This window comes from Kitasatospora sp. NPDC098663 (assembly GCF_044760075.1).
Taxonomy (GTDB): Bacteria; Actinomycetota; Actinomycetes; order Streptomycetales; family Streptomycetaceae; genus Kitasatospora.
In genome coordinates, this window is the sequence record NZ_JBIWAP010000008.1 from 1 (window position 1) to 54,996 (window position 54,996).

Annotated in this window: 53 protein-coding genes and 1 riboswitch (1 of these 54 only partly in view); of the genes, 30 read left to right on the forward strand and 23 right to left on the reverse strand. The window is 73.9% G+C overall.

What is annotated here, in order from left to right; all coding sequences use genetic code 11:
• The 3 genes from ACIQVZ_RS10750 to ACIQVZ_RS10760 form a co-directional block, all read left to right on the forward strand.
• The coding region (locus tag ACIQVZ_RS10750) for an NRAMP family divalent metal transporter (protein WP_402448763.1) at positions 1-1,191 on the forward strand (1,191 nt) is incomplete at its 5' end.
• Between the two features lie 147 nt (positions 1,192-1,338).
• Positions 1,339-2,073: an MgtC/SapB family protein gene (locus ACIQVZ_RS10755; protein WP_350883503.1), complete on the forward strand. Its 735-nt coding sequence runs from the start codon at positions 1,339-1,341 to the stop codon at positions 2,071-2,073.
• Positions 2,074-2,132: 59 nt separating this feature from the next.
• Positions 2,133-2,810, forward strand: a complete 678-nt coding sequence (locus ACIQVZ_RS10760; RefSeq protein ID WP_350883505.1) for a YoaK family protein — start codon at positions 2,133-2,135, stop codon at positions 2,808-2,810.
• 44 nt (positions 2,811-2,854) lie between these two features.
• On the opposite strand, the gene ACIQVZ_RS10765 is transcribed toward ACIQVZ_RS10760, so the two are convergent.
• The 3 genes from ACIQVZ_RS10765 to ACIQVZ_RS10775 all read right to left on the reverse strand — a co-directional run bounded on the left by ACIQVZ_RS10765 (position 2,855) and on the right by ACIQVZ_RS10775 (position 6,150).
• Positions 2,855-3,517 (reverse strand): hypothetical protein, encoded by a 663-nt coding sequence (locus ACIQVZ_RS10765; RefSeq protein ID WP_350883507.1) that lies wholly within the window; start codon positions 3,515-3,517, stop codon positions 2,855-2,857.
• Between the two features lie 630 nt (positions 3,518-4,147).
• Positions 4,148-4,600, reverse strand: a complete 453-nt coding sequence (locus ACIQVZ_RS10770; RefSeq protein ID WP_350883509.1) for an NUDIX domain-containing protein — start codon at positions 4,598-4,600, stop codon at positions 4,148-4,150.
• Between the two features lie 41 nt (positions 4,601-4,641).
• Entirely contained in the window at positions 4,642-6,150 is a 1,509-nt protein-coding gene (locus ACIQVZ_RS10775; RefSeq protein WP_402448767.1) for an SDR family NAD(P)-dependent oxidoreductase, read from the reverse strand.
• A gap of 279 nt (positions 6,151-6,429) precedes the next feature.
• On the opposite strand from ACIQVZ_RS10775, the gene ACIQVZ_RS10780 reads away from it, so the two are divergent.
• A complete protein-coding gene (locus tag ACIQVZ_RS10780; protein ID WP_350883514.1) occupies positions 6,430-7,869 on the forward strand; it encodes a GuaB1 family IMP dehydrogenase-related protein in 1,440 nt (479 codons plus the stop codon).
• On the opposite strand, the gene ACIQVZ_RS10785 is transcribed toward ACIQVZ_RS10780, so the two are convergent.
• From ACIQVZ_RS10785 to ACIQVZ_RS10795, 3 genes are all read right to left on the reverse strand, one after another.
• On the reverse strand, positions 7,830-8,870 hold the full coding sequence (locus tag ACIQVZ_RS10785) for a DUF5995 family protein (protein WP_402448771.1): 1,041 nt from the start codon (positions 8,868-8,870) through the stop codon (positions 7,830-7,832). The genes ACIQVZ_RS10780 and ACIQVZ_RS10785 overlap by 40 nt on opposite strands.
• A gap of 102 nt (positions 8,871-8,972) precedes the next feature.
• Positions 8,973-9,362, reverse strand: a complete 390-nt coding sequence (locus tag ACIQVZ_RS10790; RefSeq protein WP_350883518.1) for a DUF3224 domain-containing protein — start codon at positions 9,360-9,362, stop codon at positions 8,973-8,975.
• Between the two features lie 157 nt (positions 9,363-9,519).
• Positions 9,520-10,608: a PP2C family protein-serine/threonine phosphatase gene (locus tag ACIQVZ_RS10795; RefSeq protein ID WP_402448773.1), complete on the reverse strand. Its 1,089-nt coding sequence runs from the start codon at positions 10,606-10,608 to the stop codon at positions 9,520-9,522.
• A 143-nt stretch (positions 10,609-10,751) separates the two neighbouring features.
• On the opposite strand from ACIQVZ_RS10795, the gene ACIQVZ_RS10800 reads away from it, so the two are divergent.
• The 3 genes from ACIQVZ_RS10800 (at position 10,752) to ACIQVZ_RS10810 (ending at position 13,618) form a co-directional block, all read left to right on the forward strand.
• Positions 10,752-11,720, forward strand: a complete 969-nt coding sequence (locus tag ACIQVZ_RS10800; protein ID WP_402448776.1) for a pseudouridine synthase — start codon at positions 10,752-10,754, stop codon at positions 11,718-11,720.
• 72 nt (positions 11,721-11,792) lie between these two features.
• Positions 11,793-12,554: an SDR family NAD(P)-dependent oxidoreductase gene (locus tag ACIQVZ_RS10805; protein WP_350883524.1), complete on the forward strand. Its 762-nt coding sequence runs from the start codon at positions 11,793-11,795 to the stop codon at positions 12,552-12,554.
• Entirely contained in the window at positions 12,551-13,618 is a 1,068-nt protein-coding gene (locus ACIQVZ_RS10810; protein WP_402448778.1) for an S-adenosylmethionine:tRNA ribosyltransferase-isomerase, read from the forward strand. The genes ACIQVZ_RS10805 and ACIQVZ_RS10810 overlap by 4 nt, the downstream gene beginning before the upstream one ends.
• 59 nt (positions 13,619-13,677) lie before the next feature.
• Here ACIQVZ_RS10810 and ACIQVZ_RS10815 read toward each other — a convergent pair whose 3' ends face one another.
• The 5 genes from ACIQVZ_RS10815 to ACIQVZ_RS10835 all read right to left on the reverse strand — a co-directional run bounded on the left by ACIQVZ_RS10815 (position 13,678) and on the right by ACIQVZ_RS10835 (position 21,949).
• Positions 13,678-17,358 carry a SpoIIE family protein phosphatase gene (locus tag ACIQVZ_RS10815; RefSeq protein WP_402448780.1) on the reverse strand — a complete coding sequence of 1,227 codons (3,681 nt, stop codon included), beginning with the start codon at positions 17,356-17,358 and terminating at the stop codon, positions 13,678-13,680.
• 206 nt (positions 17,359-17,564) lie between these two features.
• Positions 17,565-18,746, reverse strand: a complete 1,182-nt coding sequence (locus ACIQVZ_RS10820) for an alpha/beta hydrolase family protein (RefSeq protein ID WP_402448782.1) — start codon at positions 18,744-18,746, stop codon at positions 17,565-17,567.
• Between the two features lie 205 nt (positions 18,747-18,951).
• The gene (locus tag ACIQVZ_RS10825) at positions 18,952-19,716 is read right to left on the reverse strand and encodes a hypothetical protein (RefSeq protein ID WP_402448784.1); all 765 of its coding nucleotides are present in this window, start codon (positions 19,714-19,716) and stop codon (positions 18,952-18,954) included.
• Positions 19,717-20,230: 514 nt separating this feature from the next.
• Positions 20,231-21,298: a glycoside hydrolase family 19 protein gene (locus ACIQVZ_RS10830; protein WP_402449067.1), complete on the reverse strand. Its 1,068-nt coding sequence runs from the start codon at positions 21,296-21,298 to the stop codon at positions 20,231-20,233.
• Between the two features lie 237 nt (positions 21,299-21,535).
• On the reverse strand, positions 21,536-21,949 hold the full coding sequence (locus ACIQVZ_RS10835) for an HIT family protein (RefSeq protein ID WP_350883535.1): 414 nt from the start codon (positions 21,947-21,949) through the stop codon (positions 21,536-21,538).
• A 168-nt stretch (positions 21,950-22,117) separates the two neighbouring features.
• Between ACIQVZ_RS10835 and ACIQVZ_RS10840 the strand changes: the two genes are divergently transcribed.
• A complete protein-coding gene (locus ACIQVZ_RS10840) occupies positions 22,118-22,306 on the forward strand; it encodes a DUF1508 domain-containing protein (RefSeq protein WP_350883537.1) in 189 nt (62 codons plus the stop codon).
• A gap of 51 nt (positions 22,307-22,357) precedes the next feature.
• Here the strand turns inward: ACIQVZ_RS10840 and ACIQVZ_RS10845 are convergent, their stop codons facing one another.
• A complete protein-coding gene (locus ACIQVZ_RS10845; RefSeq protein WP_402448787.1) occupies positions 22,358-23,053 on the reverse strand; it encodes an MSMEG_1061 family FMN-dependent PPOX-type flavoprotein in 696 nt (231 codons plus the stop codon).
• Between the two features lie 141 nt (positions 23,054-23,194).
• Between ACIQVZ_RS10845 and ACIQVZ_RS10850 the strand changes: the two genes are divergently transcribed.
• The 11 genes from ACIQVZ_RS10850 to ACIQVZ_RS10900 all read left to right on the forward strand — a co-directional run bounded on the left by ACIQVZ_RS10850 (position 23,195) and on the right by ACIQVZ_RS10900 (position 32,750).
• Positions 23,195-23,509 (forward strand): antibiotic biosynthesis monooxygenase, encoded by a 315-nt coding sequence (locus ACIQVZ_RS10850; protein ID WP_371516015.1) that lies wholly within the window; start codon positions 23,195-23,197, stop codon positions 23,507-23,509.
• A gap of 197 nt (positions 23,510-23,706) precedes the next feature.
• Positions 23,707-23,834: riboswitch (FMN riboswitch) on the forward strand.
• Positions 23,835-24,042: 208 nt separating this feature from the next.
• The gene (locus ACIQVZ_RS10855) at positions 24,043-24,705 is read left to right on the forward strand and encodes a riboflavin synthase (RefSeq protein WP_350883543.1); all 663 of its coding nucleotides are present in this window, start codon (positions 24,043-24,045) and stop codon (positions 24,703-24,705) included.
• Between the two features lie 56 nt (positions 24,706-24,761).
• Entirely contained in the window at positions 24,762-25,349 is a 588-nt protein-coding gene (locus ACIQVZ_RS10860) for a nicotinamide mononucleotide transporter family protein (protein ID WP_350883668.1), read from the forward strand.
• Complete coding sequence (locus ACIQVZ_RS10865) at positions 25,346-26,623, forward strand: bifunctional 3,4-dihydroxy-2-butanone-4-phosphate synthase/GTP cyclohydrolase II (RefSeq protein WP_350883545.1); 1,278 nt, start codon at positions 25,346-25,348, stop codon at positions 26,621-26,623. Before ACIQVZ_RS10860 ends, ACIQVZ_RS10865 begins: the two co-directional genes overlap by 4 nt.
• A gap of 94 nt (positions 26,624-26,717) precedes the next feature.
• Positions 26,718-27,191 carry a 6,7-dimethyl-8-ribityllumazine synthase gene (ribH, locus tag ACIQVZ_RS10870; RefSeq protein ID WP_350883547.1) on the forward strand — a complete coding sequence of 158 codons (474 nt, stop codon included), beginning with the start codon at positions 26,718-26,720 and terminating at the stop codon, positions 27,189-27,191.
• A gap of 100 nt (positions 27,192-27,291) precedes the next feature.
• Positions 27,292-27,564, forward strand: coding sequence for a phosphoribosyl-ATP diphosphatase (locus tag ACIQVZ_RS10875; protein ID WP_063346472.1), 273 nt, complete (start codon positions 27,292-27,294; stop codon positions 27,562-27,564).
• Between the two features lie 44 nt (positions 27,565-27,608).
• Positions 27,609-28,457 carry an ATP phosphoribosyltransferase gene (gene hisG, locus ACIQVZ_RS10880; RefSeq protein WP_350883551.1) on the forward strand — a complete coding sequence of 283 codons (849 nt, stop codon included), beginning with the start codon at positions 27,609-27,611 and terminating at the stop codon, positions 28,455-28,457.
• A gap of 165 nt (positions 28,458-28,622) precedes the next feature.
• Positions 28,623-29,063 (forward strand): PH domain-containing protein, encoded by a 441-nt coding sequence (locus ACIQVZ_RS10885; protein WP_350883553.1) that lies wholly within the window; start codon positions 28,623-28,625, stop codon positions 29,061-29,063.
• 215 nt (positions 29,064-29,278) lie between these two features.
• Positions 29,279-30,622 (forward strand): hemolysin family protein, encoded by a 1,344-nt coding sequence (locus ACIQVZ_RS10890; protein ID WP_402448790.1) that lies wholly within the window; start codon positions 29,279-29,281, stop codon positions 30,620-30,622.
• Positions 30,619-31,665 (forward strand): hemolysin family protein, encoded by a 1,047-nt coding sequence (locus ACIQVZ_RS10895; protein WP_350883557.1) that lies wholly within the window; start codon positions 30,619-30,621, stop codon positions 31,663-31,665. The genes ACIQVZ_RS10890 and ACIQVZ_RS10895 overlap by 4 nt, the downstream gene beginning before the upstream one ends.
• A 98-nt stretch (positions 31,666-31,763) precedes the next feature.
• Positions 31,764-32,750: an NAD-dependent epimerase/dehydratase family protein gene (locus ACIQVZ_RS10900; protein WP_402448793.1), complete on the forward strand. Its 987-nt coding sequence runs from the start codon at positions 31,764-31,766 to the stop codon at positions 32,748-32,750.
• A 27-nt stretch (positions 32,751-32,777) separates the two neighbouring features.
• On the opposite strand, the gene ACIQVZ_RS10905 is transcribed toward ACIQVZ_RS10900, so the two are convergent.
• Positions 32,778-34,745 carry an AAA family ATPase gene (locus tag ACIQVZ_RS10905; RefSeq protein ID WP_402449069.1) on the reverse strand — a complete coding sequence of 656 codons (1,968 nt, stop codon included), beginning with the start codon at positions 34,743-34,745 and terminating at the stop codon, positions 32,778-32,780.
• 407 nt (positions 34,746-35,152) lie between these two features.
• Positions 35,153-35,785, reverse strand: coding sequence for a uridine kinase (locus ACIQVZ_RS10910; RefSeq protein ID WP_402448795.1), 633 nt, complete (start codon positions 35,783-35,785; stop codon positions 35,153-35,155).
• 209 nt (positions 35,786-35,994) lie between these two features.
• Here ACIQVZ_RS10910 and ACIQVZ_RS10915 point away from each other — a divergent pair, with 209 nt between their 5' ends.
• Positions 35,995-37,158 (forward strand): acyl-CoA dehydrogenase family protein, encoded by a 1,164-nt coding sequence (locus tag ACIQVZ_RS10915; RefSeq protein ID WP_402448797.1) that lies wholly within the window; start codon positions 35,995-35,997, stop codon positions 37,156-37,158.
• A 157-nt stretch (positions 37,159-37,315) separates the two neighbouring features.
• On the opposite strand, the gene ACIQVZ_RS10920 is transcribed toward ACIQVZ_RS10915, so the two are convergent.
• Positions 37,316-37,786, reverse strand: a complete 471-nt coding sequence (locus ACIQVZ_RS10920) for a hypothetical protein (protein WP_350883565.1) — start codon at positions 37,784-37,786, stop codon at positions 37,316-37,318.
• A gap of 229 nt (positions 37,787-38,015) precedes the next feature.
• On the opposite strand from ACIQVZ_RS10920, the gene ACIQVZ_RS10925 reads away from it, so the two are divergent.
• The 4 genes from ACIQVZ_RS10925 (at position 38,016) to fxsA (ending at position 42,698) form a co-directional block, all read left to right on the forward strand.
• Complete coding sequence (locus ACIQVZ_RS10925; RefSeq protein ID WP_350883567.1) at positions 38,016-38,456, forward strand: Lrp/AsnC family transcriptional regulator; 441 nt, start codon at positions 38,016-38,018, stop codon at positions 38,454-38,456.
• Between the two features lie 31 nt (positions 38,457-38,487).
• Positions 38,488-40,101: an amidohydrolase gene (locus tag ACIQVZ_RS10930; protein ID WP_350883569.1), complete on the forward strand. Its 1,614-nt coding sequence runs from the start codon at positions 38,488-38,490 to the stop codon at positions 40,099-40,101.
• 322 nt (positions 40,102-40,423) lie between these two features.
• On the forward strand, positions 40,424-42,064 hold the full coding sequence (gene lnt / locus ACIQVZ_RS10935) for an apolipoprotein N-acyltransferase (protein ID WP_402448800.1): 1,641 nt from the start codon (positions 40,424-40,426) through the stop codon (positions 42,062-42,064).
• Positions 42,065-42,119: 55 nt separating this feature from the next.
• Positions 42,120-42,698, forward strand: a complete 579-nt coding sequence (fxsA, locus tag ACIQVZ_RS10940; protein WP_402448802.1) for an FxsA family membrane protein — start codon at positions 42,120-42,122, stop codon at positions 42,696-42,698.
• 122 nt (positions 42,699-42,820) lie between these two features.
• Here the strand turns inward: fxsA and ACIQVZ_RS10945 are convergent, their stop codons facing one another.
• The 3 genes from ACIQVZ_RS10945 to ACIQVZ_RS10955 all read right to left on the reverse strand — a co-directional run bounded on the left by ACIQVZ_RS10945 (position 42,821) and on the right by ACIQVZ_RS10955 (position 45,409).
• Positions 42,821-43,195, reverse strand: a complete 375-nt coding sequence (locus ACIQVZ_RS10945) for an RNA polymerase-binding protein RbpA (RefSeq protein ID WP_030306127.1) — start codon at positions 43,193-43,195, stop codon at positions 42,821-42,823.
• A 275-nt stretch (positions 43,196-43,470) separates the two neighbouring features.
• Positions 43,471-45,087 carry a hypothetical protein gene (locus ACIQVZ_RS10950; RefSeq protein WP_402448804.1) on the reverse strand — a complete coding sequence of 539 codons (1,617 nt, stop codon included), beginning with the start codon at positions 45,085-45,087 and terminating at the stop codon, positions 43,471-43,473.
• 127 nt (positions 45,088-45,214) lie between these two features.
• Positions 45,215-45,409: a hypothetical protein gene (locus tag ACIQVZ_RS10955; protein ID WP_063346460.1), complete on the reverse strand. Its 195-nt coding sequence runs from the start codon at positions 45,407-45,409 to the stop codon at positions 45,215-45,217.
• 430 nt (positions 45,410-45,839) lie between these two features.
• Here ACIQVZ_RS10955 and ACIQVZ_RS10960 point away from each other — a divergent pair, with 430 nt between their 5' ends.
• The 4 genes from ACIQVZ_RS10960 (at position 45,840) to ACIQVZ_RS10975 (ending at position 48,532) form a co-directional block, all read left to right on the forward strand.
• A complete protein-coding gene (locus tag ACIQVZ_RS10960; protein WP_402448807.1) occupies positions 45,840-46,265 on the forward strand; it encodes an ankyrin repeat domain-containing protein in 426 nt (141 codons plus the stop codon).
• Positions 46,266-46,288: 23 nt separating this feature from the next.
• Positions 46,289-46,801 (forward strand): GNAT family N-acetyltransferase, encoded by a 513-nt coding sequence (locus tag ACIQVZ_RS10965; protein ID WP_363581696.1) that lies wholly within the window; start codon positions 46,289-46,291, stop codon positions 46,799-46,801.
• A gap of 46 nt (positions 46,802-46,847) precedes the next feature.
• Positions 46,848-47,921 carry a serine hydrolase domain-containing protein gene (locus tag ACIQVZ_RS10970; RefSeq protein ID WP_402448810.1) on the forward strand — a complete coding sequence of 358 codons (1,074 nt, stop codon included), beginning with the start codon at positions 46,848-46,850 and terminating at the stop codon, positions 47,919-47,921.
• Positions 47,922-48,034: 113 nt separating this feature from the next.
• Entirely contained in the window at positions 48,035-48,532 is a 498-nt protein-coding gene (locus ACIQVZ_RS10975; protein WP_063346456.1) for an NUDIX hydrolase, read from the forward strand.
• A 33-nt stretch (positions 48,533-48,565) separates the two neighbouring features.
• Here the strand turns inward: ACIQVZ_RS10975 and ACIQVZ_RS10980 are convergent, their stop codons facing one another.
• The 4 genes from ACIQVZ_RS10980 to ACIQVZ_RS10995 all read right to left on the reverse strand — a co-directional run bounded on the left by ACIQVZ_RS10980 (position 48,566) and on the right by ACIQVZ_RS10995 (position 52,148).
• On the reverse strand, positions 48,566-49,216 hold the full coding sequence (locus ACIQVZ_RS10980) for a vitamin K epoxide reductase family protein (RefSeq protein WP_402448812.1): 651 nt from the start codon (positions 49,214-49,216) through the stop codon (positions 48,566-48,568).
• Between the two features lie 68 nt (positions 49,217-49,284).
• Positions 49,285-50,106 (reverse strand): DsbA family protein, encoded by an 822-nt coding sequence (locus tag ACIQVZ_RS10985; protein WP_402448814.1) that lies wholly within the window; start codon positions 50,104-50,106, stop codon positions 49,285-49,287.
• A gap of 136 nt (positions 50,107-50,242) precedes the next feature.
• Complete coding sequence (locus ACIQVZ_RS10990; protein WP_402448816.1) at positions 50,243-50,917, reverse strand: hypothetical protein; 675 nt, start codon at positions 50,915-50,917, stop codon at positions 50,243-50,245.
• Positions 50,918-51,161: 244 nt separating this feature from the next.
• Positions 51,162-52,148 (reverse strand): hypothetical protein, encoded by a 987-nt coding sequence (locus ACIQVZ_RS10995; protein WP_402448818.1) that lies wholly within the window; start codon positions 52,146-52,148, stop codon positions 51,162-51,164.
• Between the two features lie 237 nt (positions 52,149-52,385).
• Here ACIQVZ_RS10995 and ACIQVZ_RS11000 point away from each other — a divergent pair, with 237 nt between their 5' ends.
• Entirely contained in the window at positions 52,386-53,273 is an 888-nt protein-coding gene (locus ACIQVZ_RS11000; protein ID WP_402448821.1) for a CHAD domain-containing protein, read from the forward strand.
• A 137-nt stretch (positions 53,274-53,410) separates the two neighbouring features.
• Here the strand turns inward: ACIQVZ_RS11000 and ACIQVZ_RS11005 are convergent, their stop codons facing one another.
• Positions 53,411-54,190, reverse strand: coding sequence for a uracil-DNA glycosylase (locus ACIQVZ_RS11005; RefSeq protein WP_350883595.1), 780 nt, complete (start codon positions 54,188-54,190; stop codon positions 53,411-53,413).
• 203 nt (positions 54,191-54,393) lie between these two features.
• On the opposite strand from ACIQVZ_RS11005, the gene ACIQVZ_RS11010 reads away from it, so the two are divergent.
• A protein-coding gene (locus tag ACIQVZ_RS11010; protein ID WP_402448825.1) for an SPFH domain-containing protein crosses the window boundary here: on the forward strand, positions 54,394-54,996 show its 5' portion. The gene runs 369 nt beyond the window's last position; 603 of the gene's 972 nt are visible here — the first part of the coding sequence; the start codon lies at positions 54,394-54,396; the stop codon falls past the right edge of the window.

Here is a 54,996-nt window from a genome sequence, read left to right on the forward strand (position 1 = left end):
GCCGGGTACCTCGGGCTGCCGAAGGTCGCCTCGGTGGTGCTGGCCGCCGTGATCATCATCGCCTCGGCGTTCACCGGCTCGTTCCAGCGCTTCGAACGCGTCGCGGTCACGCTGTGCGTGGGCTCGCTGCTGCTGGTGCCGATCTACTTCATGGTCCACCCGAAGACCTCGCAGATGGCGCACGACTTCGTGGTGCCCAGCATGCCGGGCGGCTCGGGCCAGCTGGCGGCCGTGATGCTGGTGATCGTCTCCATCGTGGGCACCACCGTCGCCCCGTGGCAGCTGTTCTTCCAGCAGTCGTACGTCATCGACAAGCGGATCACGCCGCGTTTCATGAAGTACGAGAAGGTCGACCTGTGGATCGGGATCGCCATCGTCATCATCGGCGCCGCCGCGATGATGGGCTTCACCGCCGCGGCCTTCGCCGGCACCGACGGCTTCGGCCAGTTCTCCGACGCGGCCGCCGTCGCCAAGGGGATCGAGGACAAGGCCGGCCACCTGGCGGGCGTGCTGTTCGCCATCGCCCTGCTGGACGCCTCCATCATCGGCGCCTTCGCCGTCTCCCTCTCCACCGCCTACGCCATCGGCGACGTGTTCGGCATCAAGCACTCGCTGCACCGGGGCGTCAAAGGCGCCAAGGGCTTCTACGCGATCTACGCCGGCCTGGTCACCGTCGCCGCCGTGATCACGCTGCTGTCCACCGGCTACACCCAGGGCCTGATGACGCAGTTCGTCCAGGTGCTGGCCGGTGTGCTGCTGCCCTCGGCGACGGTGTTCCTGCTGCTGCTCTGCAACGACAAGGCCGTGCTGGGGCCCTGGGTCAACGGGCCCAAGACCAACGCCTTCACCTCCGCCGTGGTCGGCGTCCTGGTGATGCTGTCACTGATCCTGACCGCCGCCGTGGTCTGGCCCGACATCAGCTCGCAGGCCATCCTGTGGATCATGGCCGGCTGCGGCGTGGTCGGCGTCCTGGTCGCCGGGTACTTCTTCACCTTCGGCCGCCGGGGGACCAAGGAAGACCCGATCGACCGCACCGGCCGCGAGGAGTGGCGGATGCCCCCGCTGGACACCCTCGGCAAGCCGGTCATGTCCACCGCCCGCAAGGTCGGCATGGGCGCCCTGCGCGCCTACCTCCTGGTCGCGATGGTGATGGTCATCATCAAGATCGTCCAGACCGCGCTCAACCACTGAGTCGCAGACCGCAGCCCGGACGGACGGGTGGTGGGCAGCGGCCCGCCACCCGTCCGTCCGTCTCCCAGGTCTCGCAGCCCTTTCCGCTCTCCCCGCTCTCCCCGCTCTCCCCGCTCTCCCCGCTCTCCCAGTGAAGGAGGTGCCGTCGTGCACACCCTGACCACCGTCGACTTCCTCGTCCGGCTCGCCACCGGGGTCGCCTGCGGCGCGCTCATCGGCGTCGAACGCCAGTGGCGGGCCAGGATGGCCGGCCTGCGTACCAACGCCCTGGTCGCCGCCGGCGCCACCCTGTTCGTGCTGTACAGCGAGGCCGTCGGTGACGCCGCCAGCCCCACCCGGGTCGCCTCCTACGTCGTCTCCGGCATCGGCTTCCTCGGCGGTGGCGTCATCCTGCGCGACGGTGCCGGCGTCCGCGGCCTCAACACCGCTGCCACGCTGTGGTGTTCGGCCGCCGTCGGGGTGCTCGCCGCCGCCGGGAAGCTCGAGTTCGCCGCCCTCGGCACGCTCGGCGTCCTCGCCGTCCACCTGATCCTGCGCCCGGCCGGCCGGATGCTCGACCGGGCCCCGCAGTCCGGCAGCGACCCCGACTCCACCGTCCGCGCCACCGTCCACCTGGAATGCGAGCGCAAGGCCGAGACCCACATCCGGGCCCTGCTGCTCCAGGCACTGTCCGCCTCCGGCCTCGCTCCCACCGGCCTGCGCGCCCGCCGCACCGACAGCGGCGACGCCACCAGTCTGCGCGCCACCGTGGCCATCACCGGGCAGGTCGCCCCGGCCCTCGAACAGGTCGTCAGCCGGCTCTCCCTCGAACCCGGCGTCCGCGACCTGCACTGGCACCTCGACGACGAACCCGACGACCCGAGCCGCCCGGCGCTCGCCTAGAGACCGGCCCGGGGGAGGTAGAACGGAGGCACCGTCACGAGGCCGACCAGGAGGTCCCGATGTTCACCCCCGACCCCAGGCACGGGCCGCTGGTGCCGATGCTGCTGGTGCTCACCGTCGTCACCGGACTGGTGGACGCCGTCAGCTACCTCCGGCTCGGCCACGTCTTCGTCGCCAACATGACCGGCAACGTGGTCTTCCTCGGCTTCGCCCTGGCCGGTGCCGCCGGACTCTCCGCCACCGCCTCGCTGAGCGCCCTCGCCGCGTTCGTACTCGGCGCCCTGGTCGGGGGCCACCTCGCCCGACGGCTGCCCGACCACCGCGGGCGGCTGCTGACCACGGCGGTGGTCGCCCAGACGGTGTTCGTCGCCGCGAGCATCGCCCTGGCCACCGTGGCCGGCTACACCTCCGACCCGGCCCGCTACGGCCTGATCGGGCTGCTGGCCTTCGCCATGGGCGGCCAGAACGCGGTGGTCCGCTCCCTCAAGGTCCCCGACCTGACCACCACGGTGCTCACCATGACCATCACGGCCCTCGCTGCCGACCGCACCGGCCCCCGCCGGCTGGCCTCCGCCGTCTGGATGTTCGTCGGCGCCCTCGTCGGGGCCTTCCTCATCCGCCAGGCCGACGTCCCCGTCGCCCTGGCCCTCGCCCTGACCCTCCTCGTCGCCGTCGCGGCCCTCACCCACCGGGCCGCCGGAGCCCACCCGGCCCCGGCCTGGATCCACCCGCTCTGACCCTGCGCCGCGCCCCTCCGCCCACCGGTTCGCTCCAGGTCCTGTCAGTCGTCCTGGCGGTGGCCGGCGCGGCCGCTCCAGAGGGGTTCGAGGCGGGCCCAGCCCTGGGTCCAGGCTTCGTCGGCGCGGCGGTCGAGGACGTGCAGGCGAAGGCGCAGGGCGAGGGTGAGCAGGGCCAGGAGGGCGAGGAGCGCGCCGGCACCGGTGCAGACGGCGGAGACGGCGACGGTGGCGCGGTTGGTCGGGGGCGAGGAGAGGGCGCCGGCGGGGTCGACCCACACGGGGACGACGGTGCCGGTGACGGCCGTGCGGGGGGCCTGGACGGTGCCGGTGTGCGGCTGCCCGTCGGGGTAGGTCCAGGCGGCCTCGGCGTCGACGCGGGTGTTGTAGCCGCTGCCGAAGCGTCCGCCGGTGCCCGCGCCGGTGCCGTGGTCGGGGAGGGTGAGCACCACGGCGTCGACCTTGTGGAGGCGCACGCGGTCGCTGTCGGCCTGGGGTGCGGTGGCGTGGTAGGCGAGCAGGGCGCTGCCGGTGGCGAAGGCGAGGGCGAGCACGGCTCCGAGGGTGCTCAGCAGCCAGGCGCGGGCGCGGGCCCGGTCGACGGGCCGGACCAGCGGTTCGTGCCGGGCACCGAAGGCCCGCCGTAGCCGGCGGCCGGTTCGCGGCGGGCGCGACGAGGGCCGGGCGGGGCGGGGTGTGCTGGACACGTCGACGGCTCCTCAGGGGGCTTGGGGCGGCGCGGTGGTGAGGTCGTGGTGCTTCGTCACCCAATTTCCACCCGGTGGCCGCCCGCGCACAAGAGTCGTGCGGGCTCGTACCACCGGGACCTGTGGACGGCGCCGCCGCACGCCGGTCGCGTTCCGGGTCGCGCCCGGGCACGCGGCCACCCGGCGCCCCTTCGCACACCCGGGACGTTCGGCCCTCGGCAGCGGCCGGGGCGGGCGGGCAGGCTGGGGTCCGGCCGCATCCTTCGTGCCAGGGGACGGCTTGGCCCGGTTGACCGTGGGGGTGCCGGGCCGTGGTGCGGTGCAGGGGGTGAGCGTGGGGCTGCCTCCTGCCCGCCCGCACCCGGGTGACGGCGTCTGCGCCCGGGCGCCGGATGCGCGAACTCGCCGAACGCGCCGGGTGAGCCGCGGCATCGCGAACGGCCACCCGTGGTCGGGATCATCGCCCCGACGCCGCCGCTGCTGAAGCGGATCACCAACCCCGAGGCCGCCCGCAACGGCTGACGGCCCGTCGCCACTCGGAGCGGGCCGCCCGAGCGGTGGGCTCTCAGCGTGGGCCGAACGGGGAGTGGTGCCTCGGCGTCCGAGCGGCGACCGGGTACCCCGTCGCCCTCAGCGGGTGACGGGGTACCCGGTCGTTCCGGCCCGGACCACCGACGGCCGTTCCGGCAGCCAGGCGCCGAGGACCAGCGAGGACGGGTAGAACATCGGCTCCGGCAGCGCGTCCAGCGCGACGCGCTCCCAGCCGCCGCAGGCGTGCGGCTCGGTGACGACCGCCTCGGCCAGGCTCGGCGGCGCCAGCACGGCGGCGGTCAGCCGGGGCCGGCCGAGCTCGTGGTCGAGCAGGAGGGCGAGCACCCGCATCTGCTCGGCGGGCAGCACGATGCCGGTCTCCTCGGCGAGTTCGCGGGCCGCGGTCCGCTCGAAGGACTCGCCGGGATCGACCTTTCCGCCGGGCAGGCTCCAGGTGGGCGGCTCGCCGGCGGTGGTGCGCCGGCCGATCAGCACCCGGCCGTCCCCGGTGGGCACGATGACTCCTGCGCCGAGCAGCGGTGCGGTGGTCAATTCGCCATCTCCTTCGCGGGGATCCTCGCCAGGATCGGGGATTACCAGTTGGAGCGCTCGTAGTCCTTCAGGAAGCAGCCGTACAGGTCCTCGCCGAGCTCGCCGCGGACGATCGGGTCGTACACCCGGGCCGCGCCGTCGACCAGGTCGAGCGGGGCGTGGAAGCCCTCGTCGGCCAGCCGCATCTTGTCCGGGTGCGGCCGCTCGTCGGTGATCCAGCCGGTGTCGACGGCGGTCATCAGGATGCCGTCCGTCTCGAACATCTCGTGCGCGCTGGTGCGGGTGAGCATGTTGAGCGCGGCCTTGGCCATGTTGGTGTGCGGGTGGCCGGCGCCCTTGTAGCCGCGCTGGAACACGCCCTCCATCGCGGAGACGTTGACCACGTACTTGCGGCGGGAGGCGGAGGCGGCCATCGCCGGGCGCAGCTGGCTGATCAGGATGAACGGCGCGGTGGAGTTGCAGAGTTGGACCTCCAGCAGCTCGACCGGGCCGACCTCCTGGACGGTCTGCACCCAGCTGTTGGTGGGCGCGAGGTCGGGCACCAGCCCGCCGGCGTCGATCGCGGTGCCGGCCTCGATCCGGGCGGGCGTGGCGGAGCCGGTGACGAGCGCGAGCGAGGTGACGTCCTCGGCGGCCATCCGCTGCGCGTCGCCGCTCGTCTGGTGGGGGAGGGCGGGAAGGTCGACGCTGCCGCTGCCGAAGCGGCCGATGGTGGTGGCCTGCGGCAGTTCGCCGGCCGGCAGCGGCGCGGACTCGGCGGCGATCAGCTCGCGGTAGGACTCCGGCGGGCGGCGCACGGTCTGCGCGGCGTTGTTGATCAGGATGTCCAGCGGACCGTCGGCGGCGACCTCGTCGGCGAGCGCCATGACCTGGGCCGGGTCGCGCAGGTCGATGCCGACGACCTTGAGGCGGTGGATCCACTCGGCGCTGTCCGGCATCGCGGTGAAGCGGCGGATGGCGTCGTTGGGGAACCGCGTGGTGATGGTGGTGTGGGCGCCGTCGCGCAGCAGCATCAGCGCGATGTACATGCCGATCTTGGCCCGGCCGCCGGTGAGCAGCGCGCGCTTGCCGGTGAGGTCGGCGCGGGCGTCCCGGTGGGACCGGTTCTTGACGGCGCAGTCCTGGCAGAGGTTGTGGTAGAACGCGTCGACCTCGACGTACCGCTGCTTGCACGTGTAGCAGGAGCGGGGCCGCTCCAGGATGCCGGCGATCTCGGTGCTGGTGACGGTGGTCAGGCCGAAGGCGCCGGCGGTCTCGTCGTCGATCCGGGTGGGGGCGCCGGTGGCGGTGCGCGCGGTGACCTCGCGGTCGTTGGCGGTCTTGCGGGCCCGGGTCTCCTGGCGGCGGCGCTGCTTGAGCGTCCGGAATATGCCGCCGACGGCCTGGCGGACGGTGATCGCGTCCGGGTGGTCGACGTGCAGCTGGTCGAGCTCGGCGAGCACGTCCAGGCAGAGCCGCAGCCGCTCGGGGTCGAGGCCGGGACCGTAGTCGATCTCCTCGCCGCTGTCCGTGCCGCTCTGGTCCTGCTTGATGTCCACGCCCGCCGTCATTGCCTGTCGCCGCTTCCCGCTCGCCTCGCCGTTACCGCGTGAATGCTACGGGAGCGGCCCTGGCCGGGGCGAAAACCGTCGGCCTTGGATGATCATCCAAGTCTACGCGCGGAGCATTGATCATGGTTTGTACACAGTGCCAGCAATAGGCCTCGAACTGGCTTTTGATCCCACCGTCCCGGAGAATCGAATGCTGGGTGCCGGGCGCCCGAGTGCGCCCGGCGGCAGTGCCGCAACCGCACCCGAGGTGTAATTTCTCCCAGCCAGAGAGCCCCCTTCATGCGCTTCCTGAACGACCTCAAGCCCTCGTACGACCTTACGTACGACGACGTCTTCATGGTCCCCAGCCGTTCCGCCGTGGGCTCCCGGCAGGCGGTCGACCTCTCCTCGAACGACGGCACCGGCACCACCATCCCGCTGGTCGTCGCCAACATGACCGCCATCGCGGGCCGCCGGATGGCCGAGACCGTCGCCCGCCGCGGCGGCCTGGTCGCCATCCCGCAGGACATCCCCACCGAGGTCATCGCCGAGGTCGTCTCCTGGGTCAAGCAGCGCCACCTGGTGCACGACACCCCGATCACCCTCGCCCCGGGCGCCACCGTCGCCGAGGCGCTGTCGCTGCTGCCCAAGCGCGCGCACGGCGCCCTCGTGGTCGTCGAGGACGGCAAGCCGGTCGGCGTCGTCACCGACTCCGACTGCCAGGGCGTGGACCGCTTCACCAGCCTCGCCGACGTGATGTCCCGCGACCTGCTGCTCCTGGACGAGGGCATCGACCCGCGCACCGCCTTCGACAAGCTCACCGAGGCGCACCGCAAGCTCGCCCCGGTCGTCGACGCCGAGGGCCGGCTCGTCGGCATCCTCACCCGCAAGGGCGCGCTGCGCGCCACCCTGTACACCCCGGCCGTGGACGCCGCGGGCAAGCTGCGGATCGCCGCCACCGTCGGCATCAACGGCGACGTGGCCGGCAAGGCCGAGGCCCTGATCGACGCCGGCGCCGACGTGCTGGTCGTGGACACCGCGCACGGCCACCAGGAGTCGATGATCAGCGCGCTGCGTGCGGTGCGCGGCCTCGACCCGCGGATCCCGATCGTGGCCGGCAACGTGGTCTCCGCCGCCGGTGTCCGCGACCTGGTCGAGGCGGGCGCCGACATCCTCAAGGTCGGCGTCGGCCCCGGCGCCATGTGCACCACCCGGATGATGACCGGCGTCGGCCGCCCGCAGTTCTCCGCCGTGCTGGAGTGCGCCGCCGAGGCGCGCCGGCTCGGCAAGCACGTGTGGGCCGACGGCGGCGTCCGCCACCCGCGCGACGTCGCGATGGCGCTGGCCGCCGGCGCCTCCAACGTGATGATCGGCTCCTGGTTCGCCGGCACCTACGAGTCCCCGGGCGACCTGCAGACCGCCGCCGACGGCCGCCAGTACAAGGAGAGCTTCGGCATGGCCTCGGCCCGTGCGGTCAGCAACCGCACCTCCCAGGACTCCTCGTACGACCGGGCCCGCAAGGCGCTGTTCGAGGAGGGCATCTCGCACTCCCGGATGTTCGTCGACCCGGCCCGCCCGGGCGTCGAGGACCTGATCGACTCGATCGTGGCCGGTGTGCGCAGCTCCTGCACCTACGCGGGCGCCAACACCCTGGAGGAGTTCCAGGAGAAGGCGATCGTCGGCATCCAGAGCGCGGCCGGCTACGCCGAGGGCAAGCCGCTGCACTCCAGCTGGGCCTGATCGGGCCGGGCCCGAGCGCCCGCTCCTTCACCGGCCGGCCGGTTCCTCGCCTCGGGGAGCCGGCCGGCCGCCGTACGGGGCGCGTCCGGTGCCCTGCGGGGTGCGTCCGGCGCCGTGCCCGGCGCGTGCGGTGCCTTGCCCTGCGCGTCCGCCGTGCCCGCCGCCGCGCCCGGTGCGTCCGCCGTGCGTGGTGAGCCGCCGGATGCGTCCGGCACGGGGTGCGGGCCGAGCGGGAGCAGCAGGGCGTGGCCGAGCAGGCCGGCCGAGCAGTCCAGGGCGGCGGCGAAGGCCCGCGCGGCGGTCGGCACCGCGCGCAGCTCCCAGAGCGCCTGGACGGCGGACCACGCCCCCTCGCGGGCGGCCTCCACCGACCAGACGCCGAGCAGGTGGGTGAGCGGCTCGGCGCGCTCCAGCAGGTCCGGGCCGGGCATCAACTGCTCCCGGACGGCCGTCTCCACCTCCGCCAGCAGGCCGTTGATCCGGTGGTAGTCCGCCGCGAGCCCGGCGGGCTCGCAGCCCCGCCGCAGGCAGGTGTCCACGACGGCGAGCGGCAGGTCGTGCTGGATGTGGGCGTTCATCCCGGCCAGCGCAAACTGCAACGGGTGCACCCCCGGGTGGGCGCGCAGCGCGAACAGCGGCCGCCAGCAGGCGGGCGGCTCCTGCCCGGCCGCGTCGGCGGCCACGGCCAGCAGGTAGCGCCCGGCGAACACCGTATCCAGCTCGGCCATCGCCGCCGGATCGGCGAAGTACGCGCCGCCGAGCCGGTCGCGGACGGCCTCCGTGACGGTGAGGTAGAGCCGGTTGAAGACCGCCACCCCGTCCGCCGGGGGCAGGCCCGCCCCGATCTCCCGCAGCCGACCGACCACCTCCTCGACCGTGACCGGCGCCGTGACTGGCGCCGTGACCTGAGTCGTGACTGGCGTCGCGACAGGCGCCGTGACCGTGTTCGCGGCCTGCACCGCGACCGGCGTGCCGTCCGCCGCCATCGTCGTACCGGGCATGCGCCACCCTCCGATGTCGATCGTGCACTGATCGCATCATCGTGGCAGCGCGGACGGCAGCTCGGTGCGTGCGGCACGCGGCGCGCAGGGGAGACCAGATGATCAGCCCAGCTCGTACTCCAGGACGTAGGTGTGGGTACCGGCCTCGTCGACGGTCAGGTGGAACTCGCCGGTGAGCCCGGCCAGCTCGCCCGACCCGGTGCCCGGCACCACGCGTATGGTCGTTCCGCCGGTGTCCCACGCCGCGTGCTGGAGCACGAACGAACCCTTCCGCCCGTCCAGTTCGCCCGTCACGTGCTCCACCGCGACGTACGACGCCGGACCGCCCGAGGGGCCCGCGACGGAGAGCATCCGCACCTCGCTGGTGCCGCTCAGCCCACCCGTGAAGTTCTTGGAGATCCGGACCCGCCCGAAGGCCGCACCCTCGCGCTCCTCCGTCTCCACCGGTTCGAATCCGGTCAGCTCGAACGACCCGCTGGCCTTGTCCCCCATGGCACTCTCCCTCCGACGATCGCTACCCGGCCGGCCCCTCACCGACCGTGCGTGAAGCCTTGCACACGGCACTGACAATCAGCCGGGCCGTCACCGCTCCCGTCGGCCCGCCCGCCCGTCCGCCCGTCCATCCGCCCTCCGTCCGCCCGTCCGCCCGTCAGTGCTCCCAGCGGAGCGCCAGCAGCGCCGCGTCGTCCGTCAGCCCGGCGTCGCCGACCCAGCCGTCGACGTCCGCGAGCAGGTCCTCCAGCAGGTCCGCCGGGCTCCCCGCGGGCAGCCCCGGCAGCCGCTCCTCCACCGGGTAGAACCGCCCCGAGGCGTTGCGGGCCTCGGTGATGCCGTCGGTGTACAGGAGCAGCAGGTCCCCCGGCAGCGGCTCGAAGCGGCCCGTCGGGTACCCGTCACCGGTCAGCCCCAGCAGCCCGAGCGGCGGCACGGCGTACGCCGGCGTCAGCGCGCGCACCCGGCCCGCGCGGCGCAGCAGCGGGGGCGGGTGCCCGCAGTTGACCACGCCGACCGGCCCCCGCTCCGCGGGCACGGTCAGCAGCAGCGCGGTGGCGAAGCGCCCCTCCTCCGGCCGGGCGGCGAGCGCCGCGTCCAGCCGCTCGGCCAGCCGCCCGAGATCGGGCTCCGTCCGGGCCGCCTCGCGGAACACCCCCAGCACGTCCGCCGCCGTCTCCACCGCCGGCAGCCCGTGCCCCTGCACGTCCCCGAGCAGGATCCGGGTGCCGTAGCGGGTGTCGACCACCGCGTACAGGTCCCCGCCGATGCGTGCCTCGGCCGCCGCCGCGACGTAGCGCACCGCGATGCGCAGCCGCCCGATCCGCTCGGGCGGCGGGCGCAGCAGGGCCCGCTGCGCCGCCTCGGCGACCGTCCGGACGTGGAACAGCTCCCGCTCCCGGGCCGCGACCAGGACGACGTTGGCGGCGCTGGCCAGGGTCGCCGCGAGCACCGTGATCAGCGCGGTGATGTGCACCTCGGCCGGCAGTTCGGTGTTGGTGGTCTCCAGCAGCGCGACCGCCACGACGGCGATGCCCCCGGCGGCCAGCGGCACCCGGGCGGTGCGGGTGGTCGCCCCGGCCAGGACCGGCGCGACGGCCAGCACGGGGGAGAGGGTCGTCCCCGGCCCCGTCACCAGGTCGGCCACCACGGCGGCGACCAGCAGCCCGAAGGCGCCGACCAGCAGCATCCGGGTGCGCCGCGGCAGATGCAGCGGCGGTACACCGTCCGGGCCGTCTGCGCTCACACGTCCTCCCGGCTGCTCCCGGCGGGTTGGCGACCTACCGTCCACTGTGCTCCGCACTCCCCGTGAGCGGCACCTCGGGGCCGGGGCGGCTCGGCGGCCTCGGCCGAGGCCGCCCCGGGCGGGCGGACTACGCTGGCCGGGAGATGAGACGCAAGAGCCGCCGCCCGGCCTCCCCCCTCCCGCAGCGCCACGGTGTGGACCCGGTGCACCTGCGGCTGCCGCCCGAGGGCCCCTGGCCGACCGTCCGCGCCTACCTGGTCGAGCGGCTGCCGGCCGTGGCCGCCGCGCGGATCGACGCGGCGCTGAGCGGCTGCGAGATCGTCGGCGAGCACGGCCCGGTCGCCCCGGACGAGCCGTTCCGGCCCGGCGCGCACCTGTGGTTCTACCGGGATCTCCCCGAGGAGGTCCGCGTCCCGTTCGAACTGGAGGTGCTGTATCGCGACGAGCACCTGGTCGTCGTCGACAAGCCGCACTTCCTGGCCACCACCCCGCGCGGCCGGCACGTCGTCGAGACGGCGCTGTCCCGGCTGCGGCACGGTCTCGACCTGCCCGCCCTCAGCCCCGCCCACCGGCTCGACCGGCTCACCGCCGGCCTGGCCATGTTCGTGGTGCGGCCCGAGGAGCGCGGCGCCTACCAGACCCTGTTCAGCGACCGGCTGGTGCGCAAGGAGTACCAGGCGATCGCCCCGTACGACCCGGCGCTGGAGCTGCCGCGCACCGTGCGCAGCCACATCCTCAAGGAGCGCGGGGTGATCGCGGCCCGAGAGCTGGACGCGCCGCCGAACAGCGAGAGCCGGATCGACCTGCTGGAACGCCGCGACGGCCTGGCCCGCTACCGGCTGCGGCCGCTGAGCGGGCGCACCCACCAGCTGCGGCTGCACATGTGCGGCCTCGGCGTGCCGATCCTCGGTGACCCGGTGTATCCGGTGGTGCTGCCCGAACCGGCCCCGGACGACTTCCGTCGCCCGCTCCAACTTCTCGCCTCGGTGGTCGAGTTCACTGACCCGCTGACCGGTCGGGAACACCGCTTCGACACCCGGCGCACCCTCGCCGCCTGGACGGACCCGCAAGCCTGGGCCGCCGGCCCCGGTCCGGCGACCCATTCGCTCTAGGCCCAACGGACGACCGGGTCCCGGTCCCGGCGGCCGATCCGCCGCCGCCGCTCGCGGGGCGAGGGTGAGGGCATGAACGCAGCACAGCACACCGCCCCCGCCCAGGCCCCCGCCCCCGTCGCCGTGGTCACCGGCGCCTCCCGGGGGCTCGGCCTGGCGCTCGCCCGGGCCCTCGCCGCCGACGGCTGGCAGCTGGTGATCAGCGCCCGCGGCGCGGCCGGACTCGCCGCCGCCGAGGCGGCCCTGGCCGCCGTCACCAAGGTCGTCGCCCTCTCCGGTTCCATCGTCGACGACGACCACCGTGCCCACCTGACCGCGGCCGCCGACGGGCTCGGCGGCGCGAGCCTGCTGGTCAACAACGCCGGTACGCTCAACGGCGCCACCGCGCCCGGCGCCGAGCCGCTGCCCCGGCTGGCCGACCACCCGCTCCCGGACCTGCTGGAGACCTTCGAGGTCAACACGCTCGCCCCGATCGCCCTCACCCAGCTCCTCCTGCCTCAGCTGCGCGCCCGCGCCGGGGCCGTGCTCAACGTCAGTTCGGACGCCGCCGTCGTGCCCTACCTCGGCTGGGGCGGCTACGGCGCCAGCAAGGCGGCGCTCGACCACGCCACCGCCGTACTCGCCCGCGAGGAACCGGAGTTGCGGGTGTGGGCGGTGGACCCGGGCAGTATGCGCACCGGGATGTTGCAGGAGGCCAGCCCCGGTGAGGACATCTCCGGCGAGCCGCTGCCCGAGGAGGTGGTGCCGGTCCTGCTCGGACTGCTGCACGACCGGGCCGCCTCCGGCCGCTACCGCGCCGAGGACCTGAGGGCCGCAGCCGGGGGTGGGCGATGACCGGACTCGTGGACCTCGGCCTCGACGTCGCCGTACCGCCCGAACTCTCCGCCCGGGCACCGGCGGAGGCGCGCGGCGGGGCGCGGGACGGCGTGCGGATGCTGGTCGGCCGACGCGATCGGGGGAGCGTCGAGCACCACCGCTTCACCGAGCTGCCCGGGGTGCTGCGCGCGGGTGACCTGCTGGTGGTCAACAACTCGGCCACCCTGCCGGCCGCGCTGCCTGGCCGGCTGCCCGACGGTACGGCCGTCGCGCTGCACCTGTCCTCCGCCCAGCCCGACCAACGCGGCTCCCACCTGGTGGAGTTGCGTCGGGTGGTGCCGGGGTCGGCGGCCGCCTGCTATCCGCCGGCCGACTCCCCGGCCCGCCCCGGTCTGCGGGTGACGCTGCCCGCCGGCGGCGCGGCCGAGCTGGTCGCACCGTTCACCGCCCGGCTCTGGTATGCCCGACTCGCGTTGCCGGCAAGGCTGTTGCCGTACCTGGAGGTGCACGGCAAGGCGATCCGGTACGGCTACGTGGACCGCGACTGGCCGATCGAGGCCTACCAGACGGTCTTCGTGGCCGTCCCCGGCAGCAGCGAGATGCCCAGCGCCGCAAGGCCGTTCAGCGCGGAGGTGGTGGCCCGGCTGGCGGGTCACGGGGTGCTGGTCGCGCCGGTCACGCTGCACACCGGGGTGGCCTCGCCGGAGGCCCACGAGGCGCCGTACGCCGAGCGGTTCCACGTCCCGGCGGCCACTGCCCGCCTGGTCGGCCATGTGCGGGCCGGCGGCGGGCGGGTGATCGCCGTCGGCACCACGGTGGTGCGCGCCCTGGAGTCGGCCGCCGCGTCGGACGGAACCGTCCAGGAGGCGGGCGGCTGGACGGAGTTGGTGATCACTCCGGAGCGCGGGGTGCGCGCGGTCGACGGCCTGCTCACCGGCTGGCACGAGCCCCGGGCCTCGCACCTGCTGATGCTGGCCGCCGTCGCCGGGCGGCCGCTGCTCGCCGAGTGCTACCGGGCTGCCGTCCGGCACCGCTACCTCTGGCACGAGTTCGGCGACGTGAACCTGCTCCTGCCGGACTGAGCCCGCGGGCCGCGCCACCCGGTCGCGGGCCGTGCCACCCCGCCCGGTCGCGGGCCGGATCACTCGGACGGGCTGCCCGGGGGCAGTTCCAGCTCGAACCAGACCACCTTGCCGTCCCCGGTGCGGCGGCTGCCCCAGCGGTGCGCGAGCTCGTTGACCAGGTGGATGCCGCGCCCGCCCTCGTCGTCGGCACGGGCGCGCCGGATCCGGGGCGTCTCGCTCTCCTGGTCGGCGACCTCGACGGTGAGCGCCCGGTTGCAGAACAGCCTCAGCTGGGTGGGGGATCCGGCGTGCACCAGGGCGTTGGTGATCAGCTCGCTGGTGAGCAGTTCGGCCCAGTCGGCGAGCGCTTCGAGGCCCCAGGCGGCCAGCGTCTCGCGGGTGAAGCGGCGCGAGTGGGCGACCATCGCGCGGTCACCGGTGAGCGGCAGGCTGGCGATCCGGTCCGCGCCGACCGGCCGGACCTGCGCCATGATGACGGCGATGTCGTCCTCGCTGGTGGGGCCGGTGAGCTCGGCCAGGACGGCGTCGCAGGTCTGCTCCAGTGAGCGGCGCCGGTCGGCGATCGTCCGGCAGAGCAACTGCAGCCCCTCGTCGATGTCGTGGCCCCGGCGCTCGACCAGCCCGTCGGTGTAGAGCGCCAGGATGGCCTCCTCGGGGAGGGTGAACTCCACGCTCTCGAAGGGCACCCCGCCGACGCCGAGCGGTGCGCCGGGCGGCAGTTCGACCAGGTGCGCCCGCCCCTGCGGATCGGCGACGACGGGCGGCAGGTGGCCGGCGCAGGCGGCGGTGCAGTGGCGGTCCACCGGGTCGTACACCACGCAGACGCAGGTGGCGAACTGGCCCTCGCCGAGCGCGCTGGAGGCCTCGTCCAGCCGGTGCAGGACGCGTTCCGGATCCAGATCCAGGGTGATCAACGTTCGGGCGACAGTGCGCAGTTGGCCCATGGTGGCGGCGGCCCGGATGCCGTGTCCCATCACGTCGCCGACGATCAGCGCGACCCGCCCCGAGGAGAGCGGCACGACGTCGAACCAGTCGCCGCCGACCTCGCTGACCACGCTGCTGGGCAGGTAGCGGTAGGCGAGGTCCAGGCCGAGCGTGCGGTGGATCTCCTGCGGCAGCAGGCTGCGCTGGAGGGTGAGCGCGGTGTCCCGCTCGCGCCGGTAGAGCCGGGCGTTGTCGATCGCGAGGGCGGTGCGCGCGGCGAGTTCCTCGGCCAGCGAGCGGTCCTCCGGGCCGAACGGCTCCGGGTTGCGGGTACGGACGAACTCCGTGCCGCCCAGCACGAGTCCGCGCGCCACCAGCGGCACCATCAGGTACGAGTGCACCCCGGCGGCCAGCCCCGGCTGGACCCGGTCGGGCGAGGCGGCGATCCGGCGCATCTCCTCCTCGGTCACCTCGGAGACCAGGATCGAGCGCCGGGTGCGCAGGCTCTGGGCGTACAGCTGGGCGGACTGCGAGGTCTCGCCGACCTGGTCGGAGGCCGCCGTCATGGAGCCGTCCCGGGTCGCCTCGCCGACCGCCACCGCCCGCATCAGGATCGTCTCGTTGTCCGGGACGGGGCCGGGCTCCTCGCCGCCGAGCACCGCGTCGCGCAGGTCCACGGTGACGAAGTCGGCGAAGCGCGGGATCACCACCTCCACCAACTCCTTTGCGGTGCGGTGCAGATCGAGAGTGGTGCCGATCCGGGTGCTGGCCTCGTTGAGCAGCGACAGCCGCTGCTGCGCGGCCCGCGTCTCGTCCAGCGCCCGCTGCCGGGCGGCGGCCGCGTCGCGCTCGCGGGTGAACAGCAGCGCGTTGTCGATGGACACGGCGGCCCGCACCGCCAACTCGCCGGCCAGCGCCAGGTCCTCCTCCTCGTAGGGGCGCTCCACCAGGGTGCGGTAGAAGCCCGCGACGCCGACCGCGGTGCCGCGCGCGATCAGCGGGACGACCATGAAGGAGTGGACGTTCTGCTCCCGCACCGCCGCGGCGCGCACCGGGTCGTCGGCGAACCAGGCCATCCCCTCCGCGTCCATCCGCGGCACCAGGACCGGCCTGCGGTGCGCCAGGCTCCACGCGTACGGCGTGCCGGGGACGAAGCGGTGCACCCCGCCGAGCCGGGCGACCGGCCGCAACGTCGAGCCGGGCACCGAGTGGAAGGCCATCCGCCGCAGCAGCGCCGAACCGTCCGCCGGGGCGCGGGCCTCGCGTTCGCCGCGGACCAGGTCCTCCAACACCTCCACCACCACGGAGTCGGCCAGCCTGGGCGTCGCCACCTCGGCCAACTCCTGCGCGGTCTGGGCGAGATCGAGGGTGGTGCCGATCCGGGTGGAGGCCACGTTGACCAGCGCCAGCCGCTCCTGGGCGGCCTTCGCCTCGCGCAGCGCCTGCTGCCGGGCCAGGACGGTCTGGTGCTGGCGCAGGTAGAGCCGGGCGTTGTCGATCGCGACGGCGGCCCGCGAGGCCAGCTCGTCGCCGAGGGTGATGTCGGCCTCGGCGAACGACTCCCGGTCGCCGCGCCGCGAGTACACCACCATGCCGAGCGTGGTGCCGCGCGCCACCAGCGGGGTGATCCGCACCGAGCGCGGCCGGTCGCCGAGGTAGGCCCGGCGGTGGCTCTCGGTGATGGCCGCGCTCAGCAGCGGCAGCTCCCAGGACGGCACCACCACCGTCCGCCCGGTGGCCAGCGCCCGGGCGTACGGGGAGTCCGGCGTCAGTTCGTACAGCGAATCCACCGGCAGCGACTCGGCCGGGTACAGCGGGTCGGTGGTGGCCAGGGCCAGCCGGCGGACCAGTTGCGGCGCGTCCGGGTCGGGCGGTTCGACGTTCCGCCCGGCCACCAGCACCTCCAGCGCGAACACCCCGCTGATGTCGGCGACGCTGGGCACCATCGCGTCGGCCAGCTCCCGGGCGGTCTGCCGGAGGTCGAGCGTGGTGCCGATCGAGGCGGTCGCGTCGACCAGCAGGGCCAGCCGCTCCTGGGCCCGCGCCGCCCGGGCCTCGGCGCGGAACCGCTCGGTGACGTCGATGACGGTGGAACTCACGCCGAGCACCCGGCCGCCGGGTTGCTCCAGCCGGAAGTACGAGGCGGACCACGCGTGGTCGTGCTGCGGGTCGCCCGGGGTGCGGCCGTGCGACCGGGTGTCCACCACCGGTTCGCCGCTCTCCAGCACCCGCCGCATCACCGCCTCCGCCTCGGCGCCGTTGATCCCGGGCAGCACCTCGGTGAGCCGGTGGCCGAGCTGCTCCTCGACGGACAGGCCGTTGGCCCGGGCCAGCGCCTCGTTCAGCCGGATGAAGCGCAGCTCGGGGTCGAAGACGCCCATGCCGACCGGGGACTGGGTGAAGAACCCGTCGAGCACCGCCAGGTCCGCCTGGATCCGGCGCAGCGTGGTCACGTCGGAGGCGACGGCCAGCACCAGTGTGCGGCCGTCCGGCCCGGTGATCGGATGGGTGTGGAACTCCAGGTTCACCAGGTGCCCGTCCCGGTGCCGGACCGGGAACACACCGGACCAGGCCCGGCCGTGCAGGACCTGCTGGAACAGCTCCAGCACCTCGGGCCGCTGCTCCTCGGAGGTCAGCAGCTTGGCGGCCTTGGCCCCGATCGCCTGCCCCGGGGAGTAGCCGAGCAGTGCCTCCGCGTCGCCGCTCCAGTGCAGGATCCGGCCGTCGGCCTCGATCAGCGCCGTCGCGATCGGCACCATCAGCAGGGCGTCCTGTTGCGGCTCGCCCAGGTGGTGTTCGTTGTCGTTCACCATGGCCAGAGAACCGTCCGGAGATCGTCCCCACCAGCCCTGCCATCTTCGCACGCGGCCCCGGCGGGCCGCTCACCGTAGCGGCTCACCGGAGCGGCAGCGGGCGCTCCGGGGAGAAGCCGTCGAGCTCCCGGCGGTACCGCCGCTACCGGCGGCACCGCGGCGGGGCCGCCGGCAGGCTGCCGCCGGCCCCGCCCACCCCGCCCCGGTCACGGCCGGAACGTCACCTCCGGATCGGCGGCGGTCGGCCCGTCGAGGAGCGGCTGCCGCACGCCCTTGAGCTGGAGGTCGAAGAAGGCCGCCACGTACGAGCGGGTGAGCTCCGCGCCCCGCCCGCCCGACATCGTGGTGCCGGGAGGCTGGGGCAGGTTGAGCTTCTCGAAGAACAGCGGGAAGTCGGTGAAGGTGCCGTGGTTGGAGCCGGCGAAGGTCAACCAGCGCTTCCAGCCGTCGAGGTGCGGCCAGCTCTCCGTCCAGCTGCTGTCCTCGGCGCCGTCGGGCAGCGGGTGGCCGATCATCAGGAAGGGCTTGCCGCCGATCCCGGAGGCGGGGACGGTGACGTCCATGGTGCCGTCCAGGTCCACCCCGGCCCGGATCCGGTCGTCGGTGAGCAGGGACGGGACGGTCGAGGCGCCGCCGGCCGAGTGCCCGGCCATCCCGATCCGGTCGCGGTCGATCATGCGGGCGTAGCGCCACGCCGGGTGGGGGCGGGCGGTCAGCTGGTCGAGGACGAAGGAGACGTCCTTCGCCCGGCTGTTGTCCACGGCCGCCCAGGACTCCGGGGTCGTCAGCTTGTCGCACAGCAGGCACGGGAGGGTCTGCCCGTCGGGGAACGTCGTCCCGGTGTTCTCGTAGGTGTGGTCGACCAGCGCGACGACGTACCCGCGACTGGTCAGGTCCTCGGCGAGGCCGCTCAGCGAGGCCCGCGGCATGGTGAAGCCCGGCGACAGCACCACCAGCGGGAAGTGGCCGCCCTGTGGGCGCGCGTCGGACTTCGCCCAGGTCCGGGTGCCGGTGACCGTCCCGGTCGGGATGGTGTTGCCCGGGAGCTTCCCGTCCAGCAGCATCCGGGCGGCCGCAGGGGTCATGTACGGGGCCGCGCTGCCCGTCCCGGCCTTCGCGGGGTAGTACATCGACACCATCAGCTGGCGCGGACCGGCGGAAGGGACCCACGGATCCGGGCGGTCCTGGTCCACCAGGCGCAGGATCTCCTGCCCGACCGCGTACGGGCCGGTCGGGCGCGGCAGGTCGACGTGGACGGCGGCGGGGTCGGGAGCGGAGGCGTTCGCCGGGGCGGCGGGAGCGGCCAGGGCCGGCGCGGCGGCGGCGACGGACAGCGGCAGGGTGAGCAGCAGGGCCGCCGCGGCGGCGGTGGTGCGAAGTCGGTTCATGTGAGGGACGGTAGGCCGGGGGAGCGGAAGTTGACGTCCCCTCAGCGGTGTACAGATCCCTTCCGGGACGTGCGGGCGGGGACCCTTAGGGGTCGGCCGGATGGATGCCGGCCGGGCCGGACCGGAGCAGGCCGGGGTCGCTTGAGGAGCCGGACCCACCGAGGAGCAGTGGGTTCGGGAGTCCAGCCCCCGGGTCGCCCTCCGGTCAGAGGCTCAGGGCCCGGACCTCCTCGACGAAGGCCGCCGCCGCACCGGCGTTCGGCACCGGGAGGGTGAGCGGCAGGCCGGCCGAGTGGGTCCGGATCTCCAGCTCCCCGAGCTCCGAGGCCCGCGCGGACCGCACCTCCGCCCACCGGAACGCCTCCGTCGCGGCGAGCGGGTGCGGCGGCCGGTGCACCAGCCCGCCGGCCGTCAGCGTCAGCCGCCCCCGGGCGAACCGGACACCGCCCTCCGTGCGCAGCGCCTCGTGCAGTGCGGCCCGGAGGGTCGGGCGGAGTCGCTCGTCGAGCTCCCGGAACAGGTCGTCCAGCTGCCGCAGCTGTGCCAGTGGCAGCGGCTCGTCCGCGCCGACCAGCCAGATCCGGCCCTGCTCGCCCACCCCGTGCCGCCCGCCGGGGGAGTACTCGGTGGCCTCCACCGCGCTCCACGGCAGGGGCCGCTCCGCGCCGTCCGACCCGACCAGCACCAGCCCGTGCTCGTGCACCCGGGCGGCCCGCAGGCCCGCCGCCGGCCGCAGCCGCCCGTACCCGCTCGCGGCCGTGATCGCCGCCGCGGCCACCACGGGCGCGGGCCACCACTCCCCGCTCGCCAGCCAGGCCGCCCCGGCGACAGCGGCCGACGCCGCGTCCAGCCATGCCCGGGTCCGCCACGGCAGCGGCCGGAACCGCCGGTACACCCGCACCGCCCGGCCGAGCCGCCCGTCGCCGCCCGCGACCGACCGCGCCCGCGCCAAGGGCCACACCACTGCCACCTCGGCCACCTCCCGCTGAGCGAACACCACAACCGGAACCACGACTGTCGGATTCTCAGCATCGACCGACCGCCGCGCCCTCGAACAGGGCCAATTCGTACCTCTTGGCCCTGAAACGACCTCACCCCATCCTCCACCTAGCTCCGCCGCCGGCCGCACCCGGTCCTCCCACCGGGCCCGCTCACCACCTCGCCCCGGCCCCGCCCCGGCCCCGGCCCGGCCTCGGCCCGTCATCTCGTCGTCGCGTACTCGTCCTGCAGCGTGCGCAGCAGGGCCGTCCCGGCCGGGACGGCGACACCGCCGGGCCGTATGCCGGCGAGCACATGCCTTGAGCGTAGGGGGCCGCGACCTGCGAAGTCGTCCGCCGGAACGACGATTTCGACCGCCCTCCGCTGCTCCCGCAGGAGTACGCCCCCACATGAGTACGCCCCGCTACGCTCGGCGGCGTACGGGCACCACGGTGTGATGACCGGTCCGGGCGTAGCGGGGCGCGCGGTGGGGCGGGGGCGGGCCGTCAGCAGCTCAGGTTGCCCCCGGGGACGGTGCCGAGGATCTGGACGAAGCTCTGGTACAGGCTGATCCGGTGCTGCATCTGGGCGGTGTTGTTGCCGTTGCACTCCAGCGAGCCGTTGATGCTGCGGATCGTCTCACCGAAGCCGTACCCGTTGACCATGGCGTTGTGCGCGGTCATGGTGCCCGGCCCGTTCTGGGTGTTCCAGTACCAGAGGCCGGTCTTCCAGGCCACTGCCGGGTCGGTCTGCACCAGGTTCGGATTGTGCAGCAGGTCGATGCCGAGCGCGTCGCCGGCGGCCTTGTAGTTGAAGTTCCAGCTCAGCTGGATCGGCCCGCGCCCGTAGTACGCGGCCTGCCCGGCCGGGCATCCGTACGGCTGCGAGGTGTCGCAGTAGTGCGGGTAGTTGGAGGTGTTCTGCTCGACCACGTACACCAGCCCGCCGGTCTCGTGGCTGACGTTGGCGAGGAACGCGGCGGCCTCCTGCCGGCGCACGGTGTCGCTGCCGGTGGTCGCGAAGCCGGGGTAGGCGCCGAGCGCGTCGAGCAGGCCCTGGTAGGTGTAGAAGGAGTTCCGGCCCGGGAACATCTGGTCGAACTGGGCCTGGCTGACCGGGAATCCGCCCGGGTTGGGCGGCTGGGTCGAGCCGCAGGTGTACGGCTCCCAGTACCAGGTGCTGATGACCGGGTCGTAGCCCGGGTTGTCGTGGGTGGCGCGGTAGTAGCCGCCGTTGGTGTACCGGACGATGTCGCCGGCGACGTAGGAGCGGCCGGCGGCCCAGGCGGGGTAGTCGCAGGTGCCGGACGTCGGGGTCGGCGTCGGGTCGGTGGACCCGCCGCAGGAGCCCTGGTCGGCCCAGACCCCGGTGCCGCCGGTGCTCGGGGGCTCGTTCTGGGTCCACCACTTGGCGGTCCAGTTGTGCCCGTTGTACGAGACGGCCGCGCCGCCGGTGTAGGCGGTGGCCGCGCTCCACGGCGTGCCGCAGGCGGCGGCGCTGGCGGAGGCGGGGAGGAGCACCGCGACCGCCAGCGCCGTGACCACGGCGGAGAGCAGCGCGAGCAGGCGTTTCATTGACACGTCATCACCCCTTGTGCGGTGGGGGCCGCACGTCGTCGTGACAGGGACTTGAGCGGGGCAGGGGAGCCGGGCCTCGTGCGGGGGTGCGCCAGGGGAGGCGACCGACCGGGGTGTGGGCCGGTGCGGGGCCGTGAAGGCGACTCAAGCGGAGTGTTCTATACCTGTCAAGAGAGTGGGTGAAACCGGATCGCAAATGCGGTGCGCACGCCCCCCGCGCCCCCGCGAGCCCCCTCAGCCGCCGAGTACCGCCCGGAGCCGGGCCGCGACCTCCGCCGCCCCCGCCTCGTCCGGGTACGTCCCCCGAGGCCAGAAGAAGCCGCGCAGCCCGTCCTTCGGATTGCGCGGCACCACGTGGACGTGCAGATGCGGCACCGACTGGCTGATCCGGTTGTTCGCCGCCACGAAGCTGCCCGCCGCGCCCAATCCGCGCTCCACCGCGGCGGCCACCCGCTGCACCTGGAGGAAGAACGGCCCCACCTCGGCGGCCGGCAGGTCCGCCAGGGTGCGGTGGTGGGCGCGCGGGACGACCAGCACGTGGCCGGGGAACAGCGGCCGCCGGTCCAGGAAGGCCACCGCCGCCTCGTCGTCCAGCACCCGGTGCGCGGGCTCCTCGCCCGCCACCACCGCACAGAAGACGCAGTCCATCCGTCCATTCAAACCACCGGGCGGCCGCCCCGGCACCTCCGCGATCGCTCGGTTGCGGGGCGTCACCCGTCCGGCCGCCGAGCGGGTGCGGCCGCCCGGTTCGGGGGCGCACGGTGCTGGAGGGGGTCGACCAGAGGCGCGCCGCGCGCCGCACGAGGAGGTGGCCCGATGGCGGGCAAGTTCGAGGTCTACGAGGACGCCGGCGGCAAGTACCGGTTCCGGCTCAAGGCGGGCAACGGCGAGATCGTCGCCACCGGCCAGGGCTACTCCAGCAAGGAGGCCGCCCACAAGGGCGTCGAGGCCGTCCAGCGGGCGGCCAGCGACGCGCCGGTGGTGGACCTGCCCAAGGCCGCCTGAGCACGCCGAGCGTCGAGCACCGAGCGTCGAGCGCCGCCCGCGCCGCAGTGGTCACTCGTAGCGGTAGAGCAGCGCCTCCCGCTCGGTCTGCTCGATCATCTCGATGGTCAGCGAGTCGTCCCGCAGGTGCGAGAGAGTGATCTCGGCCGAGGTCGGCTGCGCGTCCTTGGCCAGCCAGTTCTCCGGCTTCCACGCCGAGCCGCGCAGGAAGGACTTCGGGCAGTGCGCGTACACCTCCTCGACGGCCACCACGATCGCGCTGCGCGGGGGCTTGCCGACGGCGGTCAGCTGCCGCAGCAGCTCCGGGTCGGTGGAGACGCAGGCCCGCCCGTTGACCCGGAGCGTGGTCTCCCGGCCCGGGACGACGAAGAGCAGCCCGACCCGGCCGTTCTCCAGGATGTTGTGCAGGGTGTCCAACCGCTTGTTGCCGGTGGCGTCCGGGATGGCCAGGGTGTGCTCGTCGAGGACGGAGACCACCCCGGCCGGCCCGCCGCGCGGGGAGACGTCGCAGCGCCCGGCGGCGTCCGAGCTCGCCACGAACACCAGCGAGGAGCAGGCGATCAGCCGCCGTGCGACCTCGTGCAGGTGGTCGACCTGCTTGCGGCGCGCGTGGTCGCCGGGCTGCTCGTAGATCTCGCGCAGCTGCGCCGGGTCGGTCAGCGCCCCCGCGCTGAGAGCGGCGAACAGGCTGCCCGGCGTGTGCGGAGCGGCGGTTGACGATATGACAGATTCCGGTGTGCTGGTCATACCGGAAATCTAGCCGAACCCCTTCCCGGCGCCCCCGGCCGCCGACCGGTGCAGCCCTCGGTAAATCTTCCCCGCCACCCCTCCCCACCAGCGGCTTTGCGCTGATAATGGGGCCAGGCGCTCCGCTCGGAGGTGGTGGTCGTGATCGTGAGGATCTGGGCCGGGCAGGTCCTGGCCAGTCGCATCGAGGAATTCTGTGTGCTGCTGACAACCCAGGTGATCCCGCAGCTCGGGCGGACCGACGGCTGTCTGGGCGGCGAGCTGCTGCGCTCGGTGACCGAGGACGGACACCGGGTGCTCGTGGTGAGCCGCTGGCGCGACGAGGCGGCCCTGCGCGGGTACGCGGGGCCGATGTGGCGGATCAGGCCGGTCTGGTCGGAGGGCGAGCTGTGCTACCTCGCGCACCCGCCGGTGGTCAGCCACTTCACGTCGATCGCCGCACCCGCCACGCTCTGACCGCACCCGCCGTGCTCCGGCCGCACCCACCACCCTCCGTACGTGCTCGCCACCCTCCGTAGCTGACCGCCGCGTTGCGGGCGTCACCTACCACCCGGCCGCACATTCCCCGCATCCGCGTGAAACAGCCCACAGCGGAAGGCTCTCCCTGGGCTTGCGCGCGTCGTGGCAGAATGGCCCCAACAGCAGTGACGTTCAGCGCACTCCGGGGTCGGTGAAAATCCGAACCGGCGGTTACAGTCCGCGACCCGTCCGCAGCCAGCGGCCGGTTGACCAGGTGAAATTCCTGGACCGACGGTTAAAGTCCGGATGGGAGGCGTGCGCGGGCGGACGAAGAGCAGTATCCGTGGTCCCCCGGTGGACCACGGCCAGGTGAACGGCGGGAGAGGTGTCTCCCGTGCCGGGTGAGCGATCTCCCGGCGGCCTCGGCATCCCGGCGACGGGTCGTGCCGTCGGCTCGCGCGCCGTTGCCCGTCCGTGTCATCTCCCATGCCACCCCGGAGTCCGCGCCCCCAAGCGCGAGGAGAACCCGGGTGTTCACCGGCATCATCGAAGAGCTCGGCCAGGTCGTGTCGATCGAGGAGATCGGCGACTCCTCGCGAATCCGCCTGCGCGGCCCGGTGGTCTGTACGGGTGCGCGGCACGGCGACTCCATCGCGGTCAACGGCGTCTGCCTGACCGTCGTCGACAGCCCGGACCAACTGGCGTCCGGTACGGGCGAGTTCAGCGCCGACGTGATGGCCGAGACGCTGCACCGCTCCAGCCTCGGCGAGTTGAAGCCCGGATCCCGGGTCAACCTGGAGCGCGCCATGGCGCTCGGCGACCGGCTCGGCGGCCACCTCGTCCAGGGCCATGTCGACGCCACCGGCACGCTGTTGGGCCGCGAGCCCGGCGAGCGCGACGCGGCCGGCGACCTGCGCTGGGAGGTGCTGCGCTTCTCGCTGCCCGACACCATCTCCCGCTACCTGGTGGAGAAGGGCTCGATCACGGTCGACGGCGTCAGCCTCACCGTGGTGGAGGCCGCCCGGGACAGCTTCACCGTCAGCCTCATCCCCACGACCCTCGCGCTGACCTCGCTCGGCGCCAAGGCCGTCGGCGAGAGCGTCAACCTCGAAGTGGACGTGCTTGCCAAGTACGTCGAGCGACTGCTCGACTCCCGCACCCTTCCCCCGACGATCGCCGGAGAGTCCAAGTGAACTGGCTCAGCGGAGAAGCGTTCACCGTCTTCGGCGAGCACGTGAAGTGGGCCGACATGTTCGGCAACCTGCTCGGCCTGGCCGGGCTGGCCTTCGGCTGGCGCCGCTCGGTCTGGAGCTGGCCGCTCCAACTCCTGTCCGGCGCCGTGCTGATCGCCGCCTACCTCGGGGGCCACGTCCCCGGCCTGATCGGCAAGCAGCTGATCGTGCTCGTCACCGCGGCCTGGGGCTGGGCTCAGTGGCGGCGGGGCCGCCGGGACACCGGCACGATCGCCGTCCGCTTCGCCACCTGGCCCGAGCGGGCCGCCCTGGTGGTCGGCACCGCGGCCGGCACCGTCGCGCTGGCCTGGCTGTTCACGGCCCACCCCAGCCTGTCCTGGAGCCCCTGGTCGGACGCCTACATCTTCGTCGGCACGCTGGCCGCGATGGTCGCCCAGGCCCGTGGCTGGCTGGAGTTCTGGTTCGCCTGGATCGCCGTCGACGTGGTCGGCGTCCCACTGGCCTTCAACAACGGCTACCCCTTCTCCGGCCTCACCTACTCGATCTACTTCGTCCTGGTGCTGCTCGGCCTGCGCTCCTGGTGGCTGAGCAGTCGTGAGCCGCGCGTCAACTCCGCCACCGTCCCGCAGGGAGTCACGGTATGACCGAGAACCACACCGCCGACCGCGAGCGCGAGGCGGCACCCGAACTCGTCCTCGACCCGGTCGAGCGCGCGATCGCCGACATCGCCCTCGGCCGCGCCGTGATCGTGGTCGACGACGAGGACCGCGAGAACGAGGGCGACATCGTCTTCGCCGCCTCCGCCGCCACCCCCGAGCTGATGGCCTTCACCATCCGCTACAGCTCCGGCGTGATCTGCGCCCCGCTGACCGGCGACGAGCTGGACCGGCTCAAGCTGCCGCCGATGACCCAGGTCAACGAGGACCGCAAGGGCACCGCGTACACCGTCTCGGTGGACGCCCGGGAGGGGGTCGACACCGGCATCTCCGCCGCCGACCGCGCCCGCACCGTCCGGCTGCTGTCCTCGCCCGGCACCGAGCCGGGCGACCTCACCCGCCCCGGGCACGTGTTCCCGCTGCGCGCGGTCGAGGGCGGCGTGCTGGTGCGCCCCGGCCACACCGAGGCCGCCGTCGACCTGGCCCGGCTCGCCGGACTGCCGCCGGCCGGTGCGATCGCCGAGGTGGTCAACGACGACGGCACCATGGCCCGGCTGCCCGAGCTGGTCGCCTTCGCCCGCGAGCACGGCCTCGCGATCATCTCCATCGAGGACCTGATCGCCTACCGCCGCCGCACCGAACTGCACGTCGACCGGGCCGCCGTGACCGCCCTGCCCACCGTCCACGGCGAGTTCACGGCCGTCGGCTACAAGGGCACCATCGACGGTGTCGAGCACCTCGCGCTGGTGGCCGGCGGCCTCGGCGCCGACGGCCGGCTGCCCGAGGGCGAGGACGTCGTGGTCCGGGTCCACTCCGAGTGCCTGACCGGCGACGTCTTCGGCTCGCTGCGCTGCGACTGCGGCCCCCAGCTGGAGGCCTCGCTGCGCAAGGTCGCGGAGTCCGGCCGCGGCGTGGTGCTCTACCTGCGCGGCCACGAGGGCCGGGGGATCGGCCTGGCCCACAAGCTGCGCGCCTACGAACTCCAGGAGCAGGGGCGCGACACCGTCGACGCCAACCTCGACCTCGGCCTGCCGGCCGACGCCCGCGACTACAGCATCGCGGCGCAGATGCTGGTGGACCTCGGCGTCCGCTCGCTCACGCTGCTCACCAACAACCCGGAGAAGCTCACCGCGCTCACCGAGCACGGCCTCAAGGTCAAGGGGCGCGAAGCGGTCGAGATCGCGCCGGGTGAGCACAACCTGCGCTACCTGCGCACCAAGCGCGACCGGATGGGCCACGACCTGCCCGGCCTCGACTCCTGAACCCGTCCCGCGCCCCTCGTACCACAGCCACGCCCCACGCACCACGCCCCACGCACCACCTCACGCACCACCACCACGGACAGGAAGAACGAGCATGAGCGGCCACGGAGCCCCCGAGCTGACCATCGACGGCGCCGCCGACCTCAAGGTCGCCGTCGTCGCCGCCCAGTGGCACGACGTCGTGATGAACGGCCTGCTGGACGGCGCCCACCGGGCGCTCAAGGAACTGGGCGTCGCCGAGCCGACCGTGCTGCGCGTCCCCGGCACCTTCGAGCTGCCGGTCGCCGCCAAGCGCCTCGCCGACCACGGCTACGACGCGGTCGTCGCCCTCGGGGTGGTGATCCGCGGCGGCACCCCGCACTTCGACTACGTCTGCCAGGCAGCCACCGCCGGCCTCACCCAGGTGACCGTCGACACCGGCGTCCCGGTCGGCTTCGGCGTGCTGACCTGCGACAACGAGGAGCAGGCGCTCGACCGCGCCGGCCTGCCCGGCTCCGCGGAGGACAAGGGCCACGAGGCCGTCACCGCCGCCGTCGCGACCGCCGCGGTGCTGCGCGCCGCGCTCTGAGCGCACCTCCCCGACCCGGACCGTGGACGTCCAACGGACTGTCCACGGTCCGGGACCGTTTACCGCCGGTCAGCCCGCACGCCGTAAGGTGAGTCCCATCATGGCTTCGAAGACATTCGAGGAGCTCTTCGCCGAGCTCCAGCAGAAGGCCGCCACCGGCGACCCCTCGTCCTCCCGTACCGCGCAGCTCGCCCAGCAGGGCGTCCATGCGATCGGCAAGAAGGTCGTCGAGGAGGCCGCCGAAGTCTGGATGGCCGCCGAGTTCCAGACGGACGAGCAGACCGCCGAGGAGATCTCACAGCTCCTGTACCACGTTCAGGTGATGATGATCGCCCGTGGGCTGACGCTCGACGACGTCTACAAGTACCTCTAAACCGAACCGCACGCCCCTCCCCACAGGTAAGGAACCAACCTCCCATGCTGCGCATCGCCGTCCCCAACAAGGGTTCGCTCTCGGGTCCCGCGGCGGAGATGCTCCATGAGGCCGGCTACCGCCAGCGGAAGGACCCCAAGGAGCTCGTCCTCGTCGACCCGAACAACGAGGTCGAGTTCTTCTTCCTGCGCCCGCGTGACATCGCCGTCTACGTCGGCTCCGGCCGTCTGGACATCGGCATCACCGGCCGTGACCTGCTGCTGGACTCGCACTCCAACGCCGAGGAGGTGCTCGCCCTCGGCTTCGCCGCGTCGACCTTCCGCTTCGCCCGCCCCGAAGGCGTGGCCGTCGAGGACGTCAAGGGCCTGGAGGGCCTGCGGATCGCGACCTCCTACACCGGCCTGGTCGAGCAGCACCTCGCCGACCACGGCGTGAAGGCGACCGTCACCAAGCTGGACGGCGCGGTGGAGACCGCGGTGCAGCTGGGCGTCGCCGACGTGATCGCCGACGTGGTGGAGACCGGCACCAGCCTGCGCAACGCCGGCCTGGAGGTGTTCGGCGAGCCGATCCTGATCTCGGACGCCGTGGTGATCCGCCCCAAGGGCGCGGGCGAGGACACCCGGGTGGACCAGTTCCTGCGCCGCCTCCAGGGCGTGCTGGTGGCCCGCCGCTACGTGCTGATGGACTACGACATCCGTGCCGAGAAGGTCGGCGCCGCCGTGGCGCTCACCCCCGGCCTGGAGTCGCCGACCGTCTCCCCGCTGCACACCGAGGGCTGGGTGGCGGTGCGCTCGATGGTGCTCCGCAAGGAGGCCCAGCAGATCATGGACGACCTGTGGGGCATCGGCGCCCGGGCCATCCTGGTCACCAACATCCACGCCTGCCGCCTCTGACCGGCGCGGCGGTGACCTCGCCCGCCGTGGTGCGGGTAAGGAACGGTTGAATGGGGCGGGGACGCCGACCGGCGTCCCCGCCCTTCGTCCGGATCCGCCCGCTGCCCGGAACCGTCGTTCCCGGGAACGACCGTTCCCCCCGAACCACCTCACCGGAGACCCCACGTGTCCACGCCGCCCGTCGAGTTCCCCGTCACCTGGGCGCCGCGCCGCACCCGCGCCGTGCTGCTGCCGGTCTGCGCGCTGCTGGTGGTGCTGTTCGCCGTGATGGCCGTGGCGCTCCCGGAGAACTGGCAGCTCAACGACCGGATCATGATGGCGGGCAGCGGCGTGCTGTTCGCGTGCGTGGGCCTGATGCTGGCCCGCCCCCGGGTGAGCGCCGACGCGCAGGGCGTGACGGTGGTCAACTTCGTCCGCAGCCGCCGGCTCACCTGGGCCGAGATCGTCCGGGTCAACTTCCGCCAGGGCGACCCGTGGGCCACCCTCGACCTGGCCGACGGCACCTCGCTCGCCGCGGTCGGCATCCAGTCCGGCGTCGGCAAGGACCAGGCGATCGCGCACGCCCGCGCCCTGCGCGACCTGGTCGAGCACCACGCCGGGGCCTGAGCCCGGGGGACCGGCCGGGCCTGTGAATCCTCGGCCCGGCGGGTCCGAACACTCTTCCTACCATCGTCCGGGTATGGTCTACGCTGGTAAAAGCAGGGCAAAACTTCCGTCCTGCCCGAAAGACGACTTGAGGAGTGACTTCCCCCCTCGATGGACGATCCGTCCGGTAGTACCTGCGCCGCCCACCTTCCTGTCAGCGGAAGGCAGGCGGCACTGTGATCACCGCCTGGCTGCTGTTGCTCGCGGCCCTCCTGCTGATCCTCGCCAACGGCCTGTTCGTGGCCGCCGAGTTCGCCTTCGTGACCGTCGAGCGCGGGGCTGTCGAACGCTCCGCCGAGGCCGGCGACGCCAAGTCCGTCCGCGTCTCCCGGGCCCTGCGGCACCTCTCGTTCGAACTCTCCGGCGCCCAGCTCGGCATCACCGTCACCTCGCTGGTGGTCGGCATGCTCGCCGAACCGGCGCTGTCCACCCTGCTCAGCCCCGTCATGACCGGGATCGGCGTGCCCGAGTCGGCCGCCCGCGGCGTCGCCGTGGTCGTCGGCATGGTGCTCGCCACCGTGGTGCAGATGGTGATCGGCGAGCTGGTCCCGAAGAACTGGGCGATCTCCCGCCCGCTCCAGGTGGCCCGCGCGGTCGCCGCTCCGCACATGGCCTTCTCCTTCGCCTGCCGCCCGCTGATCAGCTTCCTCAACGGGGCGGCCGACCGGACGGTCCGCGCCTTCGGCGTCGAGCCGCAGGAGGAGCTGGACCACGCCCGGACCCCGGCCGAACTGGTCTCGCTGGCCCGCCACTCGGCCAAGGCCGGCGCGATCGACGAGGAGTCGGCGACCCTGTTCGTCCGCACCCTGGGCCTGGGCGAACTGACCGCCGAGTCCGTGATGACCCCGCGGATCGACGTCGCCTCCCTCCAGGGCGACGCCACCGCCTCCGACGTGATCAACCTGACCCGGGCCACCGGCCTGTCCCGCTTCCCGGTCTACACCCACAGCCTGGACGAGGTCACCGGCATAGTGACCCTCAAGGACGCCCTCGCCGTCCCGGCCGCCCGGCGCGGCCTGGTCCGGGTGGGCGAGCTCACCTCGCCGCCGCTGCTGGTGCCCGAGACCCTGCCCGCCGAGCGGCTGCTCGACCAGCTGCGCCGCCTCCAGCCGATGGCCATCGTGGTCGACGAGTACGGCGGCACCGCCGGCGTCGTCACCGTCGAGGACATCGTCGAGGAGATCGTCGGCGAGGTGCAGGACGAGCACGACCCCGCCGACCGCCCCGAGCTGCTCCCGCTGCCCCCGGTGAACGGCCTGCCGGCCTGGGAGGCCGAGGGCCGCGCCCGGATCGACCAACTGGAGACGATCGGCCTGATCGCCCCGGACGGCCCGTACGAGACGCTGGCCGGCCTGGTCGCCGACCTGCTCGGCAAGCTGCCCGAGGTCGGCGAGCAGGCGGAGCTGCCGGGCTGGCGCTTCACCGTGACGGGTGTCGACCGGCACCGCACCAGCCAGGTCCGGGTCGAGCGCACCAGCGCGCCGGCCTCGTTCGAGGACGACCAGGAGAATGCCCGATGACCGCGCTCCAACTGGCCGTCGCCGTCCTGCTCCTGCTCGGGAACGCCTTCTTCGTCGGCGCCGAGTTCGCCGTCGTCTCGGTGCGCCGCAGCCAGATCGAACCGCTCGCCGAGGCCGGCCACAAGCGTGCCCGCACCGTGCTGCACGCGCTGTCCAACGTGTCCGCGATGCTGGCCGCCGCCCAGCTCGGCATCACCGTCTGCTCGCTGGGCCTCGGCGCCCTGGCCGAGCCGACCATCGCCAGTCTGCTGGAGGGCCCGTTCCACGCGATCGGGGTCCCGTCCGGTCTGATGCACCCGCTCTCGTACGGCATCTCGCTGGCCGTCGTGGTCTTCCTGCACATGGTGATGGGCGAGATGGTGCCCAAGAACATGGCCATGGCGGGCCCGGAGAAGGCCGCGCTCTGGCTCGGCCCGCCGCTGGACCGGCTGGCCCGCTGGCTGGCCCCGGTGATCAGCCTGCTGAACGCCATCGCCAACGGTGTGCTGCGGCTGTTCCGGGTCGAGTCCAAGGACGAGGTCGAGTCGGTGTTCACCACCGAGCAGCTGATGTACCTGCTGGTCGACTCCCGGGACGCCGGCCTGCTCGACGAGGGCCGTCAGGAGCGTCTTGAGGACGCCCTGGAGCTGGGCCACCGCCCGGTCACCGAGGTGCTGCTCAAGCCCGAGCAGCTCGTCACCGTGGACACCAAGGTGACCGCCGCGGAGGTCGAGGAGCTCGCCCTGCGCACCGGCTTCTCGCGCTTCCCGGTCACCGACGGCGACCCGGCCGGCCACGGCTACCTGGGCTACCTGCACCTCAAGGACATCCTCGACGTGGAGGACCCGTCCGCGCCCGTCCCGGCCCGGCTGTGGCGTCCGATCACGGTGCTGCGCGGCAGCCTCCCGCTGGACGACGCGCTCGGCGCGATGCGCCGGGCGACCTGCCACCTGGCCGCCGTGCTGGACCAGGACGGCCGCACGCTCGGTGTGGTCATGCTGGAGGACGTGCTGGAGGAGCTGGTCGGCGAGATGCACGACCCGGACCACCGCTCCGCCGCCTGAGGTTCCCCCTTTCGCTGACGGCGTGTCCGCCGCGGGCGATTCTGCTCTCAGCGTTCAGCCGTTCCCATGCCGACCACCCTGGGCGCAGGGTGGTCGGCATGAGGCTTCTCCTGCTGGGTGGAACGAATTTCGTCGGACGGGTCGTCGCCGAGGAGGCGCTGGCCAGGGGATGGGAGGTGACGGCCCTCAACCGCGGTACGCAGCCCGCGCCCGCGGGAGTGACCGCGCTGCTGGGCGACCGCACCGCCGAGGGCGGGCTCGCGGCGCTGGCCACGGGGGAGTGGGACGCGGTGGTGGACACCTGGTCCGGAGCCCCGACGGCGGTGCGCGACAGCGCCCGGCTGCTGGCCGGCCGGGTCGGCCACTACGGGTACGTCTCCAGCCGGTCGGTGTACGACCACCCGTCGGCGCGCGGGGCGGACGAGTCGGCGGAGGTGGTCGAGTCGTCCCCGGACGCCGAGGGCGAGGTGCCCTACGCCGAGGCCAAGCGCGGGGCCGAACTGGCCCTGGAGGCGGAGTTCGGCGGGCGCGCCCTGCTCGCCCGGGCCGGGCTGATCCTCGGCCCGCACGAGAACATCGGCCGGTTGCCCTGGTGGCTGAACCGGATCGCCAGGGGCGGCCCGGTGCTCGCCCCCGGTCCGTACGACCTGCCGCTGCAGTACATCGACGTCCGCGACCTCGCGGGCTGGCTCCTGGACGCGTCGGCGGCCCGGCTCGGCGGCGCGTGCAACGTGGTCGGCCCGGCGGGCCACACCACGATGGGCGAGCTGCTGGAGGCCTGCGTGCGGGTCACCGGCTCGGACGCGGACCTGCGCTGGACCGACCCCGAGCGCATCCTGGCGGCCGGCGTCGAGCCCTGGACGGAGCTGCCGATCTGGCTGCCGCCCGGCGAGCTGAACGACTTCCTGCACGGCGCGTCCGTGGACCGGGCGGTCGCCGCCGGGCTGCGCTGCCGGCCGGTGGGCGAGACGGTCGAGGACACCTGGGGCTGGCTGCGGTCGATCGGCGGCGTCGCCCCGCAGCGCGCGGACCGGCCGAAGGTCGGCCTCGACCCCGAGCGCGAGGCCGAGCTGCTCCGGGGCTGAGCCCGGCGTGATCCCGGGGAGCTGGTCTCAGCCGCGGCCGTCGATCAGCTCCCCGTAGGCCTGGACGAGGTCGGGCAGGCGCAGGGTCGCCAGGTCCTCCCGGCCCGGCGGCTCGCGCAGCAGCGAGAGCCGCAGGTCCCGGTAGGCGCAGGACTTCTCGTACAGGGTGCGGATGAACCGGCCGTTCCCCAGTTCGTCGATCCAGCCCTCGCGGACCACGTGGGCGCTGATGCTGGCCAGTTCCTCGGCCGCGTCCTCGTCCCAGCCGTCGCCGTCCCGGCCGGCCAACGCGGCGCCGATCGCGGTCAGCTCGTTAGGGCGGTAGCTGGGGAAGTCGACCCGGGTGGTGAAACGGGAGTTGAGGCCGGGGTTGGTGGCGAGCAGCCGGTTCATGCCCTCGGGGTAGCCGGCCAGGATCACCACCAGGCGGTCGCGGTTGTCCTCGGCGCGTTTCAGCAGCACCTGCAAGGCCTCGTCGCCGTAGGCGTCGCCCTTGGTGTAGCCGGAGTTGGAGAGGCTGTACGCCTCGTCGATGAACAGCACGCCGTCCAGCGCCGAGTCGATCAGCTCGTTCGCCTTGACCGCGGTCTGGCCGAGGAACTCGCCGACCAGGTCGGCCCGTTGGGCCTCCACCAGGTGGTCGCCGGAGAGCAGTCCGAGGGCGTGGAAGACCCGGCCGAGGATCCGGGCCACGGTGGTCTTGCCGGTGCCGGAGGGGCCGGAGAAGACGAAGTGGCGCTTGGGCGGCTGGACCGGCAGGCCCTGCGCGGCCCGGAGTCTGGACATCCGCAGCTGCGCCGACAGTGCCCGCACCTGGCGCTTGACCGGCTCCAGGCCCACCATCAGCGAGAGTTCCGCCAGCGCCGCGTCCAACTCGCGCTCGTCGTCGACCGGTTGGGCGGTGGGCAGCGGAGCGGTGCGGGGCTGGGCCTCGGCGCGGACCGGCACCGGCAGCGGGGCGGCGGAGCCGCCCGGCGAACCCGACCGCTCGCCGGCCGCCTGTGGCGCCGGGTCCGCCGTGGAGCCGTCGCCCGGGCCGGGCCCCGTGAGGAACCCGACGCCCTCGACGAATCCGACCCCGCCGGTGTACCCGACGCCCTCGGTGAACCCGGGGGCCGCGTCGCCGAAGCCCCCCGCCGTGGCGTACCCGGCCCCGTCCTGGAAGTCGGCCCCGTCCGCCTCGTCGGCCTCGTCCACCTCGGCCGGCTCGGTGTCCTCGTACCCGGCCGCCCGCCCGCCCGTCGGCAGGCCGCCGTCCAGCAGGGCGTCCGGCAGGTCGTCCGCCAACCCGTCCTCCGACGCGATCGCGGCCAGCCGCGCGGCGGTGTCCATGAACACCGGATCGGCCCGGTGCACCGCCCGGTAGAGCGGCAGCGCGGCCGCACTGCGCCCGGCCCCCTCGTACGCCCGGGCCAGCCAGTACCGCAGTTCCTTGCGCTGGGGCTGCTCGGAGCGGCAGCGGGCCAGCGAGGCGGCCAGCGGCGCCTGCGCCTGGGCGCACATGTCCAGCCGGACCCGCGCCATGCCGGCGAACAGCCCGGCCTCGATGCCGAGCAGCGGGTCGTCCAGCAGCCGGTCGGTGTCCCGGACCAACTGCTCCCAGTCCTTGAGCAGGTAGGACCGGCAGGCGTACAGGAACCGGGCGGACGGGTCCTCGCTGGGCGCCGGGCACTGTTCCAGCGCCCGGTCCAGCTCGGCCAGGTGGCGGCCGTCCAGCCAGTGCGAGGCGTGCGCGAGCGCCAGGTCGCGGGCGTCCTCCAGGACGGGCTGCACCCACCAGCCCAGCCAGTACCAGGAGCTGAGCGGGCGGCGGTGGCGTCGCCGCTGCTCGCCGAACCGCTTCTGGTTGCGGTACATGGCCAGCAGCGCCGCCGAGGTGTCGCTGCGCAGCGCGTGCAGGCCGAGCCAGGCGTCGGCCATGCCCGGGTCCAGCCGGACGGCCGCGCGGAACTCCTCCTCGGCACGGGCGTACGCGCCCGCCGTGTACGCGTCCATGGCACGCAGCCACGCGCGTTCGGCGAGCCGGTCCGGGCCGCCCGCGTTGCTGTCCGAACTGTCCACCGTCGTCACTCACGCCCCCCGCGGCTTGGCCCGGGGCTCGGTGGCAGGTCGCCTGCGTGCAGCCGGGCCGGTGGTCGAAAGCCCCCGGGCGCATCTGCGCCTGCGAGGAATCGTACCGGCGTGGCGCTGATCCGGAAGGGCGCCCACGGAGTCAAATGCGATCGTGCGAGCGGTCGTTGAGCGGGTGGGGGCTTGGACCGGCGGCGGGGGAGCGCGATTCGGAAAGGACCGGACGGCGCCCCCGGCTCACGGGGGAACAAGCCGGGGACGCCGGGTCCGAGGCGGCCGGAACATCCCGTTCCGGCGGCTGATGAGAACCTAAATCCTGGCGACAGCGCAGGTCAAGGGCTTGTTGAAGGTTCACCCACGGTGCCCGGCGTGATTCGTCCGGTCACCCCGTCGACCCGCGTCCCGGCGAACGGACGGCTCGGATCCGCGGCGAAATGCGCCGATTCGGCCCGGGCCCAGCCGGCCCAGAACTCGGCCAGATCCGGCCCGTCCCGCTGCTCGCCGCGCCGCCGGGCCGCGGCGGCGTCCAACTCCAGCCAGATCACCCGGGCCAGCCACGGCCGCACCGCCCGCCGTCCGGCGCCGACGCCCTCCACCAGCACCACCGGGGCGACCGGCACCGCGGCCGTGCCCGCGAAGCGGCGCAGCGTCCAGTCGTACACCCGGTACGCACCGTCCCGGCCGGCCGCCAGCGGCTCCAGCACCTGTTCGCGCAGCCGCCCGGTCCAGCCGAAGGGCTCGGCGTGGGTGGCCAGGTCGTCGAGGTGGACCACCGGCGCCCCGCCGAGCGCCGCCGCCAGTCGCCCGGCGAAGGTCGTCTTGCCCGAGCCCGCGTGCCCGTCCACCGCGACCAGCCGCACCGGCCCGCAGGAGGGCGGCAGTGCGCGCAGCTCCGCCGCGAGCGAGGCCACCGCGTCGCCGGGAAGGGGCGGAAGGGCGGGGGAGAGGGGTCGGGAAGCAGCCACAACGGCAACCCTACGGTGCCGTAGCCCACCAGTCCGTCCAGTTACTCCTGGGTGATCGTGACGGCGGCGCGGGTTTCCGGCATACTCGCATCGCCATGCCTGTGAACGGCCGTTCACCGTAATCCGGTGCCGGTCGGGCCGACCTGCCACACCCGCGCCGGACCAGCCACACCACGCTCCGGTGCCCGATCGAGGAGGCGACCGCCGCCATGACCCCGTCCCCAGTGAAAGCCGTGGAGCGCCAGCTGCCCAGCGAGGAGGCCCACGAGCTGCTGAGCCTCACCCGGGACCTGGTCCAGCGCGAGCTGCAGCCCCGCGCGGCCGAGGACGAGGCCGCCGGCCGCTTCCCGCGCGAGGTCTTCCGCACCCTCGGCGAGGCCGGCCTGCTCTCCCTCCCCTACGACGAGAAGTACGGCGGCGGCGGGCAGCCCTACGAGGTGTACCTGCAGGTGCTGGAGGAGCTGGCGGCCGGTTGGCTGGCCGTCGGCCTCGGGGTGAGCGTGCACACCCTCTCCTGCCACGCGCTGGCCGGCTTCGGGACCGAGGAGCAGCGCGGCCGGTGGCTGCCCGGAATGCTCTCCGGCGAGCAGCTCGGCGCCTACTGCCTCTCCGAACCGCAGTCCGGCTCGGACGCGGCCGCGCTGCGCACCCGCGCCGACCTCGACGGCGACGCGTACGTGGTGAACGGCACCAAGGCGTGGATCACCCACGGCGGCCGGGCGGACTTCTACAGCGCCCTGGTGCGCACCGGCGACGAGGGCTCCAAGGGCATCAGCTGCCTGCTCGTCCCGGGCGACGCGCAGGGCCTGTCGGCCGCCCCGCCGGAGCACAAGATGGGCATGCGCTCCTCGCCGACCGCGCAGCTGCACTTCGACGGCGCCCGGGTCTCCCGCGACCGGCTGATCGGCGAGGAGGGCCAGGGCTTCCAGATCGCGCTCGCCGCACTGGACTCCGGCCGCCTCGGCATCGCCGCCTGCGCGGTCGGCGTCGCCCAGGCCGCGCTCGACCTCGCGGTCGACTACGCGCGCACCCGCCGTCAGTTCGGCCGCCCGATCGCCGAGTTCCAGGGCCTGTCCTTCATGCTCGCCGACATGGCCACCCAGATCGAGGCCGGGCGGGCGCTCTACCTGTCCGCCGCCCGGCTGCGGGACGCGGGCCTGCCGTTCTCCAAGGAGGCGGCGATGGCCAAGCTGTTCTGCACCGACGCCGTGATGCGGGTGACCACCGACGCGGTCCAGGTGCTCGGCGGCTACGGCTACACGCAGGACTTCCCGGCCGAGCGCTACATGCGCGAGGCGAAGGTGCTGCAGATCGTCGAGGGCACCAACCAGATCCAGCGTCTGGTGATCGGCCGTCACCTCACGAAGGGCTGAGCCCCCCCACAAACGGCCTCCGGCCGTCACTCCAGGGTGCGGAGTGACGGCCGGAGGCGTCTTCGATTCTGCGTCAACCCGCCCGCGCGGGCGGGCGGATCGGCAACCCGCCCGCGCAGGACGGCGGTTCAGCAACCCGCCTGCGCAGGGCGGCGGTTCAGCGCCGGACCAGGCGGCGGCGCTGCTCGGGGATGGCCGAGATGACCGGGACGGCCGGGGCGACGACGGCGGTCCGCGTCGGCCGGTGCGCCACCGCGTGGGAGAACGGCTGGGTGCGCCAGTCGAGTTCGGTGGGGAGCCTGAACAGGGCGTCGAGCCCGCCGGGTTGGGCGTCCTCCGGGGTCTCCACCTCGGCGAGGTCGTCGGTCGGCGTGCCCGAACCCGGGCACAGCGCGGGGGTGAAGGGGTTCCAGGCGGTCGGCAGCAGCGCGTGCTGCGGCAGCCGCTCCTCGTCGGCCACCAGGGCGATCGGGCGGCGGCACTCGGGGCAGTGCACCCGGAAGATGTCCCAGGTCTCGGCCTCGCCCGGGTCGATGCCCGGGACGTGGCCGTGATCGACCGCGAGGTCGTCGCGGCCGGTCGTATCGTCGGTCTCGTCGGCGCCCAGGGCACGCTGGTCAGTCGGCATGAGGATCCCCCTCGGATCGGGCCCGGCGTGGTCGCCCGGGGCCACAACCAGCATTTCCCTCCGATTCGGGCTCATAACCCTGCGGCTCGGTGCACCGTGATGCACCGGGTGTGTCCTTGGCCACATCCAGTGCCACATTCGCCTGGCATTTGCCCGCGTGACACCTGCGGGCATCCGATGTGACACCGCGTGCGCCCCCCGTGCCCCCGACCGGGTAGGTTTGCGCACTGTGGAGGATCTCGACCAACGCATCGTCCAGCTGCTCCTAGAGGACGGCCGGATGAGCTACACGGACCTGGGCAAGGCCACCGGCCTGTCCACCTCGGCGGTGCACCAGCGGGTGCGCCGCCTCGAACAGCGCGGGGTGATCCGCGGCTACACCGCGATCATCGACCCCGACGCCGTCGACCTGGCGCTGACCGCGTTCATCTCGGTCAAGCCCTTCGACCCCAGCGCCCCGGACGACACCCCCGAACGGCTGGCCGGCCTGCCCGAGATCGAGGCCTGCCACAGCGTCGCCGGCGACGAGAACTACATCCTCAAGGTGCGCGTCGGTGCCCCCGGCGACCTGGAGGACCTGCTCGCCCGCATCCGCAGCGCCGCCGGCGTCTCCACCCGCACCACCGTCGTCCTGTCCACCCCCTACGAGGCGCGACCCCCGAGGCTCTGAGGGCGAACCCCGCAGGTGCAGACTTAGCGGCATGACCGAACGCACTTCCCGGACCGTCCTGCTGCGCGGCGGCGCCGTCTACAGCCCCGCCGACCCGTTCGCCACCGCGATGCTCGTCGAGGGCGAGCACATCGCCTGGGTCGGCAGCGACGGCGCCGCCGAGGCGTACGCCGCCGCCGCCGACGAGATCGTCGAGCTGGACGGCGCCCTGGTCACCCCCGCCTTCGTCGACGCCCACGTGCACGCCACCGCCACCGGCCTGGCGCTCACCGGCCTCGACCTCACCGGCAGCCCCTCGCTGGCCGACGCCCTCGCCGCCGTCACCGCCTTCGTCGACGCCCGGCCCGAGCCCGGCGGGGTGCTCATCGGCCACGGCTGGGACGAGACCGGCTGGCCCGAGGGCCGCCCGCCCACGCTCGCCGAACTCGACGCCGCCGCCCGCGGCGCCGCGCTCTACCTCTCCCGCACCGACGTGCACTCCGCGCTCGCCACCACCGCGCTGCGCACCCTCGCCCCCGGCCTGGCCGAGTGCCCCGGCCACACCGAGGACGGCCCGCTCACCAAGGACGCCCACCACGCCGTCCGGCGGACCGCGCTCGCCCACCTCACCCCCGAGCAGCGCGGCCGCGCCCAGCGCGCCACCCTCGCCCGCGCCGCCGAACTCGGCATCGGCGCGCTGCACGAGTGCGCCGGCCCGGAGATCTCCTCCGAGGCCGACCTGGCCGCCCTGCTGGCCCTCGCCGCCGAAGGCGAAGGCCCCGAAGTCTTCGGCTACTGGGGCGAGTTGGGTGGAGCCGAGACGGCCCGCCGGCTCGGCGCGGTGGGCGCCGGCGGCGACCTCTTCGCGGACGGCGCGCTGGGCTCGCACACCGCCTGCCTGCACACCCCCTACGCCGACGCCGAGCACACCGGCACCGCCTACCTGACCGCCGAGCAGGTCGCCGACCACGTCGCCGCCTGCACCGAGGCCGGGCTCCAGGCCGGCTTCCACGCCATCGGCGACGCGGCCGTGGCCGCCGTCCTGGACGGCGTCCGGGCGGCCGGGGAGCGGGTCGGCACCGGGCGGGTCAAGGCGCTGCGCCACCGCGTCGAGCACGCCGAGGCGCTGGACGACGAGTCCGTCGCCGCCTTCGCCGAGCTCGGCCTCACCGCCTCCGTCCAGCCCGCCTTCGACGCCGCCTGGGGCGGCCCGGACGGCATGTACGTCCAGCGCCTCGGCGCCGAGCGGGCCGCCGCGCTCAACCCCTTCGCCGCCCTGCTGCGGGCCGGCGTGCCGCTGGCCTTCGGCTCGGACGCCCCGGTCACCCCGCTGGACCCCTGGGGCACCGTCCGCGCGGCCGCCTTCCACCAGACCCTGGACCACCGGATCTCCGTCCGCGCGGCCTTCACCGCGCACACCCGCGGCGGCTGGCGCGCGATCGGCCGCGACCAGGACGGCGTGCTCGTGCCCGGCGCCGTCGCCAGCTACGCGATCTGGGCCGCCGACGAACTGGTCGTCCAGGCCCCCGACTCCCGGGTGGCGGGCTGGTCCACCGACCCGCGCTCCGGCACCCCGGGCCTGCCCGACCTCACCCCCGGCCACCCGCTGCCGGCCTGCCTGCGCACCGTCGTCCGCGGCCGCACCGTCCACCTGGCGGCCGAGTAGAGCCGGGCACGCCCGCGTAGCCCCAGCTGAAGCGGCGGCCGGCCGGCCCGCAAGGTCCCCAGGACGACCGCCCCGCCGTCCCCCGCCGGCTTCACCGTCCCCCGCGTGCTGCCCGCCCCGGACTCCCGCCCGGAGTCCCTGGGCGGGCAGCACCACGCCTGCGACCCCGCCGCCCGGTGGGGGGCGTGTGCGGCAAGGCCCGCCGGGCCGTGGGCCGCCGACCCGGCTACCACCCTGACCTCACGGCTCCCCGACGGTCCGGGGTACCTTCTTCGGACAGCGTCCGAACAGCAAGATCCAGGAAGATGGTGCGCCGGTGGCCATGCCCGTCACCCAGGAGCGGCCCGGGGCCGCACCCGAGCCGGCGGAGTCGGCGCCCAGGCCCGGCCGGGCCGCCCGCGCCGTCGCCAAGGTCCGGGCGGGCCTTCCCCGCACCGGCCTCGCGGCCCTGTCGGGTCTGCTGCTCGCACTCGCCTTCCCGCCCTTCGACCTGTGGCCGCTGTCGCTGCTCGGCGTCGCCGCGCTGTCCCTGCTCACCCGGGGCCGCACCGTCCGCCAGGCGGCCTGGACGGGCTTCGCCTTCGGCCTGCCGTTCTTCCTGCTGCTGCTCAGCTGGCTGCGGGTGGTCGGCTGGGACGCGACGGTCGGCCTGTCGGTCGTGGAGGCGCTGTTCCTGGCCGTCCTCGGCGGCGGTCTGGCCCTCACCTCCCGGCTGCCGGCCTGGCCGCTCTGGGCGGCCTGCCTGTGGATCACCCAGGAGTGGGCGCGCGACCGGCTGCCGTTCGGCGGCTTCCCGTGGGGGCGGCTGGCCTTCGCCAACACCGCGACCCCGTTCACGCCGCTGGCCGCGCTCGGCGGCGCACCGCTGGTGACCTTCGCGGTCGCCCTCTCGGGCGCCCTGCTCGCCGGCGCCGCGCTGCGCCTGCGCGGGCCGCGCAGGACGCCCCGGGCCGCCGCGCTGGCGGGGCTGGGTGCGGTGGCCGCGCTGCTGGCCGGGTATCTGGTGCCGGTGCCGACCGCGCCGGCCGACACCGTGAAGGTCGCCATCGTCCAGGGCAACGTGCCCAACCCGGGCATGGACTTCCTGGGCCGCCCGATGATGGTCCTCAACAACCACGCGGTGGCGACCGAGCGGCTGGCCGCGGACATCGCCGCCGGCAAGGTCGAGCGCCCCGACATCGTGATCTGGCCGGAGAACTCCTCCGACCTGGACCCGTTCAGCGACCCGCTCGCCTACCAGCGCATCGACCAGGCCGTGAAGACGGTCGGCGTGCCCACCCTGGTCGGCACCCTGGTGGACGGCCCGGACGCGCAGCACGTCCAGAACGAGGGCATCGTCTGGGACCCGAAGACCGGCCCCGGCGCCTCCTACACCAAGCAGCACCCCGTCCCGTTCGGCGAGTACGTGCCGTTCCGCGCCCAGCTGATGAAGGTGATCACCCGGCTCCAGCGGGTCGCCCGGGACTTCTACCCCGGCGACCACAACGGCGTCATGCAGCTCGGCCCGGCCCGGATCGGCGACGTGATCTGCTTCGAGGTCGCCTACGACGAGATCGTCCGCGACACCGTGGACAGCGGCGCCCGCGTCCTGGTGGTCCAGACCAACAACGCGACCTACGCCAAGACCGGCCAGCCCGAGCAGCAGCTCGCGATGAGCCGGCTGCGCGCGGTCGAGCACGGCCGGGCCGTGCTGATCGCCGCCACCAGCGGCATCAGCGCGGTGATCGCCCCGGACGGCACGGTCCAGCAGCGCACCGAGGAGCTGACCGCGGCCGAGCTGTCGGCGGTCGTCCCGCTGCGCGACGGCACCACCGTCGCCGACCGGGTCGGCGCCGCGCCGGAGTGGACGCTGGCCCTCGCAGGCCTGCTGGCCTGCGGCGCGGGCGTGCTGGTCGGCCGCCGACGGAAGGCCCGCGCCGGAACACCGGCCGCCGGGGAATCGTTGGACCAGGTGGTGCCGTAGCCGGCCCGGACCTCCCGTGCGGCGCGCAGAGCACTGCTTGGAGTGGATTCGTACCGTGACCCAGCAAGCTACCCCCGCCCGTCCGGCCCCGCGCGGCAAGCTCCGCCGGGTGCTGCCGCTGCTGATCACCGCCTGGCTGGTGCTGGAGATCTGGCTGCTGGTCCAAGTGGGCTCGTGGCTGGGCGGATTCGTCGTCGTGCTGCTGCTCATCGCGGGCGCGCTGATCGGCGGTTCGCTGATCAAGCGGGCCGGGCTGAAGGCGCTGTCCGCGGCGATCGAGCAGAGCAAGGATCCGAAGTCCGAGCAGCCCGAGACCGGCACCAGCCTGACGGTGCTGGCGGGCCTGCTGCTGATCGTCCCGGGCTTCCTGTCGGACCTGGTGGCGCTCACCCTGCTGTTCCCGCCCACCCGGGCGCTCTGGCGGGCCGGTGGCCGCCGGGTGGCCGACAAGGCGCTGCGCAGCACCGTCGCCGCCGGGGCCGATCCGTTCGCGGACGCGATGCGGCTGCAGGAGCAGCTGCGCATCCACCGCCCGGACGGCAAGGTGATCCAGGGCGAGGTGGTGGAGCCCGGCGACGGCCCGCGCGGCCCGCAGGGCCCGGACACCACCTACCGCCCGCCGATCCCGGGCTGACCGCCCCTCCCGGGGACCCCAGGGCTGGCCCTGAGGTCCCCGGGAACGCGAGGCGGGAACGCGAAAGGGACCCTGGTGACCAGGGTCCCTTTTCGCGTCCTCCCGCCGTGGCGGGAGCGAGGTCAGGCGCTCTTGCGGGTGTCCCGCGGGTGCACCGCGAGGTTCATTCCGCCGGAGCGGAGCACGGCCAGTCGCTCGGCCAGTACCTCCTCCAGTTCCTCACGGGTCCGGCGCTCCATCAGCATGTCCCAATGGGTACGCGTCGGCTTGACCTTCTTCTCTTCCGGCTCGTCGCCGTCGAGAAGTACCGCCTCCTGGCCACAGAAGCGGCATTCCCAGGCCTGGGGGATCTCCGCCTCGACCGAGAAAGGAACCTCGAATCGGTGGCCGTTCTGACATGCATACTCGACGGTCTGGCGGGGAGCCAGATCGATACCGCGGTCGGTCTCGTAGCTAGTGGCCCCGAGTCGCGTGCCGCGGAGAGCTCGCTCGCTCATGAATCGTGCCTCCCGGGCTTATGGCCCACAGGACTAGTGGTCGCTGTTCTTCGTCGTTCGGTCAACGCTCGGCTTCCGACGAAGATTCCCGTCCGGGGACATGCGTCGTCTGTCGTGCCGCCCCTGTTTGTACCCATCGGCGCCCGATTTGTCACATCTGGCCGTGGATATCACCCTGGGTGTCACCTATTTCACATCTGGTGATCGGTCGGCCTTTCCGTGACGAGCCTACCGGGACGGGATTCGAGGACCGCCGCCGCCCCCGTCCGCCGCGGTCAGGAGATCGGGCGGGAACGGATCATCGGCTCGCCCTTGGCGAGGTCGACCGGGTGGGCCCCGGGTGCCGGATCGGCGGGCAGGACCAACGGCGGGCGCTCCGGCCGGGGCGGCAGGTCGGCGGCGGCCTCGGTGCGGGTGTCGCGGTGCGGCAGCAGGGCGATCACCGCGTCCCGCAGCTGGGTCGGGGCCTCCTCGTCCAGCGGGTCGACGGTGGCCGGCACCTGGAGCCGGACGGGGGTGCCGTTGCCGATCCGGGCGTAGCCGCGGCCGGCGGGGGCGTGCGCGGCGGGCACGATGTCCAGCGGCGCGCCGAGCGCGGCGTGGCCCTCCTCGGGCCCGGCGGGGCCGAGGACGACCCGGGCCCGGGTGGTGGCGCGCACGGTCGAGGTGATCCGGCCCCTGGCCTCGACGTCGTCGGCGATCACCACGGTGACGCGGGCGGCGCGGCCGTGCCGCAGCGGCAGCTCCAGCAGGTCCTGCGGGTCCGGGCGGCCCTCGGCGTGAGCGAGCTCGCTGAGCTCGGTCGGGTGGTCCAGGAGCAGCCAGAGCGGGCGGGTGGCGTCCTCGGGGGGTGCGGTGCCGGCGTGCCGGGCGGCGTTCAGCGCGGCGAGCCGGCGCTCGGTCTCCTGGGCGGCCCACTCCAGCGCGGCCAGCGCGCCGTGCAGGCTGGTCTCCACGGTGTGCACGCCGGGCCGGTTGACCAGGCAGGCGTGCTCCCCGGTGCCCGCGCCGTCGACCACCACCAGGTCCCCGTACGGGAGCGCCTGGAGGGCGATCGAGCGGATCAGGCTGGAGGTGCCGTAGCCGGTGACGCCGAGCGCCAGCAGGTGCGGCTCGGCCGAGCGCGGGCCGGTGCGCCAGACGACCGGCGGCTGCTGGGCGATCGCGCCGCCCTGGGTGACCGGGATGGTCCGGGCGGTGCCGTCCTCGTCGGTGAAGCCGAGCACGATCTCGCCGGGGGCGGCCACGAAGCGCTGGGCGACGATGTCGGCGGGCAGTGGGGTGAGCGCGGCGATCCGCAGCCGGTTGGACTCCTCGTCCCAGTCGAAGCGGTACTCCCGGGCCCGGCCGGCCTTGCCCTGGACGACCTGCTCGATCCGGGCCCGCGCGATCGGCTCGGTGTCGGTGAAGTAGGCCGGATAGCCGAGTTCCAGCCGGGAGAGCCGGCCCTCGTCGTCGAACTCCCAGGAGCCGAAGGCGTGCTTGTAGTGGCCCTGGTAGTGGTACAGCGGGTTGGCGTCCTCGGGGCCGCACAGGTACGGCGTGAGCGCCGCGTAGAGCGCGCCGAGCTTGATGTCGGCGACGTCCGGGGCGGGCGGGGCGGGTGCCGGCTTGGGGGCCCGGCCGGCCCAGGCGGAGCTGGCCATCAGGGCGATCAGGGCGAACAGCAGGCCGTGCGGCAGCAGGTAGACGCCGACCAGCATCGCGGCGGAGAGGAACAGCGTCGGGCCGCGGCGCTCCTTCGGGGTGGCGTTCCAGCGGTCCTTGGCCCAGCCCGCGTGGTGGCGCAGTCCGCGGGCGATCACGGAGAGCGGGGCGAACATGTCGGAGGCGTGGTCCCCGGCGGTTCGGGCGATCTCGCGGCCCTTGCTGAGGTGGCGTTGGAGCGGCATTCCTTGACTCCCCGGGCGAGTGGGACGGGTCGGGTGGCGGGGGCGGAGCAGGTACGACGGGACCCGGGGCGGTGGGATCCGCGCCCGGGCCCGTGCGGGGGAGTGGCAGCGCCTGGAACGTGGACCGCTAGAACTTGAGGCCGCCGAGCAGGCTCGCCAGGCTGGCGCCGCCGGCGGTGATGCTCGGGGCGATCGAGGAACCGGCGACGTAGAAGCCGAAGAGGGCGCAGACGACGGCGTGGGAGACCTTTAGTCCGTCCCTGCGGAAGAACAGAAAGGCGATGGTGCCGAACAGGACGATGCCGGAAATCGAGAGGATCACGTTCTGCTCCTCGGGAGGGGGGACGGGGACGGTGTTACGGAAAGTGCGTTAATCGTGACAAAAAGTAATAGATGATGGAACGGTGCAAATGGGTGGTTTCCCGTTCAACGTCGCCCTGGAGTTCGGGCGAAGGCGGGCGGACCGGCCGGGGTGGGGCCGTGTCCCGCGCAGTTCCGGTGCGGCGAGGCATTCCCGCCGGGTGGGCGGGAGGTTTCCGGGGGGTCGGGGAAGTTCGCCCGGATGGCCGCCGTCCGAGGGCCGTCATCCGCCATCCGGACGCGCGCTGGCCGGGCCCGGCGCCCGGCCGCTACGGTGCGGTACGCGCAGCTCCTCCAGCCGCACCCCGTCAGCGACACTCCTCCACCGTGGCCCTGCCGCCTGCGCAACCCGCAGAACCCGCAGAGCCCGCAGACCGGAAAGGCCGCCCGCCATGACCGACGCCGCCGACCAGCAGCCCGCCGACGCCCCCGTCGCCCCCGACGCCGAGGTGATCGCCCTGGCCGGAAAGCTCTTCGACGCCGCCCGCGCCGGCGAGACCGACGCCCTGGCCGCCTACGTGGACGCCGGTGCGCCCGCCGACCTCACCAACGACCGCGGCGACACCCTGCTCATGCTCGCCGCCTACCACGGCCACGCCGCCACCGTCGAAGCCCTGCTGACGCGCGGCGCCGACCCGAACCGCGCCAACGACCGCGGCCAGACCCCGCTCGCCGGCGCCGTCTTCAAGGGCGCCGAGGACGTGCTGACCGTCCTGCTGGACGGCGGCGCCGACCCCGCCGCCGGCACCCCGAACGCCGTCGACACCGCGCGGATGTTCGGCAAGGACGAGCTGGTCGCCCGTTTCGAGGCCCGCTGACCCAGGTCGTAGGCTCTTCCCTCATGAAGAGCACCACCATGGAGGCCGGAACCGTCGAGTTCCGTGTCACCGGCTACGCCCACCCCGACGCCCAGGCCCTGTCGGCGGAGGTGCAGCAGGAGTACGTCCGCCGCTACGGCGACCCCGACGAGACCGTGCTGCACCTCGACGACTTCGACTCGCCGGCCGGCCTGTTCCTGGTCGCCTACCTCGACGGCCGACCGGTCGCCTGCGGGGGCTGGCGGGCCAAGCAGGCCGGGCCGGACGGGCTGCGCGACGGCGACGTCGAGCTGAAGCGGATGTTCGTGGTCCCCGCCGCCCGCGGCCGCGGCCTGGCCCGGGCGGTACTGCGCCGCCTGGAGCAGACCGCCGCCGAGGCCGGACGCACCCGCGTCATCCTGGAGACCGGCACCGAGCAGCCCGAGGCCGTGGCGCTGTACGGGTCCGAGGGGTACGCGGCGATCCGGAAGTTCGGCATCTACCGCGACCACCCGCAGAGCATCTGCCTCGGCAAGGAACTTCCCGCGGCGGCCTGACCGGCCCGCCCGCCGGGTAGGCTCACGACACCTCTGAGGGGGGACGATGAGCCAGCAACCGCCAGGAGCCGACCGGCTCCCCGCCCTGGCCGCGCCCGGCGGGGAGCTGGACCGGCTGGTCCGGGGCGGCGTGCGCACCGTCGGGGCCGGCGCCGTCTGGGCCGTCGGCGATGCCGGGGGGACGCTCGGCGGCGGCGCGCACGGCGTGCTCGGGCGGGGCCCGTACGCCCGGCTCGCCCCCGGGCCGGACACCCGGTACGACCTCGCCAGCCTCACCAAGATCATCGCCCTCTGGCCCTGCGCCGGAGTGCTCCGGCAGGCCGGGCGGCTTCCGCTCGACGAACCGCTCGGCCACTGGTGGCCGCCCGCCTCCGGGCATCCCGTCGGATCAGTGACGATCCGTCAACTCCTCGCGCACACCGCCGGAATGCTCCCGCGCACCGGATTCGAGCAGCGCTACGGACGCGACCTCGCGGCGATCCGGGCCGGGGTGATCGCCGCCCCGCTGCACCGCGCCCCCGGCACGGTCGTCGAGTACACCGACCGCGCTGCCGTCCTGCTCGGCTACCTCGTCGAGGACCTCGGCGGCGCGCCGCTGGACGAGCTCGCCGCCCGCTGGATCTGGCGGCCGCTCGCCATGGCCGACACCCGGTACGGGCCACTCGGCCCCGCCGACACCACGCGCACCGCGCCCACCGAGTACGACCCGCAGACCGGGAGCCACCTGTGCGGCGTCGTCCACGACCCCTCGGCCCGGCTGCTCGGCGGCGTCTGCGGCAACGCCGGGGCCTTCTCCACCGCCCGCGACCTCGCCCGCTTCCTCACCGCGCTGCTCACCCTGCCGCCCCAACTACCCTGGGGCGAGGCCTGGATCGCCGAGTCACTGCGCGAACAGACCGGCGGCCTCGCCCCCGCCCGCGGCCTGTCCTGGCTGCACGCCCCCGGCACCGACCCCGCCGAGGGCGCCTTCGTCCACTACGGCTTCACCGGCACCGGCATCTGGATCTCCCGGCGGCTCGGCCGCTGGGCGCTGCTGCTCACCAACAAAGTCCACTACGACCGCGGCATCCAGCCTCTGACCGACCTGCGCAACGCCTACCGGCGGGCGGTCTTCGGGTAGGGGCTCTCGTGCGTCGAGTACCCGATCGGGTGGATTAGGTACGAACCGCCGGATCCGGCACGGGGGTTGCGGCAGAGTGGCCACCGCGACGGGGCACCGGCGGAGGAGGCGCGATGACGGACACCTGGCTCTCGGAACAGGATTGGCTGGCCGGGCTGCTGCGCGCCTACGTCGGCTGCAGCGTGCTGCTCACCGGCGAGGGCGGCGACGTCCTGCTGCTGAAGGCCAGTTACCGCGCCCAGTGGCAGTTCCCCGGCGGCGGGATGGACCCGGGCGAGGGTCCCGCCGAATGCGCCGCCCGCGAGCTGCGCGAGGAGACCGGGCTGGTGGCCGGCGAGCTGCGGCTGCTCGTCGTCGAGTGGCGCGATCCGATCCCCGGTCAGGGTGAACACGCCCACCCCGCCGTGCAGTTCATGTTCGACGGCGGAACGGTCGCGGCCGGCGCGACCATCCGGGTGCAGGCCGAGGAGATCGCCGAGTACGGGTACTTCACCCCCGCCCGGGCGGCCGCGCTGCTGCACCCCTGCGCGGCGCGCCGGCTCACCCGGGCCCTGGCGGCCCGGCGCACCGGCGCCACCGCGCTGCTGCACTCCACGGGATACGTCGGCTGACGATCCGTCAAGCGCGCAGGTCCGTCGGACCCGTCAGACCAGCGTGCTCCAGTAGTACCAGAACCGGTTGAGGATCAGCAGCGCGATCACCGCCGCCCACAGCACCGGCACCGCCCAGTGGTAGCGCGCCGCCTCCCGCACGATGGGCCGCAACCGCGGACCCACCGGGATCACCCCCGTCCGGAGGTTGTGCAGCGTCGTGTACCAGAACAGCGCCACCACCGTCGCCCACACCACCATGCAGTACGGGCACAGCGCGCCGATCCGGTACAGCGCCTCGTCGATCAGCCAGTGCACGAACACCACCCCCAGCAGGGTGCCCGCGTGCAGGCCCAGCCAGAACCAGCGCCGGTACGCGGCACCGGCCAGCAGCCCCGCCCCGACCGCCGCCAGCGCGCCGAAGGCGGCCAGCCCGAGCAGCGGGTTCGGGAAACCGAAGACCTCCGCCTGCTCGGTGCGCATCACCGAACCGCAGCTGATCACCGGATTGATGTTGCAACTGGGGACGTAGGACGGATTCTCCAGGATGCGGAGCTTGTCGAAGGTCAGGACGGCCGAGGCGGCCAGCCCGATCAGCCCGCCCAGGAACAGCAGCAGGGAGAACACCCGGCCCGCGCCGACCGGCGCACGGCCGGCGTCGCCGGGGACGGAAGAGGAGAGGTGCACAGAGGTAGCGGCGGTCATGGCAGCGCACTCCGGTGGCTGGGAGGAGCCGGCCCGGCCGGGGTTCGGCCGGGCCGGTGGTGCCGTGCTTACTTCAGGCCGGCGGCCTGCTTCACCTGGGCGGTGAACTGCTCCGGCGTCACCGTGGACTGGCCGCTGAACAGGGTGATCGGCTTGCCGTCCACCTTGACCGTCGGGGTGCCCGTCACCCCGCTGCCGTTGAACGCCTCCGCGACCTTCGCCGCCCACGGCGCGTACGTCTTGTCGGTGACGGCCTTCACGAAGGCGTCCGTCTTCAGCCCGGGCACCTGGCGGGCCAGGTCGAGGATGCGGTTGACGTCGCCGAAGTCGTCCTTCCGCTCGTCGGGCTGGTTGGCGTACAGCACGTCGTGGAACTGCTTGAACTTGTCCACGCCCTCGTTGAGCGCGGCGCCCGCGGCGGCCAGCGCGGTGCGCGAGCCCTTGCCGCCGAGGGCGTTGTCCAGGAACGCCGCCAGGTGGAACTCCACCTTGATCGAGCCGTCCTCGGTCAGCTTCTTGACCGCCTCGCCGTTCGCCGCCTCGAAGTGCTTGCAGACCGGGCAGCGGAAGTCCTCGTACACCTCCATGGTGTGCGGGGCGTCGGCCTTGCCGTAGGTGATCACCGTGCCGCCCGGGCCGGAGGCGTTCGCCGGGACGACCAGCTCCGTCGGCGCGGACGCATCGGCCGCCGCCTTCGAGTCCTTCTTGCCGGACGCCGAGTTGATCGCGACCGCCGCTCCGCCCGCGAGGGCGAGCACCGCGACGGCGGACACCGCCACGACGATCCGCTGACGGCGCTTCGACGCCGCCTGTTCGATGCGCTGCGCCTCCTGGATCCGCTCACGGGCACTGATGCGCTTGGCCTGCTGCTTGCTGGGGGTCTGAGCCATGGAAGGCAACTCCTGTACGCGGCGCGCGGATGCGCGCGGGAAACCGCACCGGGTGCGGCGGGGTCGGTGAACGCGGGAGTTGTGCGCGCTGCCTGCGGACGAACGTGCGCGGCGGCCCCGGAAGGCCTCGGGCGGGTCAGCAGACAGGCGCGAGAACCGGCGGACCACGCCGGGGAGCCGGGCTCAGCACCACGTCCTCGCGGCGCGGCCGCACGCGGTCCGACACCGGCAGCGGCACCCGCAGCACCGGTCGAACCGGAGCCGGGAGCAGCAGCAGGACCAGGGCGCGCAACGGGCGGGCCAGCGACTGGCGCAGCGCGCGCAGCGACCGGGCCAGGCCCGACAGGGCGGCGTCGCCCAGCCGCAGCCAGGCGGCGGCGGCCAGCGCGATCACCAGGTGCACCAGCAGGAGCAGCACCTGGGTCGCCGCCGGGGCCAGCGGCCCCACGTGGCCCAGCGGACCGGCCAGCAGCGACCCGTCCACCGAACCGCCGCCACACACCAGCAGGTTCACACCGCGCGCGGGCACGTGCTCGGACAGGATCGGCCCACAGCCGGCCTGCCCCAGGTTGAACGTCGTGTTGAGCAGCAGCTCGACCGGCACCAGCACACCGGAGATGTGCAGCAGCCGCCGCTCCCCGCCGGCCAGCGCGGCCGCGACCAGGAAGACGACGGCGGTCGCGGCCGCCACCAGCGAGAGCGGCAGCGGGCGACCCGTGATGACCACCTGGCCCAGCGCGGACAGCGGCACGGCGAGCGCGGTGAACACCGCGGCCCGCAGGGCCCTGATCGCATGGGTGGAGGTCGTCACGTCCCGGAGTATGCCACGACGCTTACATCCGGCACGAGGGCGCGTACCCGGGGAGTCGAAGCGTTGCCCGCCGGAGGCCGTTCGTTCACCCGGGGCCTGTGCGTCAAGGCCGGTAGGCAGAGCAGCGGAGCTGTCGTGGAAGAGGTCACTCCAGGACCTCCTCCACGACAGCTCCGCTGCCGGAGCGGGCTGCCGGACCACGGACGGTCGGGGGCGCGGGCTCCTGGCGGGGTGGGGGGAGGGCTCAGATGATCTGGATACCGGGGGCGAACAGGTCGGTGTTCAGGTTCTGGTTGTTCTCCCCGCCGGTGGTGTCGTCGATGGCGGAGGACCAGACGTTGCCGGTGGGGGCACCGGGCGATGCCGTGATGATGACGCTGACGGCCTGTTCGGCGCCGGGCGGAAGGCCCAGCAGCGGGGTGATGGTGCAGTCCTCGATCTCCGAGACGGTCGGGTCGGTGGGGTCGTTGAACAGCGTGGTGCAGGTCATCGGGCTGCCGAAGGCGACTTCCTTGAACCGGACGTACGGCGGCAGGGAGAAGACCAGACGGATCGGCTGGTGGGCGGTACCGGCGTTCTTGTCGTTGCCGGCCACGAAGTGCAGGATGCCGTCGGTTCCGTCGGCGTAGACCGCGCCGGTGGGAGGGCGGAGGTAGAGCGCGGGGGAGGTGTCGACGGTGGGGGCGGGCGGTGCGCCGTTGATGTTGACGCCGGGGGTGATGATCGCGTCGGTCGGGTCGGTGACGGTGTCGCCGCCCGGGACGGGCAGTGCCGAGGCGGTGCCCCAGGAGGCGACCTTCGGGGTGGGCGGGGTGCCGGTGGGCGCGTCGATGGTGACGGTCAGGGTGGTGCTGGCGCCGGCGGACAGCGGGGAGAGGGTGCACTCCAGGACTTCCGGGACCAGCCGGTCGGGGTTGCTGTAGCGCTTGGCGCAGGAGACGATGCCGGGCCCGGACGGCAGCGGGGTGTCGATGTTGACGAAGATCGGGGAGGTGTAGCGGAACGTGATGTTGCTGGTGCCGTTGTCGGCACTGACGTTCGTCAGGGTGAACGTCTGGGTCGTGGTGGTCGGGCCCGGGGTGACCACGGCCTCGGAGGCCGACAGCGCCAGGTCGATCACGGTCGGGGCCAGTGGTCGGGCCGGGCCGGGCCGGCCGGCGGCGGGCGTTGCGGACAGGCTCACCGTCATGGCTGCGGCAATCGCCGCCGTCAGTCCGAAGCGCTTGAACATCGATTCACACCTGTGCCTTCCATGTGGGAGTGAGAGCAGGGCGTACAGCAGTTGCCCATTCTGATTCGCGCACGAAGGATGTGAAGCTCCCACGACCACGGAAGGCGAAGAACTGCCACCAACGGGGGAACGGCCCGCTGCTGGAACCGCCCGGGCGACGGCTGGTCGGGCAGCCCGCCGCCGGGTTCACTAGCCTGGAAGGCGTTCCAGGCGACCCCGACGAGGGGGTGAACGCTCATGGCGCGACCCACCGCCACGGTGGGGCAGGTGCTGCTGGACCGCATCGGGGCCCAGGCGGCGGTGCTGGCAGGCCTCGACGACGCCGTCCGGGCGGACGAACCGGACGCGGTGCACCGGATGCGGGTCGCCTGCCGACGGCTGCGCAGCGCCCTGCGGACCTTCCGGCGGCTGTTCGCCCCCGGGGCCACCGACCACCTGGTCGCCGAACTGCGCTGGCTCGCGGCCGCCCTCGGCCGCGCCCGGGACGGCGAGGTGCTCGCCGAGCGGCTGGCAGCCCAGGCCCGGGCACTGCCCGCCGAGTGCCGGCCGGAGCGAGTCGCGGCGGAGCTGGAGCGGTGGGGACGGGCCGAGTACCGGCAGGCCTGGCCGGAGGTGCTCGCGGCCCTCGACAGCCCGCGCCGCCGCGCCCTCGCCGACGCCCTCGCCACCCTTCTCGCCGACCCCCCGCTGCGCCGCCGGGCCGCCCGCGCAGCCGTCCCCGAGCTGGCCCGGATCGCCGAACGCGAGCAGCACCGCACCGGCGAGCGCGTCCGGGCGGCCCTGGACGCCGGGGCCGGGCCCGCCGAGCAGCGCGACCGCGCCCTGCACGAGGCCCGCAAGGCCGCCAAACGCGCCCGTTACGCCGGCGAGACCGCCGCCCCGGCGGTCGGCGCGGCCGCCGAGCGGTACACGGACCGGATGAAGGCCGTCCAGGAACTGCTGGGCGAGCACCAGGACGCCGTGATCGCCGCCGACACCCTCACCGGGCAGGCCGCCGAGAGCGGCGAGCCCTTCGGCCTCGGGGCGCTCTACGCCCGCCAGCTCGCCGCCGCCGAGACGGCCCGGGCCCGCTTGCCCCAGGTGTGGGCCCGGGCGGCGCGGCGCACATTGCTGCGGTTCGGCTAGGTCGAACCTAGGCCGGCGCCGCGTGGGCCGGGGCCGCGTCGTGGGCGGCGGCGAGGGCGTGGCGGGCCCGGTCGGTCGGGAGCCCGGTCGGTCGGGGCGGCTCCGGCGGCGCCGTACGGGGGTCGGTGCCGTCGGGCCTACTCCGGCGCCGGTTCCAGCCCGGCCGACCGGGCGGCGGTGCGGAGCAGGGCGCGGAGCATGGGGGTGGTGAGGCGGCCGGTGTTGGTGTTGCGCGGGCTCACGTGGTAGCAGCCGTACAGCTGGAGGGCGGGGCCGCCGTCGGTGGCGGGGAGGACGGCGAGGGCGCCGTGGCCGAAGGCGGGCCGGGGCCGGGGGACCTGCCAGCCGGCCTGCGCGAGGGCGGGCAGGAGGGCCTGCCAGGCGAAGCCGCCGAGGGCGACGACGGTCCGTACGGTGGGGCGCAGCAACTGGAGTTCGCGGGTGATCCAGGGGCGGCAGGTGTCGCGTTCGGCGGTGCTGGGCTTGTTGTCGGGCGGGGCGCAGCGGACCGGGTCGGTGATGCGGACGCCGTGCAGGCGCAGGCCGTCGCCGTACCGGACGGACTCGGGGCGGTTGGCGAGCCCGAGGTCGTAGAGCGCCGCGTAGAGCAGGTCGCCGGACGGGTCGCCGGTGAAGATCCGGCCGGTGCGGTTGGCGCCGTGGGCGGCGGGGGCGAGGCCGACCAGGACGAGCGGGGCGTCGGGCGGGCCGAAGCCGGGGATCGGGCGGGCCCAGTAGTCCCAGTCCAGGTAGGCGCGGCGCTTGGTGCGGGCGGTCTCCTCGCGCCACTGGACCAGGCGCGGGCAGGCCCGGCAGTCGGTGACGACGCGGTCCAGCGCGGTGAGCGAGGTGGCGCGGGCGGCGGCCTCGGCGGGGTGGCGGGGGTGGCCGGGGTCGTCGGCGGCGGACTGCGGCATGGCCACGATCCTAGGGCTCGCGCCCGGCCCGTACCGAGCTTGCACCGGTCCCGCGTCGGCCCTGCGTCGGCCCTGCGCCGGCCTGCCCGGGCAGGCGTAGCGTTGAATCAGCTGCTCCGGCGGCCCCCGGCTGGGCCGGGTCGGCGACGGCCGGGGCTGGCTGGTGCGCGAGGAGGCCTCGCCGAGGCCGCAAGGAGGCCGCGATGATCGTCGATGCGGTGCTGGGTGCCATCGGGGGGCTGGTCGGGCTGGGGGCGATCTGGGCCGGCCTGAGTGTCCGGGTCGTCCAGCAGTTCCAGAAGGGAGTGGTGTTCCGCTTCGGCCGGGTGCGCAGGGAGGTGCGCGAGCCCGGGCTGGTGGCGCTGCTGCCGATCGCGGACAAGCTGCGCAAGGTGAACGTGCAGATCGTGACGATGCCGATCCCGGCGCAGGAGGGCATCACCCGGGACAACGTGACCGTCCGGGTGGACGCGGTGGTGTACTTCCGGGTCGAGGACCCGGTGAGGGCGACCGTCAACGTGCAGGACTACCACTTCGCGATCTCCCAGGTGGCGCAGACCTCGCTGCGCTCGATCATCGGCAAGAGCGAGCTGGACGACCTGCTGGCCAACCGCGAACCGATCAACCAGGGGCTGGAGTTGATGATCGACAGCCCGGCGCTGGGCTGGGGCATCCAGATCGACCGGGTGGAGATCAAGGACGTCGCGCTGCCGGAGTCGATGAAGCGCTCGATCGCGCGGCAGGCGGAGGCCGAGCGGGAGCGGCGGGCGCGGATCATCACGGCGGACGGCGAGTACCAGGCCTCG

Coding starts and splice junctions, on each gene's coding strand:
- ACIQVZ_RS10760 (WP_350883505.1), top strand. CDS start 2,133: ATGTTCACCCCCGACCCCAGGCACGGGCCGCTGGTGCCGATGCTGCTG.
- ACIQVZ_RS10775 (WP_402448767.1), bottom strand. CDS start 6,150: ATGACGGCGGGCGTGGACATCAAGCAGGACCAGAGCGGCACGGACAGC.
- ACIQVZ_RS10780 (WP_350883514.1), top strand. CDS start 6,430: ATGCGCTTCCTGAACGACCTCAAGCCCTCGTACGACCTTACGTACGAC.
- ACIQVZ_RS10785 (WP_402448771.1), bottom strand. CDS start 8,870: ATGCCCGGTACGACGATGGCGGCGGACGGCACGCCGGTCGCGGTGCAG.
- ACIQVZ_RS10790 (WP_350883518.1), bottom strand. CDS start 9,362: ATGGGGGACAAGGCCAGCGGGTCGTTCGAGCTGACCGGATTCGAACCG.
- ACIQVZ_RS10800 (WP_402448776.1), top strand. CDS start 10,752: ATGAGACGCAAGAGCCGCCGCCCGGCCTCCCCCCTCCCGCAGCGCCAC.
- ACIQVZ_RS10805 (WP_350883524.1), top strand. CDS start 11,793: ATGAACGCAGCACAGCACACCGCCCCCGCCCAGGCCCCCGCCCCCGTC.
- ACIQVZ_RS10810 (WP_402448778.1), top strand. CDS start 12,551: ATGACCGGACTCGTGGACCTCGGCCTCGACGTCGCCGTACCGCCCGAA.
- ACIQVZ_RS10815 (WP_402448780.1), bottom strand. CDS start 17,358: ATGGTGAACGACAACGAACACCACCTGGGCGAGCCGCAACAGGACGCC.
- ACIQVZ_RS10820 (WP_402448782.1), bottom strand. CDS start 18,746: ATGAACCGACTTCGCACCACCGCCGCCGCGGCGGCCCTGCTGCTCACC.
- ACIQVZ_RS10830 (WP_402449067.1), bottom strand. CDS start 21,298: ATGAAACGCCTGCTCGCGCTGCTCTCCGCCGTGGTCACGGCGCTGGCG.
- ACIQVZ_RS10835 (WP_350883535.1), bottom strand. CDS start 21,949: ATGGACTGCGTCTTCTGTGCGGTGGTGGCGGGCGAGGAGCCCGCGCAC.
- ACIQVZ_RS10840 (WP_350883537.1), top strand. CDS start 22,118: ATGGCGGGCAAGTTCGAGGTCTACGAGGACGCCGGCGGCAAGTACCGG.
- ACIQVZ_RS10845 (WP_402448787.1), bottom strand. CDS start 23,053: ATGACCAGCACACCGGAATCTGTCATATCGTCAACCGCCGCTCCGCAC.
- ACIQVZ_RS10860 (WP_350883668.1), top strand. CDS start 24,762: ATGTTCGGCAACCTGCTCGGCCTGGCCGGGCTGGCCTTCGGCTGGCGC.
- ACIQVZ_RS10865 (WP_350883545.1), top strand. CDS start 25,346: ATGACCGAGAACCACACCGCCGACCGCGAGCGCGAGGCGGCACCCGAA.
- ribH (WP_350883547.1), top strand. CDS start 26,718: ATGAGCGGCCACGGAGCCCCCGAGCTGACCATCGACGGCGCCGCCGAC.
- ACIQVZ_RS10875 (WP_063346472.1), top strand. CDS start 27,292: ATGGCTTCGAAGACATTCGAGGAGCTCTTCGCCGAGCTCCAGCAGAAG.
- hisG (WP_350883551.1), top strand. CDS start 27,609: ATGCTGCGCATCGCCGTCCCCAACAAGGGTTCGCTCTCGGGTCCCGCG.
- ACIQVZ_RS10895 (WP_350883557.1), top strand. CDS start 30,619: ATGACCGCGCTCCAACTGGCCGTCGCCGTCCTGCTCCTGCTCGGGAAC.
- ACIQVZ_RS10900 (WP_402448793.1), top strand. CDS start 31,764: ATGAGGCTTCTCCTGCTGGGTGGAACGAATTTCGTCGGACGGGTCGTC.
- ACIQVZ_RS10905 (WP_402449069.1), bottom strand. CDS start 34,745: ATGGACGCGTACACGGCGGGCGCGTACGCCCGTGCCGAGGAGGAGTTC.
- ACIQVZ_RS10915 (WP_402448797.1), top strand. CDS start 35,995: ATGACCCCGTCCCCAGTGAAAGCCGTGGAGCGCCAGCTGCCCAGCGAG.
- ACIQVZ_RS10920 (WP_350883565.1), bottom strand. CDS start 37,786: ATGCCGACTGACCAGCGTGCCCTGGGCGCCGACGAGACCGACGATACG.
- ACIQVZ_RS10930 (WP_350883569.1), top strand. CDS start 38,488: ATGACCGAACGCACTTCCCGGACCGTCCTGCTGCGCGGCGGCGCCGTC.
- lnt (WP_402448800.1), top strand. CDS start 40,424: ATGCCCGTCACCCAGGAGCGGCCCGGGGCCGCACCCGAGCCGGCGGAG.
- ACIQVZ_RS10945 (WP_030306127.1), bottom strand. CDS start 43,195: ATGAGCGAGCGAGCTCTCCGCGGCACGCGACTCGGGGCCACTAGCTAC.
- ACIQVZ_RS10950 (WP_402448804.1), bottom strand. CDS start 45,087: ATGCCGCTCCAACGCCACCTCAGCAAGGGCCGCGAGATCGCCCGAACC.
- ACIQVZ_RS10960 (WP_402448807.1), top strand. CDS start 45,840: ATGACCGACGCCGCCGACCAGCAGCCCGCCGACGCCCCCGTCGCCCCC.
- ACIQVZ_RS10965 (WP_363581696.1), top strand. CDS start 46,289: ATGAAGAGCACCACCATGGAGGCCGGAACCGTCGAGTTCCGTGTCACC.
- ACIQVZ_RS10970 (WP_402448810.1), top strand. CDS start 46,848: ATGAGCCAGCAACCGCCAGGAGCCGACCGGCTCCCCGCCCTGGCCGCG.
- ACIQVZ_RS10975 (WP_063346456.1), top strand. CDS start 48,035: ATGACGGACACCTGGCTCTCGGAACAGGATTGGCTGGCCGGGCTGCTG.
- ACIQVZ_RS10980 (WP_402448812.1), bottom strand. CDS start 49,216: ATGACCGCCGCTACCTCTGTGCACCTCTCCTCTTCCGTCCCCGGCGAC.
- ACIQVZ_RS10985 (WP_402448814.1), bottom strand. CDS start 50,106: ATGGCTCAGACCCCCAGCAAGCAGCAGGCCAAGCGCATCAGTGCCCGT.
- ACIQVZ_RS10995 (WP_402448818.1), bottom strand. CDS start 52,148: ATGTTCAAGCGCTTCGGACTGACGGCGGCGATTGCCGCAGCCATGACG.
- ACIQVZ_RS11000 (WP_402448821.1), top strand. CDS start 52,386: ATGGCGCGACCCACCGCCACGGTGGGGCAGGTGCTGCTGGACCGCATC.
- ACIQVZ_RS11005 (WP_350883595.1), bottom strand. CDS start 54,190: ATGCCGCAGTCCGCCGCCGACGACCCCGGCCACCCCCGCCACCCCGCC.